This is a genomic window from Micromonospora sp. NPDC000089, from assembly GCF_042899365.1.
Taxonomy (GTDB): domain Bacteria; phylum Actinomycetota; class Actinomycetes; order Mycobacteriales; family Micromonosporaceae; genus Micromonospora.
In genome coordinates, this window is the sequence record NZ_JBIAZT010000001.1 from 464,311 (window position 1) to 520,154 (window position 55,844).

Below are 55,844 nucleotides of genomic sequence, written 5' to 3' on the forward strand. Positions count from 1 at the left end.
GTCGGGTACGCTCTTCCGCGAACAGGGTGAGGCTTCCGGTAGTAATGCAATATGAATCTGGAAGCTGGCAGCCCTGGGGCCGGGCGTCGCCGACGGACTCCTGCCCACCTAATTCAGTTGCCGTTCTCGAGTGGTATTACCGTATTCAGACGCCTTAAGGCGTTCAGCAACATCTGAGATCTTGCGCAGTCGGTGCAGGACCTCAGCTTCATCAGTGCGAACGATGTACTGGTCGAGCTGAGTCCTGCGCGCCTCACTCGACCGGAGTGAGGAGAACTGGGCCGTGGGCCTCGCAGATCCTGGGCTCTGGGTAGCCGCTTCTTTGCTTTCGACCGCTGTCGTGGCGATTGCCAGGCTGCTCCGCGTGAAGATCGATGCCGACCTTCAGAAGGAGTTGGCTGAGATGGCGTTGCGTGATACAAGACCCGAAGATAGATCGACCATCATCCGTAACCTCTCCGGGCTGCGCCACTTCAGTCCGCAGTTGTCAGATGAGCCTGTGCTGGACGAGAAGCTGTCGGCGACGAGACTCCCCGGCCTGCGGCGCAAGCGGTAACAAGCCCACATGCCGCAAGCCCTACCCTTCCTTCGGCATGTGCCGAGGAGAAGGATCAGAGTTCGATGTCCTCGGCCGGCAGGTTCTCTCCGAGCGCACGGCGCAGCCGCATGTTCAGTGCGCGTACGGCGGCACGCAGCGCCTCAGTCGAGTCCGACTGAATAAGGCCGAGTCGCATCATGTCGCGCCGCAGCCGCTGAAGCAGCGCATCCACGATCTCCTCCGGCGGTTCCTCGGCGACAGAGAGCAGCTCGAGGTGCGCTGCTACACCAACAAGCACCTCCAGGTCCGCGTCAGCCAGGCGGCGACGAGCGTTGGCCTCGTTCGACTCAGTCATCTCCGTACTATCTCGCCTCCAGCGCTCCGACCTGGCCGACTCGTCAAGGAACGCGGGAAAGCGGTCAGCCAGGGCCGACACCCCAGCAGCCGCCTCTGGTAGGTCGATCAACCGATGACGCGCCACACTCGTGGCCGGAGTTCGCCACACCTGCTCGTGGGCCATTGCCGGCGCAACAGGTCGACAGTGGTCACCGCGACCGGCAACTGGAACGGCCAGCTCACCAGGTCCGCCAGCAGGTTCGCTTCGCGCACAGCATCTCGAGCGATGACCAACACCGCACCGACCGGCACGATCGGATCAGTACGCCGGTAACCGGCCAGGACGCGATCGAGGCCGAAGGTAGACCGCTCGCGCTCAGTCATCACCTCACCGACCGGGTCGGGATCGACGTGCACCAGGAACCGCACACAGCGGCCGTCTTCTAGCCACACCCCGTACCCGTCAGCGCGTAGAGGCGCCAGGCCCCGCTCCCGCAGCCACACCGACGTGTCCAATGTCGCCATCCACTGGAACAACCCACACCGGCCCGGATCTTGCCGAGATGCTTCCAGCAGCGGGAGGAACAGGAGGTAGTGCGCCGCACCCCAGTACCTATGACCGAGGCGCAGTGGCACCGGCCGCCCCGACGAGACGAGGTCACGGTTGAGCAGGTCGGTGCCCTCCCCCGTGATCCGATACCACCAGGCATGCGCACGGTCCTCCGCCGAGCGCTCCCGGCCCACCAGCCCAGCGGCGTGCAGCCAGGTGAGGTCCCGATGCGCCGTCAACCGCGGCACCCCCGCCACCACTGCGATATCCCTCGTGATGGCCGAGCCGTGCAATGCCAAAAAGGACAGGATCCGCCACCGCCTAGGAGTCAGCTCACCACCACCAGTCACCCATCGATGATCCCCAGCCTGCAGACACCCCACCACCCCGGCGCCGACGGTGGCGCAGTAGGAACTCCCGCACCCTCAAAACGGGGTTTGTGAGACGTTTTCCATGATCACTGTTCACGAAATCAGCCGAAGAGACGATGACGAAAGGGTCAGAACCGGCAAGGCGCACCTCATCACGATCTGCCCATCCCGAGCAACAAGGCCACCTGGGGATCCACCGGTGGGCGGCGGAGGTACCGATGCTGCTGCAGTCGGTGCCGGTACTGTCTGACATCGGCACATGCATTGCTACTGATGCTGGCGGTTTGGCGCCACGCTGATGTCGGCCATTGCAGGATGGGCCGCTGCCTGCCAGGCAGGACTGACGCCCGGCCAGGTGTGGCTGCGGCTGGTGATGCCTGGTAGACTAGGCGGTGGTCGGCCGGGTCGGCGCCTGACGCCAGGTGAAAGCTACGGCCAGCTGAATACCGGGTCCGGTCACGCCACAGCGGGCAGAAGCCAACAGCCCCCGAGGATCGTCGCGTCCACCGACACCGGCGCTTTGGTCGGCCAGTTCCCGGTCAGCCATGAGCGACCAACGCGCCGACCGAGGCCGGACGGACGACAAACCTCGCGTGCCTCGTCTACACCTCCGGGTCTACCTGCGCCCCGGAGGCCGTCGCCGTCGAACCCCACCAGAGGTTCATTGGTTTTGCGACGGGCACCTTGCTACACAGCGAGAGCAGCGCCTCCTCGTTGGCGGCGATGAACTCCTTCAGCGCATCAGGCTTGAGATCCACGGCATACAGCTTGTCGATCGCCACCCGGTCGACTTGGTAGTCACCGCGCGATGGATCAGCGAACTCCTGCCCGGTCCGGGCATCCTCCTGCAACTGAAGCAACCGACAAGCAAAGAAGTGCTGCACGGAAACGCCCTCACCGGCGGGAGTGGTGAACAGGAAGACCTGAGCGAACTGATCCGCCTCAGCGCCGAGCTCCTCGCGCAACTCGCGGCGGAGTGCGGCCTCCAGGGAGACGTCCGTCGACTCCAGGCCACCCCCCGGCGTCGTCCAGTACGGCGCCTGGCCGGGCTTGATCCGCCTGATCAGAACCAGGCGGCCTTCGTCATCCAGAAGGATGGCCCGCACCGACCTGCGCACGATCTCACGCACGCTGCCCCCACCCGCTCCCGGACGACCTACCAACAGGAGTCTGAAGTTACGGGGTGAAGAGTGCAGGGCGCATGCCGCGTATGAGGGAACCATCTTCACCGGCGTGGCGCCGGGTCCAACCGGCGCCACGCCGGTCCATCGGCTCCCGGACACCCACCGAGCGATCACCCACCACCACCAGACGCGAAAAAGGCCCCGACCCGGTGGAAACCACCAGTTCAGGGCCTTGATCGTTGGTGCGCCGCCAGGGACTCGAACCCCGAACCCGCGGATTAAGAGTCCGCTGCTCTGCCAGTTGAGCTAGCGGCGCTCATCGGCAACGGTGCAGAACGATAGCAGGCCCCGAAAGGCGCCCCGCCGGGGGCGGCACAACCCCGCAGAAGCAGGGCCGACGACCGGTCGGACCCAGCCGGTACGGTGAACCGACCGAGTCCCGTGGCTCGGACCGGTCGGCGTCGAGGGAGGGGCCGCGTGGCGTCCAGGGAAGCGGAGATCGCCGCCGAGCAGGCGTACTTCGACGCGGCGGCGCAGCACCGCGACCGGCGCCGCGACGGGCTGCGCAGCATGCCGTCGGCGGCCGCGCACGCCGGCGCCGCCGCCCACCTGCGCCGGCACGCCGCCGCCGCGGTGCGGGCGCTGGGCGCGGCGGACGAGGCGGTGGCGTTCGGCCGGGTCGACGACGAGTCGGGCGAGATCCGGTACGTCGGGCGGCACCTGATCCGGGACGCCGACGGCGAGGTGCTGGTGGTCAACTGGCACGCGCCGGCCGCCGCCGGCTGGTTCGAGGCAACCCCCGACAACCCGGCGGGGGTACGCCGCAAGCGCGCCTTCAGCTGCGCCGGCAACTCCATCGAGGAGATCACCGACACCATCCTCGCGGAGATCGCCGAGGCGGTGGACGCGCAGCTGCTGGCCGAGCTGACCCGGGGTCGTACCGGCAGCATGCGGGACATCGTGGCCACCATCCAGGCCGCCCAGTTCGCGCTGATCCGTGCCCCCCGCGACCAGGTGCTGGTGATCGAGGGCGGGCCCGGCACCGGCAAGAGCGCGGTGGCGCTGCACCGGGTGTCCTGGCTGCTGTTCACCCACCGCGCCGAGATGTCGGCGCCGGACGTGCTGGTGGTCGGGCCGCACCCGACCTTCGTGCGCTACATCGGCCAGGTGCTGCCGGCCCTCGGCGACGAGGGGGTGGAGCTGCGCGACGTCGGCCGGCTGGCGCCGGACGTGCCGCGCGGGCGCACCGAGCGGGACGGGGTCGCGCGAATCAAGGGTGAGGCGCGGATGGCCGGCCTGCTGGCCCGCGGGTTGGACGCCCGGATCGGCGCCCCGGATCCGGCCGAGCGGCTGCTGGTCGGCGGCCGGTTCGTCACGCTGCCCGGCGTCGAGGTGGCCGAGGCGCTCGCCGCGGCGCGGGCGTCGGCCCTGCCGTACGCGGGTCGGCGGCAACTGCTGCGTGACCGGCTCACCGGCCTGATCGCCGCCCGGTCCGGGGTGGAATCGGCCGGTTCGGAGGCGGTGGCGAACCTGGTCGACCGGCTCTGGCCGGCGCAGTCCCCGGCCGGCTTCCTGCGCGACCTGCTCGGCTCCACCGCCCGACTGCGGGCCGCGGCCGGGGACGAGTTCACCCCGGCGGAGGTGACGGCGTTGCACCGGCGCGGCGCGGACCGGTTGTCCCGGGAGACCTGGTCGCCGGCGGACCTGCCGCTGCTGGACGAGCTGGCGCACCTGATCGACGGGCCGGGCCGCCGGTACGCGCACGTGGTGGTGGACGAGGCGCAGGACCTCTCCCCCATGCAGTTGCGCACGGTGGCCCGGCGCAGCGCCACCGGGTCGTTGACCGTGGTCGGCGACCTCGCCCAGTCCACCGGCAACTGGGCCCGCGACTCGTGGGACGAGGTGCTCGCCCACCTGCCGACCGTCCACCCGGCGAGGATCACCCCGCTGCGGTACGGCTACCGCGTACCCCGGCAGGCGTACGCGACGGCGGCGCCGCTGCTGTCGGTGGCCGCGCCCGGCGTGGCGCCGGTGGAGGTGGTCCGGGACGGGCCGGCGGACACCGGCGTGCACCGGGTCGGGCTGGCCGAGCTGGCCGGCCGGGCGGTCACCGTGGCGCGGGAGCACGCCGAGGCGGGCCGGTTCGTCGGCATCGTCTGCCCGCCCCGGCAGCGGCGACCGGTCGAGGCGGCGCTGGCCGCCAACGGGATGAGCTGGAGCAGCGCCGACCGGGGCGAGCTGGGCGGCGCGGTCAACCTGATCAGCCCGCAGGAGGCCAAGGGCCTGGAGTTCGACGCGGTGGTGGTGGTCGAGCCGGTGGAGATCGTGGCCAGCGACGAGCGCGGCCATCGGCTGCTCTACGTGGCGCTGACCCGCACCACCGGGCACCTCGACATCGTCTGCACGGGCGACCCGGTGCCGCTGGACGCGCCGGTCCGGCCCCGGCCGCCGGTGGACGACCCGGCGGGCGCGGCGTTCACCCGGCGGGAGGCGCACCGGCTGGCCGAGCACCTGGCCGGTCAGCTGCGCGGCGCCGCACCCCCGGCGTTCTGGGCGGACGTGCTGGCCGAGCTGCGCGCCACCCTGCTGCCGGACGACGCCGAGCCGGAAGCGGACGGGGCCAGCCCCGCCGGTCCGCGGCCGTAGCCCGACCGCGGGGTCAGCTCCGAGCGGCCGACGGACGGCTGATGGCGGCCGAATCGAGCCGGCGGCCCACCGTCCACTGCAGGATGTCCTGCTCGATGTCGGCCTTCTTGGCCTTGCTGGGCACCGCGATGCCCAGCTCCTTGGCCAGCGCCCGCAGCTTCGCCACGGTGAGCTTCAGGTCGGCGAGGTAACGGGCCCCGGCCGCCCGGTCGCCGATGGCCGCGAGGTCGGCGCGTACCCGATCGGTGTCCACTCCGGACGGAACCGCGGCGGTCGCTCGGGCGGCGGGCCGGGCCTTGTCGACCACGGCCAGCTTCGCGGTGCCGTCGGCCAGGGCGGTGAGCTGGTCGGCGGGCAGCGCGCGGACGAACTCCGCCACCCGCAGCAGGACGGCGTGGGCGAGGTCGGCGGGGTCGGTCACCGGTGCTCTCCTTCTAGGGGCGGGTGCGGGCCAGGAACTCGCTGGCCAGCTGCTGGAGCTCGTACTGCACCCGGTCGTTGGCGTTCGGCACCAGCACGGCCGGCAGGTGCCGCTCGCCGGCCGTGCCGAACAGGGTCTTGTTCTCCCGGACGGTCTGCCGGAACACCGGGACCTCCAGGTTGTCGGTGAGCTTCATGTAGTTGCGGGACGCGGTGATCGCATTGCCCCCGGCGTACTGGATCATAGTGAACACCACGCCCAGGTACTGCGGGTCGATCGTCGGGCCGGGGGCGGCCACCCGGTTGAAGTCCCGGACCAGCTCGGACACCTTCTGGCGCAGGTAGTCGATGCCGAGCGTGGACAGGTAGTCGGGCTTCGCCGGGGTCAGGATGTGCTCGCTGGCCACGATGCCCGTCCGGGTGACCATGGTGAAGTTGGGCGCGCAGTCGATCAGGATGTCGTCGTAGCCGTCGAACTCGTCGGCGGCGAGGGCGTCGGCGAGCGCCCGGTGCAGCGGCAGGAAGTGTGGGCTGCCGTGCTGGAATCGGGACCCACCGAGCGCCGCGGCGAGGTCCAGGTCGACGTCGACGAGCTGCAGGTGCGAGGCGATCAGGTCGAGCCGGCCGCCGTCGGGCAGCAGCGCGTTGACCGGCCCCGGGGTGAGCACGTACGGGTGCAGCGCGCCGGTCGGCTCGTCGGCCAGCACCGAGCCGAACCACTGCAGGATGGTCCGGTCGTACGCGAGGTCGGTCTCCCACTCGGCGGCCGGGTAGAACGAGAAGGTGAGGCTGGCCTGCGGGTCCAGGTCGATCAGCAGCACCTTGCGGCCACGGGCGGCGAGCTCGGCGCCGAGGTTCATGGTGATCGTGGTCTTGCCGACCCCGCCCTTGTAGTTGATCACGGACGTGATGCTCATGCCGCTCCCCGCATCGCACCATGATCGCAGTAACCGGTAGCCTCGGTCGAGGTGAGCACCCATTCGACGTTGTTGTTCGTGCTCGCCGCCGTCGCGGTCATCGTCGCCGTACGGTGGGTGGCGTCCCACACCGGCCTGCCGGCGGCCGCGCTGCTGCCGCTCATCGGCATCGCGTACGCGCTGCTGCCCGGCCCGAACATCGGCCTCGACCCCGACCTGGTGCTGATGGTGGTGCTGCCGCCGTTGCTCTACAGTGCCGCGCTGGACTCCTCGCTGCTGGACATCCGCCGCAACCTGCGCATCGTGGTCAGCCTCTCCGTGGTGCTGGTGCTGCTCACCGGGTTGCTGGTCGGCGTCGGGTTCCACCTGTTCGTCGCCGGGGCGACCCTGGCGGCGGGCATCGCGGTCGGCGCCGCCGTCGCGCCGCCCGACCCGGTGGCCGCCCTGGCGGTGGGCCGCCGGGTCAACCTGCCGCCGAAGCTGGTCACCATCATTCAGGGTGAGGGGCTGCTGAACGACGCCACCGCGCTGACCATGCTCAGCGTCGCGGTGGCCGCCGCCGTGGGCGGCGAGTTCTCCTTCCCCGCGGCCGTCGCGCAGTTCGTGCTGGCGGCGGTCGGCGGGGTCGCCGTGGGGCTGGCCGTCGCCTGGGCGAAGCGGCTGGCCCAGCCGCTCACCGCGGACCCGTTGCTGTCCAACGCGATCTCGCTCGCCACACCGTTCGTGGCCTACCTGCTCGGCGAGGAGCTGCACGTCTCCGGGGTGCTCGCCGTGGTGGTCGCCGGGCTGATCGTCGGCCACCAGACGCCCCAGTTCGGCTCCGGGGCCGCCCGGTTGCAGACCAACGCGGTGTGGCGGCTGGTCGACTTCCTGCTCGAAGGCTTCGTCTTCCTGCTGATCGGCCAGCAGCTCCCCGAGGTCGTCCGGGGCCTGCGGCAGTACGAGACGTCGACCATCGTCATCGCCGTCGCGGTCTCCGTCGGCGTGGTGCTGCTCCTGCGCCCCGCCTGGCTGGTGTTGATCCAGTCGCTCCCCCGGTCGCTGCACACCCGGCTCGGTGGCATCTCCGACACCGACGACACCGACGAGCCCGCCAGCGCCCGCCAGCTCGCCCGCGCGGACCGCAACGCCCGCCGGCTCAACCCCCGGGAGGTGACGGCGCTGAGCTGGGCCGGCACCCGGGGCGTGATCAGCCTGGCGGCGATCTTCACACTGCCGCTGACCACCGACAGCGGAGCGCCCTTCCCCGACCGTGACCTCCTGCTGTTCTGCACGTTCGTGGTCGTCCTGGTGACCCTCGTCGGGCAGGGCCTGACCTTCGCGCCGCTGGTGCGGATGCTGGGCCTGCGCGCCAACGAGACCGACCAGGCCCGGGTACGCAACGAGGCCCGCTCGGCGGCGGTCCAGGCCGCCCTGACCCGCCTCGACGCCGTGGTCGCCGACGAGCCGGACAGCGCGGTGGCGGTGAACACCATCCGCACCCAGCTGCTGACCCGGTTGGCGCGCTACCGCGGCCGGCTCGACCTGCTCGAGCAGAGCGGCTCGGCCGAGCTGCCCACCTCACCCGAGTACGAGACGGCACTGCGCGTGCGCCGCGCGACCATCGACGCGCAGCGCGAGGAGCTGGTGCGCTGGCGCGACTCCGGCCGGCTGCCCGACGAGGAGCTGCGGGTGCTGGAGCGCGAGCTGGACCACGAGGAGCTGCTGCTGCCGAAGCGGCCATCCAGCTGACGCACGCGGCGTGCCGTCCACGATCGCCGGTGGTCGCGCGGCCCCTGGGCGTAACCCGGGCTGGGTTGGCGTCCGCCTCAGCGCACCTGCGGCTGCGCGGGCCGCGAGACCGGCGAGGTCGCGCCGCGGTTCCAGATGTCGTTGCACTCGGCGCAGACCTCCTCGGGGACCCAGCCGAGACGCATGAGTCCACCGAAAATCGTGCAGCCCACGCAGAAGCCGAAGACCGACTCCAGCGTGGCTGCCACGATCACCGCCCCCAGCACGGCGTACGCCGCGACATCCTGCCCGAAACCCAGTGCCAGCACGGCCGCCGTGGTGCTCAGCACGGCACCGATCCCCTGGGCGAACCGCTTGGGCGGACCGGGCACGAGCTTCTCCCGCAGCGGGAGCCGCGGCGCGATCACCCGCGTGGCGAGCAGGCCCAGCGGGCTGAGCTTCGGGCCCGTGAGCACCCGCGCGACGAACCCGTACGCGATGACGGCCGTGAGCCACGGTTGGGCCAACACGATCGCCGCCACGGACAGGGCAACCACCCCGCCGGCGACGACACGGGCCGCCACCTCGTTCACCGGGTTCGGGAAGCTGAACAGGGACCTGACCATGGATCCACTCCTTAGACCCCGCGGACTACACCTACTATCCCCATCGCTTCAGTAGAGTATCTCGCCCGCACTCCGGGACGTCCGGGGACGTCTGACCGAGCGGTGCCGCACCGCACGGGCCGGCGCAGCGGAACGAAAAAGGCCCCGACCGGCAGAGAACCGCCAGGTCAGGGCCTTGCTCGTTGGTGCGCCGCCAGGGACTCGAACCCCGAACCCGCGGATTAAGAGTCCGCTGCTCTGCCAGTTGAGCTAGCGGCGCTCGTCGGCAACGGAAGAAAGATTAGCACGGGCACCGAGGGGCGTTCCAACCCGGTATCCCGCTCCCCCCTTCGGCCGAGCTTAACGGACATAGACCCACGAACACCCTTAACACGCCTCGGACGGGATCGGCGGGACGCCCCGCATGCGGCACCATGAGCGCCAGGCACGCGAGGACAGGGGTGGGGATGGTCAGGTTCACGCGGGGCCGGGCGGCGGTATGCGCCCTGGTCCTGGTGACGTCGCTGGCACTGGCAGGGTGCGGCGACAAGAAGAAGCAGAACGACGCCGAGTTCGTCGGCGGCACCGGTTCGGTCCCGAGCGCCACCGCAACGGCGTCGGCCACACCGGAGCAGACGGTCCCGCCGACGGTCGCGACCCTGGCGGTGACTCCGGCCGACGGGGCGAGCGGCCGGCCGGTGAGCACGGAGATCAGCGCGAAGCTCCCCGGGGGCGGCACCGTCTCCGAGGTCACGCTGACCTCCGCGGGCGGCGACAAGGTCGCCGGTCGGATGCGGCGGGACGGCTCCTCCTGGGTGCCGGCGAAGCCGCTGGCGTACGGCACCCGCTACACCGCCACGGTGAGCGGCACCGGCGCCGGCGGCGAGCAGCGCCGGGGCACCAGCACGTTCACCACCATGGGCAAGCCCGGCTCGATGATCAACTCCGGGCTCTACCTCTTCGACGACAAGTCGTACGGGGTGGCCATGCCGGTGGTCGTCGAGTTCCACCCGGGCATCCCGAAGAAGGACCGGGCGGCGGTGCAGAAGCGGATGTTCGTCCAGACCGACCCGCCGCAGCCGGGCGCCTGGCACTGGGTCTACAACGGCACCCAGGCCTACTACCGGGCGCCGGAGTACTGGCGGCCGGGCACGAAGCTCGACGTCCGGATCGGGCTGGCCGGCATCCCGCTGAGCAACGGCCGGTACGGCAACGTCGACCGGTCGGCCAGCGCCACGATCGGCCGCTCCTTCGTGATGAAGGTCGACAACGCCACCAAGAAGATGGACGTGTACGAGGGCGGCAAGCTGACCCGCACGTTCCCGGTCAGCCTGGGCAAGAAGAGCACCCCCTCCTCCAGCGGCACCATGGTGGTGATGGAGAAGCTGGAGAAGACCGTCTTCGACACCATGGACGACCCGAAGCCGGAGAACCGCTACCGCACCGAGATCGACTTCGCCCAGCGGTTGACCTGGGGCGGCGAGTACATCCACGCGGCCCCCTGGTCGGAGGGGAAGCAGGGCCGGGAGAACGTGTCGCACGGCTGCGTCAACGTGTCGATGGCGGCGGGCCGCTGGCTGTTCGACCGCACCAGGATCGGCGACCCGATCACCGTCAAGGGCACCGAGCGCACGCTCGAGCCGGGCAACGGCTGGACGGCGTGGAGCATGAGCTGGTCGCAGTTCGTCAAGGGCAGCGCGCTGCCGGTCCCCGACGGCGGCGCGGGCCCGCTGTTGTGACCGCACCCCGTCGTGGGGGCCGGCCCCGACCGGTCCCCCGACGGGGACGCCGCATGAAATCCGCTCATTTTACCGGCGATCCCGCAGGCCCGTCGGCGTGTCGTGGTTCACCCCCCGCAACCGGACAGCACTTCCACGCGTCAGTGAGAGACGATGGGTGTCGGGGACCACGACTGTGAGGAAATCATGCGAGCTGTCCAGGACCAGCAGAGTCGGCGCCGCGCGCTCGCGGCGGGGCTCGTCGCCGTCGCGCTGGCGCTGACCGCCGGGTGCACCAGTTCTTCCGGCGGCGACAAGCCGTCGAGCGGGCCGAGCGCGGGCGAGGCGGCCCCGAAGGCCGCCGCCGCCATCACCGCGCCGAAGGCCGACGCGACCGACGTGCCGGCCACCGCCGGCATCGCCTTCACCACGAAGGACGCCACCGAGACCGCGGTGCAGCTCACCGACGCGTCCGGTCAGGCCGTCGAGGGCGCCCTCGCCGCGGACGGCAGGAGCTGGGTGCCGGCCAGCAACCTGAAGTACGGCCAGAAGTACACCGCCACCGTCACCGCGACCGGCGACGACGGCAGACCGGCCACCGCGACCAGCGCGTTCACCGTGATGGCCGAGCCCGCCAACCAGGTACGGGTGACCAGCTTCCTCGGCGACAACCAGGTGGTCGGCGTGGGCATGCCGCTGATCGTGAAGTTCGGCCGGGCCATCCCGAAGGACTACCGGGACGACATCCAGCGCCGGATGACGGTCACCTCCACCCCCGCGCAGGAGGGCATCTGGCACTGGGTCAGCCCGACCGAGGTGCGCTACCGCCCGAAGGAGTTCTGGCAGGCCGGCAGCACCGTGTCGTACCAGGTCCGGGCGGCCGGGGTGCCGTTGGGTGACAGCTGGTACGGCCGTTCCGACCTCTCCGTCGACATCAAGATCGGCCCGTCGCTGGTGATGGTGGTGGACAACAAGACCAAGCGGATGACGGTCACCAGGGACGGCAAGGTGATCAAGACCATCCTGGTCAGCCTCGGCAAGAAGAGCACCCCGTCCTCCAGCGGCACCATGGTGGTGATCGAGAAGCTGCGCAAGACGGTCTTCGACACCCGCGCGGAGCTCGGCCCCGAGGACGGCTACCGGACGGACATCGACTTCGCCCAGCGGCTCACCTGGGGCGGCGAGTTCATCCACGCCGCGCCCTGGTCGGAGGGGCAGCAGGGCAGCGTCAACGTGTCGCACGGCTGCGTGAACGTCTCGATGGCCGACGGCAACTGGTTGTTCGGCCAGACCCGGATCGGCGACCCGATCACCGTCAAGGGCACCGAGCGCAAGCTGCAGAACGGCAACGGCTGGACCGACTGGAACATGAGCTGGGACGAGTACGTCAAGGGCAGCGCCCTGCCGTACCAGCCGGGCGGCGCGGACGCGACCGCCACTCCGGAGCCCACGCCGAGCACCTGACCGGCGGCGGAAACGCCGGAAGCCCCCTCCGCGAGGAGGGGGCTTCCGGTTCTGGGGTGACTGATGGGAATTGAACCCACGACAACCGGGACCACAACCCGGTGCTCTGCCAACTGAGCTACAGCCACCATGCCGTCCGCGCCGGTCCCCCGGGCGGATGCGGACTAATAATAGCCACACCCCGGGCGGCCCCGTCCAGCGGGTTCCGCACCGCCGCGCGGCGGGCAGGCCCGCGCCGGTCAGAGCTGCGCGGCGATGGCCTTGGCCGTCTCCACGTCCGGCCCCGGCAGCGGTACGAAGAGCGTCCGGCGGTAGTACTCCAGCTCCCGGATGCTCTCCCGGATGTCGGCCAGCGCCCGGTGCGCCAGGCCCTTCTGCGGCTGGCCGAAGTACACCCGCGGATACCAGCGCCGGCACAGCTCCTTGATCGAGGACACGTCGATCATGCGGTAGTGCAGGTGCGCGTCGAGGCGGGGCATGTCCCGGGCGATGAACCCGCGGTCGGTGGCGATGGAGTTGCCGCAGAGCGGTGCGCTGCGCGGATCCTTCACGTGGCTGGTGACGTACTCCAGCACCCGGTCCTCGGCCTCGGCCAGGGTGACCGCGGAACGGCGGACCTCGTCGGTCAGGCCGGACTTGGCGTGCATCGTCCGGACGATCTCCGGCATCGCCTCCAACGCCGCCTCGTCGGCGTGGATGACCACGTCGACCCCCTCGCCGAGCACGTTGAGGTCGGGGTCGGTGACGAGCGCGGCCACCTCGATCAGCGCGTCGCTGCCGAGATCCAACCCGGTCATCTCACAGTCGATCCAGACGAGTAGGTCTCCCACCGGGCCAGACTACGCGCCACCCGGCTGGCCGCGCCTCGGCACCTGCGGCGGAGCCGACCGCTAGGGTTTTCCCGTGCCAGCCGAACCCGCCGCTCCCCCCGCCGTCGCCCCCGCCGAGCAGCGGAGCCGTACGGCCCTGTGGGTGGTGGTGGTGCTGGCGCTGGTCGCCGCGTTGCCGTTCCTCTACGAGCGCAACCTGCGGCACCACTTCCTCGACCTCAAGATCTACATGAGTGCGATGGACTGGTGGCGGGCCGGTCATCCGCTCTACGACTACGTCCAGCCGGACGATGTGCAGGGCCAGCTCTACTTCACCTACCCGCCGTTCAGCGCGCTGCTGCTCTGGCCGTTCGGGTTGCTGCCGCTCGGGCTGACCATCGGCACGTTCGTGGTGCTCACCGTGGTGGGCGTCGTCGTCACCACCCGCTGGTTGGTCGCGCCGCTGATCGCCCGGCACGGGCTGCCCCGGGTGTCGACGATGACCGTCGCGGTGCTGCTGGTGATCGCCATGGAGGGCACCCGGGAGACGATCGCCTTCGGTCAGATCAACATGCTGCTGGTGGTGCTGATCCTCGCCGACCTGCTCTTCGCCGTGCCCCGGGCGGGGCGCTGGGCCGGGGTGGGGGTCGGCCTGGCCACGGCGTTGAAGCTGTTTCCCGGCATCTTCATCGTCTACCTGCTGGTGACCCGCCGCTTCCGGGCCGCCGCGGTGGCCGCCGTGACGGCGGCGGTCGCGACGCTGCTCGCGGCGGCGGTGGCGCCGCGCGACTCGTGGCGGTTCTGGACCCACGAGCTGTGGGACTCCGACCGGGTGGGCCGGCCCGACTACACCGGCAACCAGTCGCTGTTCGGGCTGCTCAACCGGCTCACCGCACCGGAGCGCGCCTCCCAGCTGCTCTGGCTGCTGCTGGTGGTGCTGGTCGCCGGGTACGGCCTGTGGCGGGCGGCCCGCGCCGCCCGGGCCGGCGACGAGCTCACCGGGATCACCCTGACCGGGCTGGTCGGCGGGCTGGTCAGCCCGATCACCTGGACCCACCACATCTACTGGTTCGTGCCGGCGGTGGTGGTGCTGGTCGACGCCGCGCTGCGCGCCGGGCCGGACCCGGCCGGGCGACGAAGCCGCTGGTGGTTCGCTGCCCTCGCTGCGGTCACCGTGGCCCTTACCGGCTACGGGGTGGTGTCCTTCCAGAAGTGGGACATCGCGCCGGTGCCCACCGACTCCCTCGGCGGGTTCGTCTTCCGCAACGAGTACGTGCTGCTCGCGCTGCTGCTCCTGGTGACCCTGCCGGTACGCCGCGGCGACGACGCACGGGCACGCCCCACCGACCGCTGAGCACATCCGGGCGGACGATCCGGGCGACCGCGGTCGCCCGCCCGGCGCACGATCCGGGCGGTCCGGCCGCTCAGCGCTCGGCGTCGTCCGGCCGCTCGGGCGGCCACGGCGGCAGGTCGGCGAGGGTGGCCGGCCGGTTCGTCGGCCCCGCGCCGATCGCGGGCCGGCCCGGCTCGGTGGCGGTACCGACCGCCACCAGCTCCCGCTCCGGGGTCGGGCGGCCCAACCCGCTCAGCGAGCTGACCCCGAGCCGGCCGGCCAGCACCGGCACCTGGTCCGGCTCGACCACGAAGACCACCTCGCGGGGGCGCACCGGGCGCAGCAGCACCAGCGCGGCCGACGCGATCAGCAGCAGCCCACCGGCCAGCAGCCCCCAGGCCACCGGGCCGAGCCAGCCGACCCGCAGCTCGGCCCCCATGTCCAGGGCGAGGTCGGCCGCGCCGTCCGGGCGCATCACCACCAGGCTCAGCCCCCGGCCGGACAGCTCGGCGGGGCTCCACTGGATCGCGCCGATCCCCTCGCGTACCCAGAAGTGCTGGTCGAGGGGGACGGCCGGGACGGCGGTCGGCGACCCGGCGGTCTCGCGCAGCCGGACCGGCAGCGGGCCGCGCGCGGGCGTCACCCGGTCGACCGTGGCGTGCGGAACGTCCGCCAGCCAGCGGCGCACCTCGACGGTCGGGGCCAGGCCGAGGAAGGCGGGCCCGTCGGTGGTGGCCGCGGTCAGCCGCAGGCCGGCCCGCCCGTCGCGGGCGAACGGCGCGGCGTCGCGCAGCAGCGCGTCCACGTCGGTCACCACCACCGCCCGACCGGCCGTCCGCACCGGCTCGACCCGGGCGCCGAACGCGTCGTCCGGGCCGGCCTGCCGGTCGACCGACCACAACCCGAGGCCGATCAACAGCGCCGGGATCCCGACGACGAGCAGCAGCAAACCGGTGAGCGCGCGTACGAACCGCATCCGTTCCGTCTCCTTCGGTGACCGGGTACCCGGCCGACCTTACCGACGCGACGGCCCTGATCTGCGGATATCGGCACGCCGGCCCGGACCCGACGGGTCGCGGGCCGACCGTCGGCGGGCCGGTCCGGCCCGCCGACGGAACGGTCAGGCCTGCGGGGTGGGCCGCCGACGCGTCCGGGCGAAGGCGACGCCGCCGAGCAGCAGGCCGGCCAGCCCGGCCACCAGACCGGCGATGCCCAGCCCGGTGGCGACGCCGGTGGAGTCCTCGTCGTCGGCGGCCGTCGACGAGGCGGCGGCGGGCGCGACCGGCGCGGCCGACGCCGAGGCGGCGGTGAGGGTGAGCACCGGCGCCGGGTTCTCCGGCTCCTCGCCACCCGCGGTCGGCTCCTCGATCCAGCGGGACACCTTGCCGTCGGAGTAGGTCTGCAGCACCTTGAAGACCATCTTGTCGACCTGCGGCAGCGGGCCCATCGACACCGGGAACTCCTGGAACTCGCCCGGCTTGACCCCGCCGCCACCGGCCGCGGTCCAGGTCAGCTTCGACACCGCCTCGGTGAGCTGGCTGCCGTGCACGTCGATCGGCGGGTCGACCTTGCGCTTCTGGACCACCACCGTCCAGCCGGGCACCGGCATGGTGGACACCGAGCCGACCGGCGCGTTCTCCGGCAGCGTCACCTCGACCTTCGTGGTGGCGGCGGAGTCGCTCTCGTCCGGCACCCGGAAGGCGAACCGGCCGTAGCCGCCCTGGGTCGCCTCCTGCGGGTTGACGGTGACGTGCGCCGAGGCGGGCCCGGCGAGGCCCAGTACGGCCGCGGTGGCGGCGGTGAACGCGAGCGCGGCGGCGGTTGCGGAGCGCCGGAGACGGATCATCTGATCGAGAGCCCTTCTTACTTGATCGGCACGGTGGCGGTCACCGTGGCCTGGTCGATCTCGGAGGTGCGGACGGTGATGCGGAACTGCCACTCCCCGGCCGCCGGGAGGTTGATCTCCCCGGTGACGTGGTTGTCGGTCAGCAACAGCAGCGGCAGATCGATCGGCTCGATGCCGGCCGACGGCAGCGCCGCGGTGGCCTTCCACTCGACCACCGGCAGCGGCCGGTTGTCCTTGGTGTACACGTACAGGTGCATCGAGTTGTTGCCCCGCTCGGCCGGGTCCAGCTCGACCTGCAGCGAGTAGATCGAGCTGGTCAGCGTGGTCGAGTAGTAGCCGGACGACGCGCCGGCCACGTCGCTCGCCGCGGTGCGGGCCGGGGTGGTCTCGACCAGGTTCGCCGAGACGCCGAGCACGATCGCGGTGATCGCCAGCTCGGCCCAGACCGCCCGCCGCATGGACGTCGGCCGGCCCGCGGCGGTGCGCCGCCGCACCAGCTGCCGGGAGTACGCGGCCACCGCCAGCACCAGCACGAACAGCCCGATCTTGAGCAGCAGCAGCCGGCCGTACCGGGTGCCGGTGAGCGCGCCCACGCTGCCCACCTCGATCAGCCCCTGCACCGTGCCGGCGAGCAGCAGCGCGGCCACCGCGAGCGCCGCCCAGCGCGACCAGATCGGCAGGATCGCGCCCAGTTCCCGCTCGTCGGCGCGGCGCAGCAGGAACACCGCCAGCATCACCAGGCCACCCAGCCAGACCGCCATGCCGCCCAGGTGCACCGCGTCCACCACCACCGACACGGCCGGCGCCGGCGACGCCGCCGGATGCCCGGCCAGCGGCCAGGTGAACAGCGCGCCCACCCCGAGGAGGCCGAGGATGATCCCGTCGGTGCGGCCGAGCGGCCCGGACGCCAACGGCCGCAGCAGGAACACCGCCGCCGCCAGCAGGCCCAGCCGGACCAGGTGGGTCGCCCCGAACGAGCTGCCGAGCGTGTCGGACAGCCCCGAGCCGGTGACCGCGAACAGGCCACCCCCGGCCGTGTAGGGCACCTGCAACCACAGCTCGGCCAGGGCGGCGAACGCCGACAGCCCGACCCCGCCCCAGAGCAGCCGGGCGGGACCGCGCCGGGACAGCCGGTACGGCCACAGCGCGGCGAGCACCAGCGCCGGGCCCACCACCAGCAGCAGGCCGGCGTACCCGAGGAACTTGACCACCTTGACCGCGGTCTCCACGGTCGGGTTGGCCCGGCTGTCGCCACCGGAGTCGGCGGGCGGCGTGGAGGGGGCGCCGACCGAGTAGGTGAACGCGCCCGGGACCGGGTGGCTGTCGGCGGAGATCACCCGGTAGCTGACCAGGTAGGTGCCGCGCGGGCCGGACGGGTCCACCTTCACGGTGACCACCCCGCCCTTGAACGTCGGCTCCCCCCGGTCGGCCCGGGTGCCGTCCGGCGCGATCACCCGGATCTTGCCGGGCACCTGGCGGACCGTCTCACTGAAGGTCAGCACCACCTCGGCCGGGGCGCCGGGCACCACCGCCGAGGCCTGCGGGCTGGTGCTGATCAGCACGGCGTGGGCGCTGGCCGGGGAAGCCGGGGCGAGCAGCAGCGCGAGCAGGGCGACCAACAGGCCGGCGGCCGCCCCGAGCCGGACGGGCCAGCGACGATCGGGCAGATTCATAGCGATCATGCTCGCCCATCGCACAGCACTCCGCCGCACGAGACCGGTCGGGGTGCCGGCCGCGGTCACCAGCGCCCCGCCGCGGCCACCGCCGGCCGGGGCCGGTCGAGGTCCCCGCTGACCCGGCCCAGCGCCCAGAGCAGCCCGGCCTGCACCACCGCGGCCAGGTGACCGACCTCGTGCACCAGCGCGGTGGTCGAGTTGGCGATGTCGATCGCGCTGGTGCCGGCCAGGCAGACCGCCAGCACCAGGGCCACCGGCAGGAACGCGCGGGCCCGCTCGGGCCGCCAGGCGGCCAGCGCGAAGCCCACCGCGAGGGCGACGTCGAACGACGCCATCTCCCGGCTGGTGTGCGGGGTGGTCGCCACGCCCAGCCCGGCCAGCAGGATCGGCAGCGCGATCGCCAGCTGGGCCACCGCGGCGACCGCCACGGCGATCCGCAACAGCTGCCGGCGGGCCGCCCGGACCGCCGCCGGCGCCCGCCGGGCCAGCACCGGGTCGGCGGCCACCGCGGCCAGCACCTGGGCGGTCAGGTCGGGCACCTGCACCGAGCGGATCCGGGTGAGCCGGGTCACCTGCTCCGCCCGGGCCAGCCAGGAGCGGCAGTCCGGGCACGCGTCGGTGTGCGCGTCCAGCGCCTCCGCGGGAGCCTGCGGGTCCTCGCCGTCCAGCCGCGCCGAGAGCGCCACCCGTACGTCGTCGCACGTCATGAGCAGGTAGTCGGGCGGGGGCGGGGAAAAGTTCCCGACGTGACCGGCGCCATGGAAAGGGGCGAAGGACCCTGCCGCGGCGCGTCTCGCCGCGTACCCTCGGCTGTCGTGATCCCCGTCCCGCGCGACGCCGCCGCCGGCCGTACCGGCGCGCGGCAGGACGCTGGCCGGGAGTCGGCGACGAGCTGGGCGCTCGCCGCCCGCGACGGTGATCCGCTGGCCCAGGCCGCCTTCGTCCGGGCCACCCAGGTCGAGGTGTGGCGCTTCACCGCCGCGCTGGTCGACCCGGACGACGCCGACGACCTGACCCAGGAGACGTACCTGCGGGCGTTCCGGGCGCTGCCGTCGTTCCAGGGGCGCTCCAGCGTACGGACCTGGCTGCTCGGCATCGCCCGGCGGGCCTGCGCCGACCACCTGCGCACCGTGGTCCGCCGGCGGCGGCTCGACGAGCGGCTGGCGGCGGACGCGCACACCGCCCACCCGCACCCCGACCCGGCCGGCCAGCTCGGCGCCGCCGACCTGGTCCGCCAGCTGCCCGCCGAGCGCCGGGGCGCGTTCGTGCTCACCCAGCTGCTCGGCCTGTCGTACGCGGAGGCCGCCGCCGTGGAGGGGGTGCCCGTGGGGACCATCCGCTCCCGGGTGGCCCGGGCCCGCACCGACCTGGTCGACGCGGTCGGCGACGCGTTGGCGGGTTGAGCGTGGAACCATCCGGCCGCGCGGAACGACAAATGATCGTGACCGCAGAGCGCACCCGGGCCGGTCGCCGGCCCACCATCCGCCCCTGGCTCGGCGTCGCCGTCCGGCTCGGGCTGGCCGCCGTCTGGCTGATCGCCGGCGCCGCCAAGGTCGGTGACCTGGCCGCCTCCGGCCGGGCCGTCAACGCGTACCAGGTGCTGCCGTACGACGCGGCCACCGCGATCGGCGCGGCGCTGCCCTTCGTGGAGCTGGCCCTCGGGGTGCTCCTGCTGCTCGGCCTGGCCACCCGGCTGGCCGCCGGCGTCTCCGCGGGCCTGCTGGTGGTCTTCATCGCCGGCATCGCCTCGGCGTGGGCCCGCGGCCTGGCCATCGACTGCGGCTGCTTCGGCAGCGGCGGGCAGCTCGCCGCCGGGCAGGCCCCGAGCTACCTCCCGGAGATCCTCCGGGACCTGGGATTCCTGGCGCTGGCCGGATTCCTGCTGATCTGGCCCCGCACGCCCGTCTCGGTGGACGGCTGGCTCGCGGGCGACCCACCGGTGGAGGACGAGGATGAGTAGTCGCAAGGGACGCAACGAGGCCGCCCGGGTGGTGCGTGAGCAGCTCGCCCGGGAGCAGCGCCGCAAGCGGACCCTCTGGACGTCGATCGCCGCGGTGGCCGTGCTGGTGATCGCCGGCCTGATCGGCTGGAGCGTCTACTCCAGCCAGAAGTCGGACAGCTTCACCACCCCGCCGGGCGCGAACGATGCCGGCACCGGCATCGTGCTCGGCTCCGGCCCGGTCACCATCGACCTGTACGAGGACTACCTCTGCCCGGTGTGCAAGCAGTTCCAGGCCACCACCGGCCCGACGATCAACCAGCTGGTCGCCGACGGCAAGGCCAAGGTGGTCTACCACCCGGTGGCGTACCTGAACCGCTTCTCCACCACCGAGTACTCCACCCGCGCGTCGGCCGCGTCCGGCTGCGCCGCGGCGGGCGGCAAGTTCAAGGAGTTCACCGACGCGCTCTTCGCCAAGCAGCCGGCCGAGGGCAGCGCCGGGCTGAGCAACGACGAGCTGATCCAGATCGGCGCCGGGGCGGGCCTGAACTCGGGCGACTTCAGCTCCTGCGTCAACGACGGGACGTACAAGTCGTGGACCGAGCACGTGACCGACGACGCCAGCAAGTCCGGCGTCACCGGCACGCCGACGGTCAAGGTCAACGGCACGAACGTCGAGGACCGCACCCCCGCCGGGATCACCGCCGCGGTGGAGGCGGCCGGCAAGTGACCGCCACCCCCCTGCGGCGCGCCGGGCTGGTCCTGGCCGCCGCGATCGCCGCCCTGCTCACCCTCGCCGTCCCGGCGTACGCGCACGGCGCCGACGCGCCCGACGGCACCGACTACCGGGTCGAGGTCACCGGCGTCACCCCGGCCCGGCCGGACCTGACGGTACGGGTGGTCGAGGCGGGCGCCCGGCTGGAGCTGGTCAACGCGAGCGGGCGGGACGTCGAGGTGATCGGCTACTCCGGTGAGCCGTACCTGCGGGTCGGGCCGGCGGGCACGTTCGAGAACGCCCGCTCCCCCGCCACGTACCTGAACCGGACCCTGGCCGGCGAGACCGTGCTGCCGGCCGAGGCCGACCCGGCGGCGCCGCCGCAGTGGCGACGGGTCTCCGGCGACCACCGGGTGCGCTGGCACGACCAGCGGATCCAGTGGCGCGAGCCCGGGCCGCCGGCCCAGGCCGTCGCCGACCCCACCCGGGAGCACCGGGTCCGCGACTGGGCCGTCGGAGTACGCGACGACGCCGGCCCGGCGGAGATCCGCGGCACCCTGGACTGGGTGCCGCCGCCCGACGCGTACCCGTGGTGGGTGGCGGCCACGCTCGGCGCGCTGGTGATCGGCGCGGCGGGCCTGCTGCCGGCCGGTACGCCCGCCGGGCGCTGGGCGCTGCCCGCGGCCGGCGCGCTGCTGGCGCTCGGCGGGGCGGGCGCGGTGGCGTTCGTCGTCGGCCGCGAGCTGGACGCCGGCGCCGAGGGGCTCGGCACGCTGCTCGTCGGGCTGCTCACCGCGCAGATCTGGACGCTGCTCACCGGCCTGGGGGCGCTCGCCGCCGGCGGATACGCGCTGGCCCGCCGCCCGGCCGCCGACTTCGCGCTGGCGCTGGCCGGGGCCTGTCTGGCGCTCTTCGCCGGCATCGCCAACGCCGGCGCGCTGACCCGCGCGGTCGCCCCGGTCCCCTGGCCCCCCGCGACCGCCCGCATGCTGGTCACCCTGGCGATCGCCACCGGCGCCGGCGCCCTGACAGCCGGCCTCCTGCACCTGCACGCCACCTCCCGCGCCACCCGCCCCACCCCCCGAACCCCCACCCCGTCCCCCACCCCCTGACCGCGCCCCGCGCTACTTCCTGGATGTAGTGGCCTCCCCGCGAGCGCGATGCCACTACCTCCAGGATCGAGCGTGATCTTGGGCGGCGCGCCGGGCCGCGCCGACGATCATGGAGTTGTGGCTGCGCGCAAAGGGGGCGAAAGGCGCTTTTTAGGAGCCACGACTCCATGATCGACGCGATGGGGCGGGGCGCGGGGCGGGGCTGTTAGGGGGTGTAGCCGTGGGGGAGTTCGAGGCGGTGGGCGGCCAGGAGGGGGGCGTCGGACAGGAGGGTGCGGGTGGGGGCGTCGGCGACGATGCGGCCGGCGTCCAGGATCACCGCGCGGTCGCAGAGCTCCGCCGCGTACGGCAGATCGTGGGTGACCATCAGCAGGGTCACCGGCAGGCCGCGGAGGATCTCCGCCAGCTCCCGCCGGGCGGCCGGGTCCAGGTTGGACGACGGCTCGTCGAGCACCAGGATCTCCGGCCGCATGGCCAGCACGGTGGCCACCGCCACCCGGCGGCGCTGCCCGAAGGAGAGGTGGTGCGGCGCCCGGTCACGGTGCTCGCTCATGCCGACCGCGGCCAACGCCTCGTCCACCCGCTCGGCCAGCTTCACGCCGCGCAGCCCCAGGTTGGCCGGGCCGAACGCGACGTCCTCGGCCACCGTGGGCAGGAACAGCTGGTCGTCCGGGTCCTGGAAGACGATGCCGACCCGGCGGCGGATCTCGGCCAGCTCGGCCCGGTCCTTCGTCACGGTCATCCCGCCGACGGCGACCGTGCCCTCGGTGGGGGTGAGAATGCCGTTGAGGTGCAGCACGAGGGTGGTCTTGCCGGCGCCGTTCGGGCCGAGCAGCGCCACCCGCTCGCCGCGCGGCACGGTCAGGTCGACCCCGTGCAGGGCGACGTGACCGTCCGGGTACGCGTACCGGACGCCGCGGACGTCCAGGGAAACCGTGGTCTGCACGGCCTCGATACTGCCAGCCTGGCCGATCATGTCAGGACGGCGGCGGTCGCGGCGATGCCCACCGCGACCAGCGGCACCGCCGCACCGGCCGCCCACTGCCCGGCGGTGGCCGCGCCCGCGCCCTGCCAGACGGCCGGCATCCTGCCCGTGTAGCCGCGGGAGAGCATCGCCAGGTACACCCGCTCGCCGCGCTCGAAGGCGCGCAGGAACAGCGCGCCCACGCCGGCGGCGAAGCCGCGCAGCTGCCACAGGAACCGCGGGTCGTCGCCGCGGGACACCCGGGCCACCCGCATCCGCCGGGCCTCGCCGACCAGCACCTCCAGGTAGCGCAGCATGAAGGTGGCGATCTGGGTGAGGATCTGTGGGCAGCGCAGCCGGTCCAGGCCGAGGATCAGGTCCCGGGTCGTGGTGGTCGCGGCCAGCAACAGCGACGCGAGTACGCCCAGCGTGCCCTTGGCGATGATGTTCCAGGCGCCGTGCAGGCCGTCCACCGAGAGGCTCAGCCCGGCCACCTCGGTGCGCTCCCCCGCCCCGAGGAACGGCAGCGCCACCGCGAAGAGCAGGAACGGCAGCTCGATCGACGCCCGGGTGAGCAGCCAGCGCGGGCCGACCCGGGCCAGCGCGGCGACCAGCGCGACCAGCGCGGCGTACCCGCCGAAGGCCCAGAACGCCTCCCGGGGGGTGGCCACCACGGCCAGGGTGAACAGCACCATCGCGGCGATCTTCACCTCCGGCGCGAGGCGGTGCACCGGCGAGGTCGACTCCCGGTAGAGAACGTGCGCGTGCCCCGCACCCATGCCCGCGTACCCCCGGGTCAGCCGGCGCGACCGACGGCGCGCCGGTCCCCGTCGGCGGTCTCGGTGGTATCGGCGCCGGGGTCGGTTCCGGTGCCGGCGTCGGGCCCGGAGCTGGTGTCGGCGTCGCGGTCGGCGGGGTTGCGGCGGCGCAGCAGCCAGAAGGCGCCGCCGCCGATGGCGAAGGTCAGCAGCACGCCGAGCACGCCGGACAGGCCGGTGGAGAGGAACGCGTTGTCCACGCCGCGGATGCCGTAGTCGGCCAGCGGGCTGCCGGCCAACTCGTGGCCCTTGGACCGCTGCGCCGGGCAGGAGCCGCCGGTGATGGTGTCGTTCGCGTCGACCGTGCAGCCCTTGAGCAGCGACGAGTCCAGCCCGTCGGGGTGCGACGAGGCGTAGTTGCTGACCACCCCGGCCAGCAGCAGCGCGACCAGCAGGCCGGCCGCCACGAACCCCCAGGGACGCTTGCTCACCGGGCACCTCCGACGGCCGGGACGGCAGCCGGCGCGGCCGGCTTCAGGTTGCGCAGGGCGTACACCAGGTCGGGGCGCACCTTGGCGACGGTGACCACGGTGGTCGCGGTGATCAGGCCCTCGCCGATGCCGATCAGCAGGTGCACGCCGGCCATCGTGCCGGCCAGGCCGGCCAGGTTGCCGCCCAGGTCGGTGGTGCCGCCCAGCCAGTACTCCAGCACGAAGCCCTGGCTGGCGACCACCACGCTGACCAGCGCGGAGACGAACGCGGTGACGCCCAGCCCGGCCGGGGTGCGGGGCAGCACCCGCAGCAGCGCCGCGATCAGCAGGTACGCCGCGGCGGTGCCGAGCAGCGCCATGTTGGTGACGTTCAGCCCGAGCATGGCCACGCCGCCGTCGCCGAAGACCAGCGCCTGCACGATCAGCACCACCGAGACGCAGAGCGCACCGACCCACGGGCCGACCAGCAGCGCGGCCAGCGCGCCGCCGAGCAGGTGCCCGCTGACGCCGGCCGTGAAGATCGGAAAGTTGAGCATCTGCACGGCGAAGATGAACGCGGCGACCAGGCCGGCCATCGGCGCGAGCCGGTCGTCCAGGTCGCGGCGGCCGCGCAGCACGCAGAAGGTGAGCGCGGCGAGGGCGAGGGCCGCGAAGACCCCCGCCACGGGACCGTCGATGATCCCGTTCGAGATGTGCATCGCCAGGGTGTCCACGCCGGCAGCCTATTGGCCGTACCTCGTTGTTGCCAAGTGTTGGCAACAAGCCATGTCCTTGATCACCGCGGCCGGGCCGGACAGCGGGTGCGGAGCGCGCGGCGCGGGTCGTCCGGCGGCGCCCACGGCGGCGGTAGGGTGTCCGCCATGACCGCGCCCGACCGCCTGGCCCCCGGCGACCCCGCCCCCGACTTCACCCTGCCGACCGACACCGGCGAGACGCTCGCCCTGGCCGACCTGCGTGGCCGCCGGGTCATCCTGTACGCCTACCCCGCCGCGATGACGCCGGGCTGCACCAAGCAGGCCTGCGACTTCCGCGACTCGCTCGCCTCGCTGCAGGCGGCGGGCTACGAGGTGGTCGGCATCTCCCCCGACAAGCCGGCGAAGCTGGCGAAGTTCCGCGAGCGCGACGCGATCACCTTCCCGCTGGTCGCCGACGTCGACAAGGCGGTGCTCACCGCGTACGGCGCGTACGGCGAGAAGCAGATGTACGGCAAGACCGTCACCGGGGTGATCCGGTCGACGTTCGTGATCGACCCGGACGGGAAGGTCGAGCACGCGTTCTACAACGTCAAGGCCACCGGGCACGTCGCCAAGCTCCGCCGCGACCTCGGCCTCGACTGAGACTGTCACACCCCGCCGCTACCGTGCGGACATGGTTCGTTACCGATACACGCCAGATGCGCTGGCCGCAGCGGCTGCGGTGTCATCGTCCGTCACCGGAGTGATGCGGCTTCTAGGTGTTCGCGTCAGCGGCGGCTCGCACGCGCACATCAGCCGGCAGTTGAAGCGGTTCGGCATCGACACGTCACACTTCAAGGGCAACGCCCACAACCGGGGATGCTCGGTGCCACGTCATGGGCCGTCCGAGATGCTGGTTAGACGGCCAGCCGGTGCGCTACGGACTCCGGGTGCTCGCCTGAAGCGGGCGCTTGCTCACTTGAACGTTCCGGAGGAGTGCGAGGAGTGCGGCGTCGGACCGCGGTGGCGCGGCAGACCACTCGTCCTGCACGTCGATCACATCAACGGTGACTTCCTTGACAACCGGCCACCGAACCTCCGTCTGCTATGCCCGAACTGCCACAGCCAGACGGCTACCTATGCGGGGCGAAAGAGTGGGACAAACTCCTCGCAGGAGCCCTTGCCCTCGGGAGTCCAACACCGGGAACCAGTCGCTTCGGTAGCGGTGGAGGAAGTTGTGGAGTTGGTTCGGCGGGTAGGCACCGGTGAGCTGACGACGGTTGAGGTAGGACGCCGGATTGGACGAAGCCGAGATGCCGTCCGGAGGATGAGCCGTCGTCTAGAGGCGACGGGAAGCGTCGAGCCGAACCCCCGCGGACGCGATCGCCCCGTGAGCGGGCAGTTCCGGAAGGTCGTCATTCAACTGGCCCTCTCCCATCCTGACTTCGGTTCTCGAAGGATCGCCCACGCCGTATCGGAGGCGGTGGGTGGGACACGAGTGATCAGTCATCTGACGGTGCTGACGATCCTCAAGGAGGCGGGGCTCGCCACCGCCGAAGCCCGACGCTCTAAACTCAACGGGTCGGCGGGAGTGGCGTAAGCGGCAGGCGCGATAGGTTTAGGTCCTATTGTCCGAAAGGACGTGGGGGTTCGAATCCCCTCTCCCGCACCAGGAAGCGCCGTCACAAGAGTCGCGTTCGGCGGCGCTTACTTCCGCATCGCGGCCGAAGCACACCCTCGGCTCCTTCATGACCGCCCTGAGCCCAGCCGGCCTGATGTGCAGTTCTCTGTACTTGTTCAGGAGGTTCCATCGTGCGGACCGTGAACTACACCCAGCTTCGGCAGAACCTGGGCGTCGAGCTCGGCCGCGTCATCAGCGACGCGGAGGAAGTGGTGGTGACCCGGTCGGGCCACGAGCCGGTGGTGATCGTGCCGCTCGCCGAGTACGAGTCGATGAAGGAGACCGAGTACCTCCTGCGCAGTCCGAGCAACGCCGTCGCGCTGCGCCGATCGATCGCCGAGCTCGAGCACGGCGACGCGGCAGAGCGCGACCTGATCGGCCCCTCGACCGGCGGCGGATCGGGCTGAAGCCATCTCCACCGACCTCTCGCTTAGGCGGCGGTGACGGAGGCCTCAACCGTTGGACGCCAGCCCCACGCCTCACCAAGGATGCGGGCGTGAGCCTGCACTTCGTCCTGGACCCCGATCTCACCCCCGAGCTGCGCGAACGCGTCGTCGACCTGTGGGTGGAGGCGACCAACGCGGGCGGGGCCGTCGGCTTCACCGCCCCGGTCACCGCCGCCGAGGTCCGCCCGTTCGCCGCGCGTACCCTCGCCGCCGTCAGCGACGGGCCCGACCGCCTGCTGGTCGGGTACGACGGTGACCGCCCGGTCGGCATGCTGATCTTCGCCGACACCCGGTTCGACCTGGCGCGGCACTGGGGCACCCTGATCCGGGTCATGGTGCACCCGGACACCCAGGGTCGCGGGTACGGCCTGGCCCTGATGCGGGAGGCCGTGCGCCGCGCGCCCGAGTTGGGCTGGCAGGCCGTGCAGGTGACGGTGCGCGGCGGGCTCGGGCTGGAGACGTTCTACGCCAGGCTCGGCTTCCGCGAGGTGGGCCGCCGCCCCGGCGCGATCCGGGTCGCCCCCGACGACGACCGCGACGAGATCATCATGTGGCTCGACCTACCCCCGACGACCTGACCGCCAGACCCGCCCGAGTCGCGTTCATGATCGTCTACGGCTGACCGACTCGACACGCCGCGGCGGGACCGCTCAGCCGTAGACGATCATCGTCGAGCCGCCCGGACACGCCGCTCAAGATCCGGCACGGTCAGCTCGCGGCGCCGCAGCCGGTCGCGCGTACCTCGTTCGCGGCGGGTGGCGGGACCGCGGCGTCCACCAGGGACGGCACGGCGGCCGGCGGCGGGCTCGGCGTCGTGGCGCGCGGCGACGGGGTGGCCGACCGGCTCGGTTTCGGCGAGGGCGTGGCGGACGACCGGGTCGGACGAGGGGTCGGCGTGCCCACCGAGCCACTACCGCCGTACATCCGGGCCGTGCCGCGCTGCGTCTCCCCCGGCGCCAGCCGTACGCCGGTGGCGGTGACCCGGTGGCCGTTCACGTCGGTGACCCGGATCGCGTACGGCCCGGGGCCGGCACCCGAGTCGATCAGCCAGTAGTTGTAGTCCTGCCGGACGGCGGACCGGAACGCGCCGGAGCCGCGTGGGAGCACCCCGACCGAGCGCAGCGGGTTGCCGTGCTCGCCGACCAGCACGGCGAACCACCACTGCGAGGAGCCCTCCTTGATCCGGAAGGTGAGCGGGCCGGCCAGCTTCGGGTCGACCACCGCACGCCAGGTGACGCCGACGACGCCCCGCACCGGGTCGGCGATTCGGGCGAACGCCTCGGCCGACAGGTCGAGGTGTCCCGGCTCGCACTCGGGGCACTGGTCCATGACCAGCACCCGGACCGTCCCCTTCGGACCGGTGACGTCCAGGTACCCGCCGCAGGCGGCGCCCGCCGCGTACTCGCTGGGGCCGAGCGCCACGTAGAGCCGGTTGGCCGGCGCGGACGGGTAGGAGCAGTTGCCGCCGGCGCCCTTCGAGTCGTAGAAGGTCGCCTGCCCCTGGTGGCTGACCCCACCGACCGGCGGCGCGGCCAGGGCCGGCGCCCCGGCCACCGGCGGCGCGGCGCGGCCCACCGGTGCGGCGCAGGCGGGTGCGGCACCGGCGCGCAGGGCCAGGGTGAGCCCGAGCACCGCGGCGAGCGCGGCCACCGCGCCGGCGGCGAGCCAGCGGGTACGGGGCGTCCGTGGGGCGCGGCGGCGACCGGCGGTGGAGCGCGGGGCGGGGGCGTCGGTCACGCCGGTCGATGCTGCCGGATCACCGCACCGCCGGGCAAGCGAGCTAAGACAGCCCTAATCCTGCGACCGCCCCGGCCGCCCGGGAAGACGCCCACGGAGCGCGGGCGACGAGGCTCACCGGGCGACGGCGGCGAGCCTCACCAGGCGACGCCGATGCCGTCGCCCGGGTACCAGTGGCCGGCGGGGGCCTCCCGGTAGGCGAGGAACCGTCGGCCGGTGCGCTCGGCGTGCTGGGGCAGCACGTCGCTGTAGGCGACGTTGTCGCTGAGCAGCAGGGCGCCGGGCGCGAGCTTCGGTTCGACGGCGTCGAACTCGCGCTTCTCGTGGGCGCGGCTGTGGTCGCTGTCGTGCAGGAACAGGTCGACCGGGCGGTCCAGCGCGGTGATCGAGGCGATCGAGTCGCCGATCACCAGATCGACCACGTCGGACCAGGGCGCGCTACGGGCCAGGTAACCGGCCTCGGGGTTGATGTCCAGCGAAGTGAGCCGACCGGGGTGCCCCTCGGCGACGTTGCGCAGCAGGGCGGCGGCGAGCACGCAGCTGCCCAGGCCCTTGTCCACCCCGGTCTCCACGACGTGGGCCGGCTTCCTCGCCCGGACGATGGCGTACCAGCCGATCCGGCGGGCGTAGCGGACCCGCCGGTCGGCGAGGCGGCGGCGGTCGGAGGCGGCGGTGGCCCGCTCGATGTGCGCCCGCAGGTCGGTGTCCGCCTCGATCTCGGCGAAGTACGCCCGGACCTGCTTGACCGGTACGTCGCACGCCACGGCGACGAACCAGCCGAGGTGCTCGCGGTTCAGCCTGGTCAGGTCGTACGTGTAGTTGTGGTGCTCGCGGGAGGTGACCAGCCAGCGGGCGGAGGCGCGCAGCACCCGTCCGTCGTGCCGGGCGACGGAGGCGAGCCGCTTGGGGAAGGCGGCGACCGGCGCCAACGGGGTACGGGCGATCGCTCGGCGCAGCTTGATGGCGTCCACGGGAGGGTTTTACCAGGCAGAGGTAACGGCTTGCTGAGTATCGGCCACCCCCGGGCTTGCTCGGTGAAAGTTTTCATGCATAGAGTCTCGGCATGAATGGCGGAGTCGACGCGGGCCACACCGACCCGCTGCTCGACCTGTTCCACGGGGTGCGGCTCACCCCCACCCAGCGCCGGATCGCGCACTGCCTGGTGCAGCACGCGGCCACCGCGGCGTACCTGTCCGCCGCCGAGGTGGCCGAGCTGGCCGGGGTCAGCCAGCCGTCGGTCACCCGGTTCGCCGTCGCGCTCGGCCACGACGGGTACCCGGCCCTGCGCCGCCGGCTGCGCGAGCTGACCGGGGGCGGTGGCGCGCCGGCCGACACCGGCAACGAGCTGCAGCGGGCGGTCCGCGCCGAGATGGGGAACCTCGACCGGCTGGCCGACCAGCTCGCGGACCGCAAGAAGGTCGCCCAGGTCGGCAAGCTGCTGGCGGCCAGCCGTCCGCTGCCGGTACTGGGCCTGCGTGCCGCCGCCCCGCTGGCGGCGTACTTCGCCTACTTCGCCGCCAAGGTGCACCCTGACGTCCGGGTGCTGGACGACGGTGGCAGCCTGCTCACCGACCGGCTGGAACAGGCCGCCGCGGCGGGCGCCACGGCGCTGCTCGCGTTCGTGCTCCCCCGGTACCCAAGGGAGACCCTGGACGCGATGCGCGAGGCCCAGGACGCCGGCCTCGTCGTCGTGGCGATCACCGACTCGCCGGTCAGCCCCGCCGCCGAGTGCGCCGACCGGGTGCTGCCCGCCGCGGTCGGCACCGACCTCGTCTTCGACCTGCACACCGCCCCGATGACCCTGGCCATGGTGATCCTCCAGGCGATCTGCGACGCCTCACCGGCGCAGACGCAGGCCCGCCTGGAGGCGTTCGAGTCGTCCGCCGCCCGCCGCCAGTTGTTCCTCGGCTGACCAGTCGTCGCCCGGCTGAGAGGAGTACGCCATGCACGAGCCCGTCCGCGCCGCACGCGGCACCACCCGTACCGCGAAGGGGTGGCCGCAGGAGGCCGCGCTGCGGATGCTGATGAACAACCTGGACCCGGAGGTGGCCGAGCGCCCCGACGACCTGGTGGTCTACGGCGGCACCGGCAGGGCCGCCCGGGACTGGCCGTCGTACCACGCTTTGGTGCGGACGCTCACCGAGCTGCGCGACGACGAGACGATGCTGGTGCAGTCCGGCCGCCCGGTCGGGGTCATGCGCACGCACGAGTGGGCGCCCCGGGTGCTGCTGGCCAACTCCAACCTGGTCGGTGACTGGGCCACCTGGCCCGAGTTCCGCCGGTTGGAGTCGCTGGGCCTGACCATGTACGGCCAGATGACCGCCGGTTCCTGGATCTACATCGGCACCCAGGGCATCCTGCAGGGCACCTACGAGACCTTCGCCGCGGTCGCGGCCAAGATCGCCGGCGCCCGCGGCGACGGGCAGCAATCCAGCGGCGGCTCGCTCGCCGGCACGCTGACGCTGACCGCCGGCTGCGGCGGGATGGGCGGGGCGCAGCCGCTCGCGGTCACCATGAACGGCGGCGCCTGCCTGATCGTGGACGTGGACCGCACCCGGCTGGACCGCCGGGTGCGCGACCGCTACCTGGACGAGGTGGCCGACTCGCTGGACGACGCCGTCGACCGGGTGCTCGCCGCGAAGCGGGACCGCCGGGCGCTCAGCGTCGGCGTGGTCGGCAACGCGGCCGTGGTCTTCCCCGAGCTGCTGGTGCGCGGCGTCGAGATCGACGTCGTCACCGACCAGACCAGCGCGCACGACCCGCTGTCGTACCTGCCGGTCGGGGTGGAGCTGGCCGACGCCCGGGACTACGCGGCTGCGAAGCCGGCCGAGTACACCGACCGGGCCCGCGCCTCGATGGCCCGGCACGTGGCCGCGATGGTCGGCTTCCTCGACGCGGGCGCCGAGGTCTTCGACTACGGCAACTCGATCCGCGGCGAGGCGAAGCTCGGCGGGTACCAGCGGGCCTTCGACTTCCCCGGGTTCGTGCCGGCGTACATCCGGCCGCTGTTCTGCGAGGGGAAGGGGCCATTCCGCTGGGCGGCGCTCTCCGGGGATCCGAAGGACATCGCGGCCACCGACAAGGCGATCCTCGACCTGTTCCCGGAGAACGAGTCGCTGGCCCGGTGGATGCGGATGGCCGGCGAGCGGGTCGCCTTCCAGGGCCTGCCGGCGCGGATCTGCTGGCTGGGCTACGGCGAGCGGGACCGGGCGGGCGTGCGGTTCAACGAGATGGTCGCCTCCGGTGAGCTCTCCGCGCCGGTGGTGATCGGCCGGGACCACCTGGACTGCGGCAGCGTGGCCAGCCCGTACCGGGAGACCGAGGCGATGGCCGACGGCTCCGACGCGATCGCCGACTGGCCGCTGCTCAACGCGCTGGTCAACACCGCCAGCGGCGCCAGCTGGGTGTCCATCCACCACGGCGGCGGGGTGGGCATCGGCCGGTCCATCCACGCCGGGCAGGTCTGCGTGGCCGACGGCAGCGCGCTGGCCGGGCAGAAGATCGAGCGGGTGCTCACCAACGACCCGGCGATGGGCGTGATCCGACACGTGGACGCCGGCTACGACGACGCCCGCGAGGTCGCCGAACGCACCGGCGTCCGGGTCCCGATGACCGAGGGCACCCCGTGAGCGCGCGGTTCCGGGCGCTCTGGGACGAGCTGGCCCCGGTCGGCCGGGACGCCGACAGCGGCGGCTACCTGCGGTACGCGCTCACCGAGCCCGAGCTGGCCCTGCGCGCCTGGTTCCGGCGGCAGGCCGACGACCGGGGCATGCCGGTCACCGAGGACGGCAACGGCAACCTGTTCGCCTGGTGGGGCGACCCGGAGGCGGGCGACGCGGTGCTCACCGGCAGCCACTTCGACTCGGTGCCGCACGGTGGGGCGTACGACGGGCCATTGGGTGTGGTCGGCGGGTTCCTCGCGGTCGACGAGTTGCGCGCGGCGGGCGTCGCGCCGCACCGGCCGATCGCGGTGGCCGCGTTCGTGGAGGAGGAGGGCGCCCGGTTCGGCGTACCCTGCCTGGGGTCGCGGCTGCTCACCGGCGTGCTCGACGCGGACCGCGCGGCCGGGCTGCGCGACGCGGCCGGGGTGAGCTTCGCCGAGGCGCTGGGCGCGCCGCCGGCGGGCGCCCGGCCGGAGCTGCTCGGCCGCTTCGCGGCCTTCGTGGAGCTGCACGTCGAGCAGGGCCGCGCGCTGGTCGAGGCGGACGCCCCGGTCGCGGTGGCCAGCGCGATCTGGCCGCACGGCCGCTGGCGCTTCGACGTCACCGGCGAGGGCAACCACGCGGGTACGACCAGGATGGTCGACCGCCGCGACCCGATGCTGACGTACGCGTTCACCGTGCTCGCGGCGAACAAGGAGGCCCGGCTGCGCGGCGCGCACGCCACGATCGGCCGGGTGACGGTGGAGCCGAACGCCACCAACGCGATCCCGTCCCGGGTGACCGGCTGGCTGGACGCCCGGGCCGCCGACCAGGAGACCCTGGCCGCGACGGTGGACGCGGTGCACGCCAAGGCCGCCGAGCGGGCCCGGCGCGACGGCACCGGCCTGGCGGTCACCGAGGAGTCGGCGACCCCGCTGGTCGCCTTCGACACCGACCTGGGCCGGCGGCTGGCAAAGCTGCTGGGCGCGCCGGTGCTGCCCACCGGGGCCGGGCACGACGCCGGGGTGCTGGCCGGGTTCCTGCCCACCGCGATGCTGTTCGTCCGCAACCCGACCGGGGTGTCGCACTCGCCCGCCGAGTCCGCCACCGACGCCGACTGCGCCGCCGGGGTGACCGCGCTGGCCCGGGCGCTGGAGGAGCTGGCATGCCGCTGACCCGCTGGCTGGCCGAGTACGCCTGGCTGCCCGAGCACGCCGCACCCACCCCGGACGTGCTGATCGAGGCGCGGGACGGCCGGTTCACCGCGGTCACCCCGTTGACCGGGGGCGGGCCGTCGGCCGGGGTTGAGGTGCTGCGCGACGCCCAGCGGTTGCCGGGGCTGACCCTGCCCGGGCTGGCGAACACCCACTCGCACGCCTTCCACCGGGCGCTGCGCGGGCGCACCCACACCGGGCGGGGCGACTTCTGGAGCTGGCGCGACGGCATGTACGCGGTCGCCGACCGGCTCGACCCGGACAGCTACCTCGCGCTGGCCCGGGCCGCGTACGCGGAGATGGCCCTGGCGGGGATCACCTGCGTCGGCGAGTTCCACTACCTGCACCACGGCCCGGACGGCCGCCGGTACGACGAGGAGAACGCGATGTCCGCCGCGCTGGTCGAGGCGGCCGCGCACGCCGGGATCCGGCTCACCCTGCTGGACGCCTGCTACCTGACCGCGGGCGTGGACGGCGCGCCGCTGGCCGGGCCGCAGCGGCGGTTCGGCGACGGAGACGCGCTGCGCTGGGCCGAGCGGGTCGGCGCGTTCCGGCCGGAGGACGACCACGCGCTGGTCGGGGCGGCCATCCACTCGGTCCGCGCCGTGCCGGCCGACCAGCTGGCCACCGTCGCCGGGCTGGCCGACCGGGCCGGGGTGCCGCTGCACGTGCACCTGTCCGAGCAGCCGGCCGAGAACGACGCCTGCCGGGCCGCGCACGGGCGCACCCCGACCGGTCTGCTGGCCGAGCGCGGGGTGCTCGGCCGGCACGTCACCGCCGTGCACGCCACCCACCCGACCGGCGCCGACCTGAACCTGCTCGCCGAGCACCGGACCGGGGTGTGCCTCTGCCCGACCACCGAGCGGGACCTCGCCGACGGGATCGGGCCAGCCCGCCGGATGGCCGACGCGGGCATCCCGCTCAGTCTCGGCAGTGACAGCCACGCCGTGGTCGACCTCTTCGAGGAGGCCCGCGCGGTCGAGCTGGACGAGCGGCTGCGCACCCGCACCCGGGGCCACTTCACCCCGGCGGACCTGCTGGTCGCGGCCACCGGCGGCGGGCACACCGCGCTCGGCTGGGGTGACGCCGGCCGGCTCGCGGTGGGTGCCCGCGCCGACCTGGTCACCGTACGGCTGGACAGCCCCCGCACGGCAGGCGTACCCCCGGTCGGGGTGTTCTTCGCGGCGACCGCCGCCGACGTCGCCCAGGTGGTGGTGGACGGCCGGGTGGTGGTCGCCGCCGGCCGGCACCTCAGCGTGGACGTCCCGACCGAGCTGCGGGACTCGATCGCGGCGGTGACCTCGTGACGGCCGCCGAGCCGGCCGCGGGCGGTACGGGCAGCCTGCTGATCGACAACATCGGTGAGCTGGTCACCAACGACCACCGGGCGGGCGACCCGCTGGGCATCCGGCGCGACGCCGCCGTGCTGGTCGAGGACGGCGTGGTGGCCTGGGTCGGGTCGGCCCGGGACGCGCCGGCCGCCGACCGGCGGATCGACGCCGACGGCGCGGCGGTGCTGCCCGGCTTCGTGGACAGCCACGCCCACCTGGTCTTCGCCGGGGACCGGGCCGCCGAGTTCGCCGCCCGGATGGCCGGCGAGCCGTACACCGGCGGGGGCATCCGGACCACGGTCGCCGCCACCCGCGCCGCCGCCGACGACCACCTGCGCGCGACGGTACGGCGGCTGCGCGGCGAGGCGCTGCGGCAGGGCACCACCACCATGGAGATCAAGAGCGGGTACGGCCTCACCGTCGCCGACGAGGCCCGCTCGCTGCGGATCGCCGCCGAGGTCAGCGCGGAGACCACCTTCCTCGGCGCGCACGTGGTGCCGACCGAGTACGCCGACCGCCCCGACGAGTACGTTGAGCTGGTCCGCGGGCCGATGCTCGCCGCCGCCGCGCCTTACGCCCGGTGGATCGACGTGTTCTGCGAACGGGGCGCCTTCGACGCCGAGCAGGCCCGGGCGATCCTCACCGCCGGGCAGGCCGCCGGCCTGGGCGTCCGGCTGCACGCCAACCAGCTCGGCCCCGGGCCGGCGGTACGCCTCGGGGTGGAGCTGGGCGCGGCCAGCGTCGACCACTGCACCCACCTGTCCGACGCGGACGTGGACGCGCTCGCCTCCCGCCGCGTCGACGACACGGGCGCCGACGGCGGGCTCACCGGCACCGTCGCCACCCTGCTGCCGGGGGCGGAGTTCTCCACCCGGTCGCCGTACCCGGACGCCCGCCGGCTGCTCCACGCGGGGGTGACCGTGGCGCTGGCCACCGACTGCAACCCCGGGTCGTCGTACACGTCGTCGATGCCGTTCTGCGTCGCGCTGGCCGTACGCGAGATGCGGATGACCCCGGCGGAGGCGGTGTGGGCCGCGACCGCCGGTGGGGCGGCCGCGCTGCGCCGCACCGACGTCGGCCGGTTGGCGCGGGGCGCGCGGGCCGACCTGATCGTCCTGGACGCCCCGACCCACCTGCACCTGGCCTACCGGCCCGGGGTTCCGCTGATCAGCCAGGTCCTGCACAACGGAGTGCCGCAATGTCCACAGTGATCGTCCAGCCCACCGGGATCTCCCCCGCCGACGTGCTCGCCGTGGCGCGGGGCACCGCCAAGGTCGTCCTCGACCCCGCCACGCTCGACGCGATGGCCGCCAGCCGGTCCATCGTGGACGGCATCGAGGCCGCCGGCCGCCCGGTGTACGGCGTCTCCACCGGGTTCGGGGCGCTGGCCAACACCTTCGTCGCGCCCGAGCGGCGGGCCGAGCTGCAGCACGCGCTGATCCGCTCGCACGCCGCCGGGGTCGGCGCGCCGATGCCCCGCGAGGTGGTCCGGGCGATGATGCTGCTGCGGGTCCGCTCACTGGCGCTCGGCCGCTCCGGGGTCCGCCCGCTGGTCGCCCAGGCGCTGGTGGACCTGCTCAACCACGACCTCACCCCGTGGGTGCCGGAGCACGGGTCGCTCGGCGCCTCCGGCGACCTGGCGCCGCTGGCGCACTGCGCGCTGGCACTGCTCGGCGAGGGCTGGATGCTCGGTCCGGCCGGCGAGCGGATCGACGCCGCCGAGGCGCTGCGCGGAGCGGGGCTGGTCCCGATCGCACTGGCCGCCAAGGAGGGGTTGGCGCTGATCAACGGCACCGACGGGATGCTCGGCATGCTCCTGCTGGCCGTCGCCGACGCCCGGCACCTGTTCACCATGGCCGACGTGACCGCCGCGCTGGCGATCGAGGCGATGCTGGGCTCGGAGCGGCCGTTCCTGCCGGAGCTGCACGCCATCCGCCCGCACCCGGGCCAGGCCGCGTCGGCGGCGAACATCCACCGGCTGCTGCAGGACTCCCGGGTGATGGACTCGCACCGCGACGACCTGGCGCACGCCGTGCAGGACGCGTACTCGATGCGCTGCGCGCCGCAGGTCGCCGGGGCGGCCCGGGACACCCTGGACTTCGTCGAGACGGTGGCCGGTCGGGAGCTGCTGTCCGTGGTGGACAACCCGGTGGTGCTGCCGGACGGGCGGGTCGAGTCGACCGGCAACTTCCACGGCGCGCCGCTCGGCTTCGCCGCCGACTACCTGGCCATCGCCGCCGCCGAGGTGGGCGCGATCGCCGAACGCCGGGTGGACCGGCTGCTCGACGTGGCCCGCAACCGGGAGCTGCCGGCGTTCCTCTCCCCGGACGCCGGGGTCAACTCGGGGTTGATGATCGCCCAGTACACCGCGGCCGGCATCGTCGCGGAGAACCGCCGGCTCGCCGCGCCCGCCTCGGTGGACTCGCTGCCCACCAGCGGCATGCAGGAGGACCACGTCTCGATGGGCTGGGCGGCGACCAAGAAGCTCCGTACCGTGCTGGACAACCTGTCCAGCGTGCTCGCCGTGGAGCTGCTGGCCGGCGTACGCGGATTGCAGCTACGCGCCCCGCTGGAGCCGTCCCCGGCCGGCCGGGCCGCGGTGGCCGCCCTGGGCGCGGCAGCCGGCGAGCCGGGCCCCGACGTGTTCCTGGCCCCGGTGATGGAGGCGGCCCGGGACGCGCTGCGCGGGCCGGACCTGCGGGCCGCGATCGAGCGCGCGATCGGCCCGCTGACCTGACCGCGCCGCCGCACCGCGGGCGGCGGGTCACGGGCTACGGAGCTGCGGCCGTGGGCCGTGGGCCGCCGGCGGCGCGCGGCGCGCGGCCGACGACGTGCGGCCGACGACGTGCGGCCGGCGACGTGCGGCCGGCGACGTGCGGCCGGCGTACTGCGGTGGCGAGTGGTTGCCGCGGGGGCTGCCGGCCCGGAGGGGGCGGGGCGCATGCTCGCCGCAGCGCAGCGACCATCAGCCTGGTGACTCTCCGCAACGCGATGCGGAAGTCACCTTCCGTAGTGCCGGCTGACCGAGCGCCCAAACCGTTCTTCTCGCTTTGCTCTGCTGCCATCAGCGCGACACGGCTCTTGAGCTGCTTCGATTACTTTCGGTCACCAGATTGGCCACCACGGCCAGGTGACGGAAAGTGCCTGTCGCCTCGGTGGCAGCAGAGCAAAGTCTGCGGGTGGGGCGGAAGGAGGCTGGCCCGGATATCACTATGGGCGACGGCGCGCTCATCCGGGAGGGGGCAAGCCGCCCGCTCCCGTCAGAGGTCGACGACGGTGAGCCACTCGCCGCCGCGTAGGGCGCGGTACCCGTACCGGCCGCGCAGAGCCTGCACGACCGCCGGCAGGTGGGCAGCGCCGTCGTACCCCTCGGCGACGATCAGGTCGCAGGCCGCGAGCCGGTCGGCCACCTGCCGGTAGAACGACGGCAATCCGAAGTGGACCATCGGGAAGAGGACGAACCGCAGCGGCGAATCCGGCCGGGCCAGAGTGATCACGGCGGAACGCAGGCCCAGCACGCTGACCTCGGTGATCTGCATCGCCGCCACTCCCCCGCCACCGGTGGCGTCAGGGTAGGGCGAGCGAGCGACCCGTCAGCCGGCGGGCGGGAGCACCTTGGCGACCAGCTTGGCCAGCTCGCGCAGCGCCTTGCCGCGGTGGCTGATCGCGTCCTTCTCCTGCGGCGTCAGCTCGGCGTTGGTCCGTTCCTGGCCGTCGCCGAGGAAGATCGGGTCGTACCCGAAGCCGCCCTCACCGCGCGGCGCGCGCAGCAGCCGGCCGGCCTGGCGGCCGTCGACCAGGTGCTCCTTGCCGGTGGGCAGCACCAGCGCCACGGTGCAGACGAACGAGGCGCCGCGGTGCTCGTCCGGCAGGTCGGCGATCTGGTCCAGCACCAGCTGGAGATTGGCCCGGTCGTCGCCGTGCGAGCCGGCCCACCGGGCGCTGAACACGCCCGGCATGCCGTTGAGCGCGTCGACCGCGATGCCGGAGTCGTCGGCGATGGTGGGCAGGCCGGTACGCCGGCAGCCCTCCCGGGCCTTGATCAGCGCGTTCTCGCCGAAGGTGAGGCCGCTCTCCGGCAGCTCCGGGTACTCCGCGACGTCGTCCAGGCCGATCAGGGCGACCCGGTGCGCGCCGAGCGCGCCGTCGAGGATCCGCTGCAGCTCGACCAGCTTCTTGCGGTTACGGGTGGCGAGCAGGACCTTGTTCACGATGCGAGCGCCTTCCGCTGAGCCTCGGCCAGTTCCATGCAACCCAGCGTGGCCACGTCCAGCAGCGCGTCGAGCTGGGCCCGGGAGAAGACGCCGTCCTCCCCGGTGCCCTGCACCTCGACGAACTCGCCCTCGCCGGTGCAGACCACGTTCATGTCCACCTCGGCGGCCACGTCCTCCTCGTAGCAGAGGTCCAACCGCGGCTCGCCGGCGACGATGCCGACGCTGACCGCCGCCACCGAGCGGTGCATCACGTTCTCCACCCTGCCGGCCAGCGCCTTGCGCCCGGCCAGCCAGGTCACCGCGTCGTGCAGCGCCACGTACGCGCCGGTGATCGCCGCCGTCCGGGTGCCGCCGTCGGCCTGCAGCACGTCGCAGTCGAGCACGATCGAGTTCTCGCCCAGCGCCTTCAGGTCGATGCTCGCCCGCAGGCTGCGGCCGATCAGCCGGGAGATCTCGTGGGTCCGCCCACCGATCTTCCCGCGCACGCTCTCCCGGTCGGACCGGGTGTTGGTGGCGCGGGGCAGCATGGCGTACTCGGCGGTCACCCAACCGAGCCCGGAGCCCTTGCGCCACCGGGGCACGCCCTCGGTCACGCTGGCCGTGCAGAGCACCCGGGTGCCGCCGAACTCGACGAGGACGGAGCCCTCCGGATGGGTGCTCCAGCCTCGACTCAGGCTCACCGGTCGGAGTTGGTCGGGCCGCCGCCCGTCAGGTCGCGCCATGCCTGCACCCTATGCGGTCGGCTGATCCGGCCGGGTGCGGGCCCGGCTCACCCGACGACGGCGGTGCCCTCCGGCCGGCGCGGGGCGTCAACCGGGTCCGGACCGGGCCCGTCGGCCGGCACGGCCGCGCCGTGCACCCGCAGGAAACCGGCGACCGCCGCGGGCCAACCGAACTCCTCGGCCCGGGCCCGGGCCGCCGCCCGGCGGGCCGCCTCCGGCCGGCCGAGCAGCCGGGTGACCGCCTCGGCCATCGACACCCCGGTCCCGTACGCGGCGAGCCCGGCGCCGCCCACCACCTCGGGCAGCGCGCTGGCCGCGTTGACCACCACCGGTGTGCCGGAGGCCAGCGCCTCCAGGCCGGCCAGCCCGAACGTCTCCACCGGGCCGGGCGCCAGCACCACGTCCGCGTTGGCCAGCAGCGCGGCCACCGAGGCGCGGTCGGGCAGGAAGCCGGTGAAGTGCACCGGCAACCCCGCCGCCCGCCGGGTCAGCGCGGCGCGCAGCGGGCCGTCGCCGGCCATCACCAGCACCGCCGGCACCCCCGAGTGGCGCAGCTCGACGAGCGCCTCGATGGCCAGCTCCGGCCGCTTCTCGGTGGAGAGCCGGGCGCAGTGCACGAGCAGCACCTCGGTGTCGTCGGCGTACCGCTCGCGCAGGCCAGCGTCCGCGCGGTCCGGGTGGAACCCGGCCAGGTCCACCCCGAGCGGCACCAGGTCGACCCTGGGCGCGCCGATCCGGTCGAACTCCTCGGCCGCCCAGCGGGTGGTGCAGACGATCCGGTCGTACGTGGAGACGGTCCGCAGGTTCAGCCGGTCGGCCACCGAACGGGCGCGGCCGCTGGGCATCCGCCACTGGCCCAGCAGCCCGGTCAGGCACTCGTGGGACACCATCACCGACGGCACGCCGTGCGCCCGGGCCCAGTTGCCCGTCCAGCGCAGGGTGGACCGGTCGGAGACCTCCAGCCGGTCGGGCGCCAGCCGGGTCAGCAGCCGCTCCACCGAGCCTCGGGCGGTGAGCAGGCGGTACCCGCCGCTGCCCGGCACCACCGGGCCGGGCAGGGTGAACACGGTCCCCCAGGGGTGCCGGCTGACACCCGGCCGCTCACCCGGGACCACCAGCACCGGGTCGTGCCCGGCCGCGCGGTAGCCCTCGCCGAGGTGGTTGAGCGCGGTACGCAGCCCACCCGAGCGGCCGGTGACGAAGTTCGCGAGCCGGACGATCCGCAGCCCCGACCGGCCGGTCACGCGGCGGCCAGCCCGGTCGCCGGAACCGCGGCGAGCACGGCCTGGTAGTGCCCGATCAGCTCGTCGCCGACAGCCGTCCAGCTGCGCCGGCTCACCGCCACCCGGGCGGCCGCGCCGTACGCGGCCCGCCGGTCGGGGTCGGCGGCGAGGGCGCCCACCGCGTCGGCCAGCGCGCCCTGGTCGCCGGGCGGCACCAGCAGCCCGGTGACGCCGGGTTCGACCAGGTCGACCGGGCCGCCGCAGGCCGGGGCCACCACGGGCAGGCCGCTCGCCGCCGCCTCCTGCACGGTCTGACCGAAGGTCTCGTGCGGGCCGGTGTGCACGAACACGTCCAGGCTGGCGTAGAGGCGGGCCAGCGCCTCGCCGTGCTGCACGCCGAGGAAGTCCACCCGGGGCATGGCCTTCTCCAACTGCCGGCGGGCCGGCCCGTCGCCGACCACCACCACCCGTACGCCGGGCAGCCGGGAGGTCGCCTCCAGCAGGTCGACGCGCTTCTCCGGCGCCAGCCGGCCGACGTACCCGACCAGCACCTCGCCGTTCGGGGCGAGCGACCGGCGCAGGTCGGCGCAGCGCTTGTCGGGGCGGAACCGCTCGGCGTCCACCCCGCGGCCCCACAGCCAGATCCGCTGCACACCGTTGGCGATCAGGTCGGCCGCCGAGCGGGTCGAAGGCGCCAGGGTGCGGTGCGCGGAGTTGTGGATCTCGGCGATCCGGCGCCAGGCCGCCGCCTCGCCCCACCCCATCCCGTACGCCTTCGCGTACGAGGCCACGTCGGTCTGGTAGACGGCGACCGTGGGCAGGCCGTGCCGGTGCGCCAGCGTCGCGGCCCGGGCGCCGAGGATGAACGGGCTGGCCAGGTGCACCACGTCGGGCGCATGCCCGAGCAGCGCGTCGGAGAGCTTGGCGCTGGGCATCCCCAGCCGGAAGCCCTGGTAGTGCGGCAGTGGCACGCTCGGGATCCGCACCACGGGGTACGGCATCCGGTCGATGTGCCGCCGCCGGGCACCCGGCGGCGCGGGTGCGACGACGATCGGGTCGTGGCCGCGGGCGACCAGGTGCTCCGCCGTCCGGACGACCGAGTTTGCGACACCGTTCACGTCGGGCGGGAACGACTCCGTCACGATGGCGATCCGCATGCAGCCACGGTGGGGGCGGCAGCGGTGCGCCAGACGACGGGCCGCTGACGCGACGGCGAACAGTTCCGCACGAAACCGCGCCGCGGCCCGGCGGAACCGGTCAGACCTCGTACGAGGCGCCGGGGCGGACCACTTCCAACGGCCCGGCGTACGCGGCGGCGGCCGACTCCAGGGTGTGCGCCTCGCTACCCCAGGCCGGCACCAGGTGGGTCAGCAGCAGCCGACCGGCGGCCGCCTTGGTGGCCGCCTCGCCGGCCTCACGGCCGGTCAGGTGCAGGTCGGGCGGGTTGTCCGTGCCGTCGAGGTAGCTGGCCTCGCAGAGGAACACGTCGGCGTCCTGGGCCAGCCGCAGCAGCGCGTCGCAGGGGGCGGTGTCCGAGGAGTAGCAGAGCACCCGACCACCGTGCTCCAGCCGCACCCCGTACGTCTCGATCGGGTGGTTCATCCGGTCGACGGTGACGGTGAACGGGCCGATCGGGAAGGTGCCCGGCTGCAGGCCGTAGAACTGGTAGACGTCCTCGACGCCGGCGTCCTCCTGGCCGTACGCGGTGGCCAGCCGGTCCGGCGCGCCCGGCGGGGCGTACACCGGCAGCGGCGGGTACGGGCCGTCCGGGGCGTACCGGCGGACCACCACGTACGACGTGGCGTCGAGGAAGTGGTCGCAGTGCAGGTGGGTCAGCAGGATGGCGTCCGGGGCGTGCAGCCCGGCGTAGCGCTGGAGCGTGGACAGCGAGCCGGGGCCGAAGTCGACCAGCAGCCGGAAGCCGTCCGCTTCGACGAGGTAGGCCGAGCAGGGGGACTCGGGGCCGGGGAAGCTGCCGGCGCAGCCGAGGACCGTCAACTTCATCAGGTCGCTCCGCCGTGACGCACTGTAGTCGGCGGCGCGGTGTCAGCACCGCCGATGATCTTCCCCGACGCGTACGCCACGCTGCGCAGCCTACGCGCAGCGACCGCGGGGCAAGAATCTTCCGCCGCAACTTGTCATCAACGTGACACCCACGGGGCCGGCCGCCGACCGGCGACCGACCCCGTGGTGTGACGTCAGGCCCAGAGCTGGCCCTCGAGCGCGTCCTCGGCGTCGGCCAGCGTGCCGCCGTACGCGCCGGTGGAGAGGTACTTCCAGCCGCCGTCGCAGACCACGAAGGCGACGTCGGCCCGCCGGCCGTCCCGGACCGCCTCGTGCGCCACCGCCAGGGCGGCGTGCAGGATCGCGCCGGTGGAGAAGCCGGCGAAGATGCCCTCCACCTCCACCAGCTGCCGGGTGCGCAGCACCGCGTCCCGGGTGCCGACGGAGAACCGCCGGGACAGCACGGCGGCGTCGTAGAGCTCCGGCACGTAGCCCTCGTCGATGTTGCGCAGCCCGTAGACCAGCTCGCCGTAGCGCGGCTCGGCCGCCACCACCTGGATGCCGTCGACCTTCTCCCGCAGGTGGCGGCCGGTGCCCATCAGGGTGCCGGTGGTGCCCAGCCCGGCCACGAAGTGGGTGATCGTCGGCAGGTCGTGCAGCAGCTCCGGCCCGGTCGTCTCGTAGTGCGCCCGGGCGTTCGCCTCGTTGCCGTACTGGTAGAGCATGACCCAGTCCGGGTGGTCCGCCGAGATCTCCTTCGCGGTCGCCACCGCCTGGTTCGAGCCGCCGGCGGCCGGCGAGAAGATGATCTCCGCGCCGTACATCCGGAGCAGCTGCACCCGCTCGGTCGAGACGTTCTGCGGCATCACGCAGACCAAGCGGTAGCCGCGCAGCTTCGCCACCATGGCCAGCGAGATGCCGGTGTTGCCGCTGGTCGGCTCCAGGATGGTGTCACCGGGCCGGAGCCGGCCGGCCTGCTCGGCCGCGCGCACCATGAACAGGGCCGCCCGGTCCTTGATGCTGCCGGTCGGGTTCCGGTCCTCCAGCTTGGCCCACAGCCGCACCGGCGGCGCCCCGTCGGGCACCGTCGGCGAGAGCCGGGGCAGCCCGACCAGGGGCGTGCCGCCGCAGGCGTCCAAAAGGCTGTCGTACCGCGCCATGGCGACCGCCCCGGTCAGTTGGCGACGGGCGCGCGCCGCGCGACGCGGTGCTGGCCGGTGGCCGCTGCCGCGGCGCGGTGCTGGCCGATCGCCGCTGCCGCGGCGCGGTGCTGGCCGATCGCCGCTGCCGCGGCGAAGCCGAACGCGCCGCCGGCGACGGCCGGCAGGACGGTCACGCTGTCGCCGTCGTTCAGCTTGGCGTCCAGCGCGCCGAGGAAACGGACGTCCTCGTCGTTGACGTAGACGTTGACGAAGCGGTGCAGCGACCCCTCGTCGGTGACCAGCCGGCCGCGCAGGCCGGCGTGCCGGGAGTCCAGGTCGGCGAGCAGCTCGCCGAGCGTGTCGCCGGCGCCCTCGACGACCTTCGCGCCGCCGGTGTAGCTGCGCAGGATGGTGGGGATGCGAACCTCGATGGCCATGACGTGGTGCTCCTTAGTTCGGTGTGCTCGATGACGGACGGAGTGGGGCTACGGCGCTGGACGGGTCAGCTGCCGGAACACTCGTAGTCGACCGTCGCCGGGCTCTGCCCGAACATGTAGGACTGCACGGCGTGCGAATCCACCCCGGCGGCCACGATCCGCACCGGCTCCTCGGTCACCACGCCGTCGACGATCCGGTACGAACGGATCTCCTCCGCGTCCGGCTCCCGGGTGGAGACCAGCAGGTAGTGCGCCCCCGGCTCACCCGCGAAGGCCACGTCCGTGCGGGACGGGTAGGCCTCGGTCGCGGTGTGCGAGTGGTAGATGACGACCGGCTCCTCGTCGCGGTCGTCCAGCTCCCGCCACACCCGCAGCTGCTCCATCGAGTCGAACTCGTAGAACGTCATCGAGCGGGCGGCATTGTCCATCGGGATGTGCCGGGTGGGGGTGTCGCTGCCGGCGGGACCGGCGACCACGCCACAGGCCTCGTCCGGGTGGTCCCGGCGGGCGTGCGCGACGATCGCCTCGACGATCGACCGGTCGATGCTCAGCACGCCGACCAGCCTAACGCCTGCCGGTGACGCGCCGCGAAGTGGCGGCGGTCACCAATCAGTCGATCAGGGCGTTGAGCAGGGATTCCTGCAGATAGCCGAGGTAGGCGTAGACCGACAGTTGGAACACCCGGGAGGAGGTCGGGTCGCTGGCCACCGCGTCGTCCAGCTCCTCGCCCAGGTCGGTGCCGTCCTTGATCTCCAGGCGTACGCCCATCGCCAGCCGGGCGTCGTTGAGCGCCCGCAGCCACGCTTCGGCCGCCTCGGCGTCCAGCCGCACCTCGCCGCCGGCCTCGTCGGGCAGCGCCGCGAGGATCGCGCCGGCCTGGTCGATCTTGGCGGTCTTGAGGTCGCCCTCGGTGTATTGGCGGAACTCCGCCGTGCCGGCCGGATCGTCCGGGTACGCGTCGGGGAAGAGCCGGCCGACCACCGGGTCGGTGTGGTCGAAGCCGTCGGTCAGCAGCCCGACCACCTCGGAGGCGACCTTGCGCAGCACCCGCGCCTCGTCCACCGCGAAGGTGGCGACGTACCGACCGCCCTGTCGGCGGAACATGCTCATGAGCGGTCCACCGTCGCCCAAAGCCCGTACGCGTGCAGCTGCGACGCGTCGTGCTCCATCCGCTCCCGGGCGCCGCTGGACACCACCGCCCGACCCTTGTGGTGCACGTCCAGCATCAGCTTCTCGGCCTTCTCCCGGCTGTATCCGAACAGCTTCTGCAGGACCCAGGTCACGTACGTCATGAGGTTGACCGGGTCGTCCCAGACGATCGTCACCCATGGCCGGTCGGAGACCGGCACCTCGGTGGTGTCCGGCGTCTCGACCGGTGCAACCTGTGGAGCCGCCATGCCCCCCATCGTGCCACCGGTCCCGGCGATCCGATGAACCGGAACGCCGGGGCGGCCCGGATCACCCGCCCGGGCGGCGTGGCCGCAGCCCCTGGTCGGGCCGGCCACGCCCCGCTCAGCCGAGCAGGATGCCGTGGTCGAGCGCATCGGAGAGCACCGCACCGAGCGAGAGACGGATCACCTCGAAACGCCGGGAGACCTCCCGGGACAGCTCCAGCTCGACCTCGCGCAGCGCCCGCTGGGCCCAGGACCGGGCGGCGTTGGAGTCGTCGTTGCCGGGGCTGCGCCAGTGCTGCCAGCAGCCGCCGGAGAGCGCGATGCCGACCGGCGGCAGCACCTCGTCGCGTTCCAGGCCGGGGAAGCCGGCCAACGCGTCGATCGCCCCGGCGCCGACCAGCACGGCCACCCCGGCGGTGCTGGTGACCAGCAGCACCCGGCCCAGCTCACCGCCGTCGGGAAGGTCCTCGAACCCGTGGCGCACGGCCTTGGCGATCCGCCGGCGTACCCCCTCGGCCAGCGGCGCGCCGAACAGCGCGGCCCCGGTGTCGTTGATGAGGCCACGGACGGCCTCGTCGCACTGGGCCGTGGCCAGCAGCGACAGGGCCTCCATCTCCCGGTCGAGCAACTGCGGCAGGCCGGCACAGCCGACCCCGAAGACGATGTCCTGCACCACCCGCAGGTGGATGTTCGCCAACTCCAGGGCGACGTGCTGGCGGATCCGTTGGGCGGCCGCGCGCACCTGGCGGTCGAGCCGGTCGGCGATGTCGGCGGCGTCCAGCTCCGGCAGGACGGTGATCCGGCCGTGCGAGCCGGGCGGCACCGGCGGCTCCGCGCTGGAGCGGCGCAGACCCTCGTTTACCGCCCAGCCGACCAGGGCCCGGCGCAGTGCGGCGTGGTCGCCCGGCCGGACCGGGAACCAGCGCGCGTCGACGAGCCCGGGCACCGCGGTGAGCAGGGTGGCCCGGTGGGCCGCCACCGACACGGCGGCCGGGTCCACCGGAACCCGGGCCCGGCCGGAGGCCGCGGCCCCGGTGCGCGCCGGCCCGACCGGCGCCGCCGCCTCCGGTGCGGCGCCCCGAGGCGGCGGCTGCTCCCAGCCCGCCGCCCCCGGGGTGACCACGAAGACCACCTCGACCGGCGCCCGGGCCACCTCGGCGAGCAGATGCAGCTCGGCGGCGGTGAAGGCCTGGTCGGCGCCGATCACGAAGAGCAGCGCACCGGCCCGGCCGATCGCGTCCAGCAGCACCCGGCCGTTGGCCACCCCGAGCGAGCCGGTGTCGGGTGTGTCCAGCACGGCGAAGTGCCGCAGCAGCGGCTCCGGCACGGTCAGCTCCACCCGGCGCGGCGGCCGGGCCAGCGCCGGGCCGGCCGCCGTCTGGTCGGCGCCGTACGAGTGCGGCTGGCGGTAGCCCGGCACGTACGCCGCCCGGGTCGGCACCCGGGCGTGGCTGACCAGCAGGCTGCCGCCGGCCGGCACCACGAGCATCGCCGGGTCCAGCCCGATCAGGGCGGCGAGCACCTCCCGCCGGCCGGCACCGGCCGGACCGGCGGCGACGACCGCCAGCGGCGCGTCGGGCAGCGGTGTGGTGACGCCCAGCCGGGTCGGCATCGACCCGCGGCTGAGCCGCTGCGTCGCCTCGTCCGGGTCGTCGGACGAGTCGACCGAGCGGAGAGGACCCGACTGCATCGGACGGCCTCCCGGTGTGCGCGACCGGTGTGCCGGTCGGATGGAGTTCCGGTGGTGATGCCCCGGATGCCGAAGACTACGCGCCCGCGAGGGCACCCGCGGCACACCCGGCTACTTAGCGGTGGTCACGAGACTACTCAACTTCAGTGCGTGACGAAGCACCTGGATCGGGATTTCCGTCGATATGCTGCGGCGATGAGTCGGTGGGGGTTCGTCGGCCGCCGGGCTGAGCTCGACCGCCTGCGCTCAGCGGTGCGCGACGACCACGCTGACGGGCTGTTCCTCAGCGGCAGCGCGGGGGTCGGCAAGAGCCGGCTGCTGCGCGAGGCGGTGTCCGCGCTGCCCACCGACCGGTACGCGATCTGGTTCGTGTCGGCCAGCACCGCCACCCCCGCGCTGCCCTTCGGCGGGCTGGCCCAGGTGCTGCCCGCGGCCCAGCCGGCCGGCCTGTCCCCCGCCGGGGTGCTGCGCTGGGGGGTGGAGGTGCTGCGGGAGCAGGCGGCCGGGCGGCCGATCGTGCTCGCCATCGACGACGCGCACCTGCTCGACCCGCCCTCGGCCGCGCTGGTGCACCTGCTGGGCCGGGCCGCGAACACCACCATCCTGGGCACGCTGCGCAGCGGCGAGCAGATCCCGCTGCCCATCCGCGCACTGTGGACCGACGACCTGGTCGAGCACGCCGAGCTCGGCCCGCTCGGCCCGACCGAGACCACCGACCTGCTCGCCGCCATCCTCGACGGCCCGGTCGACGCCACCTCCGCCGACCGGCTGTTCCGGCTCTCCGCCGGCAATCCGCTGCTGGTACGCGAGCTGGTCCTCGCCGCCGGCGGCAGCGACGAGCTGCACCGGGCGTACGGGGTGTGGCGGTGGACCGGGCGGCTCGAGCTGGCGCCCACCCTGACCGACCTGATCGACGCCCGGATCGGCCGGCTCGAGCCGGGGGTGCGCGCCGTGCTGGAGCTGGTCGCGTTCGGCGAGCCGCTCGGCCTGCACCTGCTCGACCAGGCCGCCGACCCGGCCGACGTGGAGCTCGCCGAGGAGCGCGGGCTGATCACCGTGGCGCACGACGACCGGCGGGTCGACGTCCGGCTGGCGCACCCGCTGTACGGCGAGGTGATCCGCCGCCGCTGCCCGGTCACCCGGACCAGACGGCTGCACGCGCGCCTGGCCGAGCTGCTGGAACGGGTGGGCGCCCGGCGCCGGGGCGACCTGCTGCGGGTGGCGGTGTGGCGGCTGGGCTCGGGCACCGCGCAGGACGCCGGCCAGCTGCTCGGCGCGGCCGTCCAGGCGTTCGCCCGGTACGACGTACCCCTGGCGACCCGGCTGGCCCGCGCGGCGCTGGACGCCGACGGCGGCTTCGACGCGGCGGAGCTGCTCGCCACCATCCTGGTCTTCGCCGACCGGCCGGACGAGGCGCTCCGGGTGCTCGACTCGGTGGCCGACCAGGTGCACGACGACCGGCGGCGCAGCCGCTGGGTGACCGTCCGCGGCATGGTGAGCTACTGGGGGCTGAGCCGGCTCTCCACCGTGGACGAGCTGGCCGCCGAGGCGGCGACGCTGACCGACCCGGGCGACCGGTCCCGGGTCCGGGCCTTCGAGGCGATCATGCGGCTGCACGGGCTGGACACCGACGCGGCCCTGCGGCTGAGCCGATCGGTGCTGGACCGCCCGGCGGCCTGTGTCGCGGCCCGCGAGCTGGCCCGGTGCGCCGTCGCGCACCTGGACGCGGCGTGCGGGCGGTTCACCGACAGCGCCGCGGCGGTCGCCCGGGTCGCCGTCGAGACCCCGCGCTGGCGCGCCGACATGCCCTACCTGCAACTGGCCATGGAGTTGGCCCGGGGCACCCGGTTGGCGCTCGCCGGCGACCTGCCCGGGATCGACGCGATCGCGGCGGACGAGTTCGCCGACCAGGCCGGCGCCGGTGACTTCCGGCTCGGCACCGGCTACCTGGCCGTCCTCCAGGCGTACGCGGCCCGGCTGCGCGGACGCGCCGGCGAGGCGCTCACCCTCAGCCTGGGCGCCTGCGCCGTGCTCACCACCAGCCGGGTCTACGCCGGCCTCGCGCACGCCGAACGGGCCCAGGCCGCCGCGCTGCGCGGGGAGGCCGAGCACGCCGCCGCGGCGATGGCCGAGGCCGACCGGACCCATTCGGCCGGCATGGCGGTGCTCTATCCGTGGCTGGAGCAGGCCCGCGCGGCGGTGCTGGCGGCCGGCGGCGACCTGCCGGGCGCCGCCAAGCACCTCGGCGAGCTGGCCGACCGGCTACGGGCCGACGGGCTGGCCGGGCACGAGGTGCTGGTCCTGCACGACCTGGTACGGCTCGGGCAGGCCACCGCACCGGTGGGGCCGACCCGCACCGACGGCAGCCGGCGCACGGTGGCGCAGCGGCTGGGCGAGCTCTCCGAACGGGTCGACGGCCCGCTGGCGCCGCTGCTCGCCCGGTACGCCCGGGCCGCCGCCGGCGGTGACGGGCCCGGCCTGCTCGCGGCGGCCGAGGGGCTGGCCGAGCGGGACCTGCCGCTGTGGGCGGCCGAGGCCGTCGCGCAGGCGCTGCCGCCGTTGCGGCGGTCGGCCGCGGCGACCGCCGCGCACCGCCGGCTGGCCGACCTGCTCGGCCGCTGCGACGCGGTGCGCACCCCGGCGCTGGACGCGCTGCGCCCGGCGCTGACCGACCGGGAGTTCGAGATCGCCCTGCTGGCCGCCGACGGGGTGACCAGCCGGGTCATCGCCGAGCGGCTGTTCCTGTCGATCCGCACGGTGGAGAACCACCTGCAGCGGGTCTACAGCAAGCTCGGCGTGGCCGGGCGGGGCGAGCTGCGCACGGCGCTGCGGTCCTTCCCGGGCCAGCACGGCGAGGAATCCGGGTGAACTCTAGGCTGGGGACGTGACCACCCTTCGCCCCGCGCTGCTCACCGACCACTACGAGCTGACCATGGTCGGCGCCGCCCTGCGGGACGGCACCGCCGACCGGCGGTGCACCTTCGAGGTGTTCGGCCGCCGCCTGCCGGCCGGCCGCCGGTACGGGGTGGTCGCCGGCACCGCGCGGCTGGTCGAGCTGATCCGCGACTTCCGCTTCCACCCCGAGGAGATCGACTTCCTGCGCCGCACCGGCGTGGTGGACGAGCCGGCCGCGCAGTGGCTGGCGGGCTACCGGTTCACCGGCGACATCGACGGGTACGCCGAGGGCGAGCTGTTCTTCCCCGGCTCCCCCATCCTCACCGTCTCCGGCGGCTTCGCCGAGTGCGTGGTGCTGGAGACCCTGGTGCTGTCGGTGCTCAACCACGACTGCGCGATCGCCGCGGCCGCCGCCCGGATGGTCACCGCCGCCCGCGGCCGGGCGCTGATCGAGATGGGCGCCCGGCGGGCGCACGAGGAGTCGGCGGTCGCCGCCGCCCGGGCCGCGTACCTGGCCGGCTTCCGCTTCACCTCCAACCTCGCCGCCGGCCAGCGGTACGGCATTCCGACCGCGGGCACCGCCGCGCACGCGTTCACCCTGCTGCACGACGACGAGAAGGCGGCGTTCGCCTCGCAGGTCGCCACGCTGGGCAGGGACACCACGCTGCTGGTCGACACGTACGACATCAGCCAGGGCATCCGCAACGCGATCGAGGTGGCCGGGCCGGAGCTGCGGGCCATCCGGATCGACTCCGGCGACCTCGCGGTGATCGCCCAGCAGTCCCGGGAGCTGCTCGACTCGCTGGGCGCCACCGAGACGAAGATCATCGTCTCCGGCGACCTCGACGAGTACGCCATCGCCTCGCTCGCCGCCGAGCCGGTCGACATGTACGGCGCCGGCACCGCCGTGGTCACCGGCTCCGGGGCGCCCACCGCCGGTCTGGTCTACAAGCTGGTCGAGGTGGACGGGCGGCCGGTGGTCAAGCGCTCCGAGCACAAGGCCACCATCGGCGGCCGGAAGGTCGCGGTACGCCGGCACAAGCCGACCGGCACCGCCACCGAGGAGGTCGTCGTGCCGCAGGGCGTGCCGGACCGGCGGCCCAACGACCGGATGCTGCAGCACTCGCTGGTCGTCGAGGGTGAGCCGGTGGCGCTGCCGTCGCTGGCCGAGTCCCGCGAACACCTGCGCCAGTGCCTGATCTCCATCCCGTGGGAGGGCCTCAAGCTCTCCGCCGGCGACCCGGCCATCCCGGTCACCGTCGTACCCGCCTCCTGACCCCCCGAAGGGAGCACCTCCGATGGCCAACGCACTGATCATCGTGGACGTGCAGAACGACTTCTGCGAGGGCGGCTCGCTCGCCGTCGCCGGCGGGGCGGGCGTCGCCGCCGGCATCTCCCGGTTGCTGGCCGACCAGCCGGGCCGCTGGGACCACGTGGTCGCCACCAAGGACTACCACGTCGACCCGGGCGCGCACTTCGGTGACCCGCCGGACTTCGTCGACTCCTGGCCGCGGCACTGCGTGGTCGGCACCGCCGGCAGCGAACTCCACCCGGACCTGGCCACCGACCGGGTCGAGGCGATCTTCCACAAGGGCGAGCACGCGGCCGCGTACTCCGGCTTCGAGGGGCACGCCGACGACGGCGAGGGCCTGGCCGCCTGGCTGCGCCGGCGCAACGTGGACCGGGTCGACCTGGTCGGCATCGCCACCGACCACTGCGTACGCGCCACCGCGCTGGACGCCGCCCGGGAGGGGTTCGCCACCACGGTGCTGCTGGACCTGACCGCGGCGGTGGCACCGGAGACCCTCGACGTGGCGCTGCGGGCGATGGCGGGCGCCGGGGTCACCACGTCGGGTGAGCCTGTGATCAGGGCCGCTTGACCCGGTAATCGCTTGCCGATGCCCCGCCTCCGGTCCAGGATGACCGCCGGAGGTACGGACCATCATGAACCTGACGCCTTACCGGCGGGCGCTCGCGCTGCCCGGGCTCCGTCCGCTGCTGCTGGTGTCGGTGTTGGCCCGCATCCCGGTCTCGGCCACCGGGGTGACCCTGACCTTCTTCGTCGTGCTCGACCTGGGTCGCGGCTACGGCGCGGCCGGTCTGGTCGGCGCCGCGCTGACCGTCGGGGCGGCGCTCGGCTCCCCGCTGCTCGGCCGCCTGGTCGACCGGCGCGGCTTGCGCCCGGTGGTCGCCCTGACAACGGTGGTCGAGGGGGTCTTCTGGGCCGCGGCGCCGACCCTGAGCTATCCGGTGCTGTTGCCGGCCGCCTTCGTGGCGGGGCTGCTCGCCCTGCCGGTCTTCTCGGTGATCCGCCAGTCGATCGCCGCGCTGGTGCCCGCCGACCGACGCCGCCCGGCGTACGCGCTGGACTCGATGTCGGTGGAGCTGTCGTTCATGGTCGGGCCGGCGCTCGCGGTCGCGCTCGCCACCGCCGTCTCACCCCGCTACACACTCTGGCTGGTCGGTGCCGGCATGGTCGGCTCCGGCGTGGCGCTCTGGCTGCTGAACCCGCCCACCCGGGGCGCCGAGGAGCCCGCCGGGCCACGCCCGGCCGTCCCGCGCCGGCAGTGGCTCACCCCCCGCCTGCTGGCCGTGCTGGCCGTCAGCACCGCGGCCACGCTGGTGCTGGGCGGCACCGACGTCGCGGTGGTGGCCGTGCTGCGGGCCAGCGGCGAGGTGGGCTGGACGGGCGCGGTGCTCTCCATGTGGGCGGTCGCCTCGCTGGTCGGCGGCTTCACGTACGGCGCGGTCAGCCGGTCGCTCTCGCCGCTGGCGCTGATGGCGGCGCTGGCCGCCTGCACCATCCCGGTCGGGCTGGGCGGCAGCCACTGGTGGCTGCTGTGTCTCACCCTGATCCCGGCCGGCGCGCTCTGCGCCCCCACCCTGGCCGCCACGTCAGACGCGGTCAGCCGGCTGGCTCCCGCAGCCGTCCGGGGCGAGGCGATGGGCCTGCACGGCTCCGCCGTCACGGTCGGCATCGCGCTCGGCGCACCGCTGGCCGGCGCGGTGATCGACGCCAGCGCGCCGCTCTGGGGCTTCGCGGTCACCGGCGCGCTCGGTCTACTGGTGGCCCTCGTGGTGCTGCCGATCGAGCTGCGCCACCGCCGCCACGCGGGCACCGCCGGCACCCACGCCGAGCACGCTCTCGCTCCGTCCACCGACCCCGCACCGTCAGCCGACCCCGCACCGTCAGCCGACCCGCTCCGGCAGCCGACCCGGTCCCGGCCGAGCCGGCCGCGACCGCATCCGCCACTGTGGCGCCGGCCGGCGCTGCGGTGCTGGTGCCGCCGATCCGTGCCACGCGAGGTTAACGCTTCCCGGCCCCGACTCAGATCGGCCACTGGGGGTTGATCGGCGTCGCGGCCCGGCATCGGCCGCGTGGCCCCCGGGCGTCGGACCGGCGGCAAGGGCAGGGGACGCCGTCCGCGCGGGAGGACGGTGGTCATGCCCGTCCCGGCGGGCCTGTGGCTGGTAAGCGTTATGCCTCAGAGGCATAAATATGCCTCTGAGGCATAACGCTTGTCAGGAGATTCGATCCGGCCGGCGTCACTGACAGTAGTGATCGGCGAGCCGCATTTTCGGTCGGCCGACAACCCGGCGGAGCGATGCGTCTCCGTACCCATGTCGGTAACGGCCGCGGGCGCCGTACCCCGGGAAGTGGGGTGCGGCGCCCGTGGGCGGAGCGGCGGTGGAACCTAGCGCTGGTCGACGTTCGCCGCGGTGTCCTCCTGGTAGCTGGCGCCACCGTTGGACTCGCTGGTCAGCGGCTTGGCGCCGCCCTCCGGCGGGCCCGCGACGCTCTGGCCGCCGGCGGCCAGCTCCGGGAACTTGTAGTCGAAGGCCGGCCGCTCGGAGCGGATCCGCGGCATCCGGTCGAAGTTCCGCAGCGGGGGCGGCGAGCTGGTCGCCCACTCGAGCGAGTTGCCGTGACCCCACGGGTCCTCGACCTCGACCACCGGGCCGGTCTTGTACGACTTCCAGCAGTTGTAGATGAACGGCAGCGTGGAGATACCGGTCAGGAACGCGCCGATGGTGGAGATGGTGTTGAGCGTGGTGAAGCCGTCGCTCGGCAGGTAGTCGGCGTACCGCCGCGGCATGCCCTCGTTGCCCAGCCAGTGCTGGATCAGGAAGGTGGTGTGGAAACCGATCATGGTCAGCCAGAAGTGCAGCTTCGCGAGCCGCTCGTCGAGCATCCGGCCGAACATCTTCGGGAACCAGAAGTAGATGCCGGAGAAGACGGCGAACACGATCGTGCCGAACAGCACGTAGTGGAAGTGCGCCACCACGAAGTACGAGTCGGAGACGTGGAAGTCCAGCGGCGGGCTGGCCAGCAGCACACCGGTCAGACCACCGAAGAGGAACGTCACCAGGAAGCCGATCGCGAAGAGCATCGGCGACTCGAAGCTGATTTGGCCACGCCACATGGTGCCGATCCAGTTGAAGAACTTCATACCGGTCGGCACGGCGATCAGGTAGCTCAGGAAGCTGAAGAACGGCAGCAGCACCTGGCCGGTGGCGAACATGTGGTGCGCCCACACGCTCATCGACAGCGCGGCGATGGAGATGGTCGCGGCGACCAGACCCTTGTAACCGAAGATCGGCTTACGGGAGAAGACCGGGATGACCTCGCTGATGATGCCGAAGAACGGCAGCGCGACGATGTACACCTCGGGGTGCCCGAAGAACCAGAACAGGTGCTGCCACAGCATCGGCCCACCGGTCGACGCGTCGTACACGTGCGCGCCGATCAGCCGGTCCGCCGCGAGCGCGAACAGGGCGGCGGCCAGCAGCGGGAAGACCAGGATCGCCAGCAGGCTGGTGACCAGCAGGTTCCAGGTGAAGATCGGCATCCGGAACATGGTCATGCCGGGCGCGCGCAGGGTCAGGATCGTGGTGATCATGTTGACCGCGCCGAGGATGGTGCCCAGACCGGAGATGGCCAGGCCCACGATCCACATGTTGGCGCCGACACCCGGGGAGTGCTCCACGGTGCTCAGCGGCACGTAGGCGAACCAGCCGAAGTCGGCGGCGCCGCCGGGGGCGATGAAGCCCGCGGTGGCGATCGTGCCGCCGAAGAGGTACAGCCAGTAGGCGAAGGCGTTCAGCCGGGGGAACGAGACGTCGGGCGCGCCGATCTGCAGCGGCACCACGTAGTTACCGAAGGCGAACACGATCGGCGTCGCGAAGAACAGCAGCATGATCGTGCCGTGCATGGTGAAGAGCTGGTTGTACTGCTCGGGCGACAGGAACTGCATGCCCGGCCGCGCCAGCTCGGCCCGCATGATCAGCGCCATCAGGCCACCGATCATGAAGAACGCGAACGCGGTGACCATGTACATGATCCCGATCTGCTTCGC

53 protein-coding genes and 4 tRNA genes (1 of these 57 running past the window's edge) are annotated in these 55,844 nt (G+C 73.5%); 24 read left to right on the top strand and 33 right to left on the bottom strand.

Going from position 1 to position 55,844, the window contains the following annotated elements; all coding sequences use genetic code 11:
• Positions 1-364: 364 nt before the first annotated feature.
• Positions 365-556: a hypothetical protein gene (locus tag ACFY3U_RS02155; protein ID WP_387193392.1), complete on the top strand. Its 192-nt coding sequence runs from the start codon at positions 365-367 to the stop codon at positions 554-556.
• 55 nt (positions 557-611) lie between these two features.
• On the opposite strand, the gene ACFY3U_RS02160 is transcribed toward ACFY3U_RS02155, so the two are convergent.
• The 4 genes from ACFY3U_RS02160 to ACFY3U_RS02175 form a co-directional block, all read right to left on the bottom strand.
• The gene (locus ACFY3U_RS02160; protein WP_387193394.1) at positions 612-893 is read right to left on the bottom strand and encodes a hypothetical protein; all 282 of its coding nucleotides are present in this window, start codon (positions 891-893) and stop codon (positions 612-614) included.
• A 107-nt stretch (positions 894-1,000) separates the two neighbouring features.
• Positions 1,001-1,774: a MarR family transcriptional regulator gene (locus tag ACFY3U_RS02165; RefSeq protein WP_387193397.1), complete on the bottom strand. Its 774-nt coding sequence runs from the start codon at positions 1,772-1,774 to the stop codon at positions 1,001-1,003.
• A 623-nt stretch (positions 1,775-2,397) separates the two neighbouring features.
• A complete protein-coding gene (locus ACFY3U_RS02170; protein WP_387193400.1) occupies positions 2,398-2,925 on the bottom strand; it encodes an NUDIX domain-containing protein in 528 nt (175 codons plus the stop codon).
• 234 nt (positions 2,926-3,159) lie between these two features.
• Positions 3,160-3,235, bottom strand: a tRNA-Lys gene (locus ACFY3U_RS02175).
• Positions 3,236-3,396: 161 nt separating this feature from the next.
• Between ACFY3U_RS02175 and ACFY3U_RS02180 the strand changes: the two genes are divergently transcribed.
• On the top strand, positions 3,397-5,565 hold the full coding sequence (locus tag ACFY3U_RS02180) for a HelD family protein (protein WP_387193403.1): 2,169 nt from the start codon (positions 3,397-3,399) through the stop codon (positions 5,563-5,565).
• 13 nt (positions 5,566-5,578) lie between these two features.
• Here ACFY3U_RS02180 and ACFY3U_RS02185 read toward each other — a convergent pair whose 3' ends face one another.
• On the bottom strand, positions 5,579-5,986 hold the full coding sequence (locus ACFY3U_RS02185) for a hypothetical protein (protein WP_387193406.1): 408 nt from the start codon (positions 5,984-5,986) through the stop codon (positions 5,579-5,581).
• 13 nt (positions 5,987-5,999) lie between these two features.
• Positions 6,000-6,902, bottom strand: a complete 903-nt coding sequence (locus ACFY3U_RS02190; RefSeq protein WP_387193409.1) for a ParA family protein — start codon at positions 6,900-6,902, stop codon at positions 6,000-6,002.
• A 51-nt stretch (positions 6,903-6,953) separates the two neighbouring features.
• On the opposite strand from ACFY3U_RS02190, the gene ACFY3U_RS02195 reads away from it, so the two are divergent.
• A complete protein-coding gene (locus tag ACFY3U_RS02195) occupies positions 6,954-8,633 on the top strand; it encodes a Na+/H+ antiporter (RefSeq protein ID WP_387193411.1) in 1,680 nt (559 codons plus the stop codon).
• Between the two features lie 77 nt (positions 8,634-8,710).
• On the opposite strand, the gene ACFY3U_RS02200 is transcribed toward ACFY3U_RS02195, so the two are convergent.
• A complete protein-coding gene (locus tag ACFY3U_RS02200; protein WP_387193413.1) occupies positions 8,711-9,238 on the bottom strand; it encodes a DUF4395 domain-containing protein in 528 nt (175 codons plus the stop codon).
• A 183-nt stretch (positions 9,239-9,421) separates the two neighbouring features.
• A tRNA-Lys gene (locus ACFY3U_RS02205) sits at positions 9,422-9,497 on the bottom strand.
• Between the two features lie 187 nt (positions 9,498-9,684).
• Here ACFY3U_RS02205 and ACFY3U_RS02210 point away from each other — a divergent pair.
• Positions 9,685-10,956, top strand: coding sequence for an Ig-like domain-containing protein (locus ACFY3U_RS02210; protein WP_387193416.1), 1,272 nt, complete (start codon positions 9,685-9,687; stop codon positions 10,954-10,956).
• 186 nt (positions 10,957-11,142) lie between these two features.
• The gene (locus ACFY3U_RS02215; protein WP_387193419.1) at positions 11,143-12,399 is read left to right on the top strand and encodes an Ig-like domain-containing protein; all 1,257 of its coding nucleotides are present in this window, start codon (positions 11,143-11,145) and stop codon (positions 12,397-12,399) included.
• 52 nt (positions 12,400-12,451) lie between these two features.
• On the opposite strand, the gene ACFY3U_RS02220 is transcribed toward ACFY3U_RS02215, so the two are convergent.
• Positions 12,452-12,527, bottom strand: a tRNA-His gene (locus ACFY3U_RS02220).
• Positions 12,528-12,638: 111 nt separating this feature from the next.
• The gene (orn, locus tag ACFY3U_RS02225; RefSeq protein WP_387193422.1) at positions 12,639-13,229 is read right to left on the bottom strand and encodes an oligoribonuclease; all 591 of its coding nucleotides are present in this window, start codon (positions 13,227-13,229) and stop codon (positions 12,639-12,641) included.
• A gap of 73 nt (positions 13,230-13,302) precedes the next feature.
• On the opposite strand from orn, the gene ACFY3U_RS02230 reads away from it, so the two are divergent.
• Positions 13,303-14,562 carry a glycosyltransferase family 87 protein gene (locus tag ACFY3U_RS02230; RefSeq protein WP_387193425.1) on the top strand — a complete coding sequence of 420 codons (1,260 nt, stop codon included), beginning with the start codon at positions 13,303-13,305 and terminating at the stop codon, positions 14,560-14,562.
• 70 nt (positions 14,563-14,632) lie between these two features.
• On the opposite strand, the gene ACFY3U_RS02235 is transcribed toward ACFY3U_RS02230, so the two are convergent.
• The 4 genes from ACFY3U_RS02235 to ACFY3U_RS02250 form a co-directional block, all read right to left on the bottom strand.
• A complete protein-coding gene (locus ACFY3U_RS02235; protein WP_387193427.1) occupies positions 14,633-15,517 on the bottom strand; it encodes a hypothetical protein in 885 nt (294 codons plus the stop codon).
• 144 nt (positions 15,518-15,661) lie between these two features.
• Positions 15,662-16,387, bottom strand: a complete 726-nt coding sequence (locus tag ACFY3U_RS02240; protein ID WP_387193430.1) for a YcnI family protein — start codon at positions 16,385-16,387, stop codon at positions 15,662-15,664.
• Positions 16,388-16,404: 17 nt separating this feature from the next.
• A complete protein-coding gene (locus ACFY3U_RS02245; protein WP_387193433.1) occupies positions 16,405-18,060 on the bottom strand; it encodes a copper resistance CopC/CopD family protein in 1,656 nt (551 codons plus the stop codon).
• A 65-nt stretch (positions 18,061-18,125) separates the two neighbouring features.
• Positions 18,126-18,770: a zf-HC2 domain-containing protein gene (locus ACFY3U_RS02250; protein ID WP_387193436.1), complete on the bottom strand. Its 645-nt coding sequence runs from the start codon at positions 18,768-18,770 to the stop codon at positions 18,126-18,128.
• A 108-nt stretch (positions 18,771-18,878) separates the two neighbouring features.
• Between ACFY3U_RS02250 and ACFY3U_RS02255 the strand changes: the two genes are divergently transcribed.
• From ACFY3U_RS02255 to ACFY3U_RS02270, 4 genes are read left to right on the top strand one after another with little or no spacing between them, the layout of a single operon-like run.
• Positions 18,879-19,466: a sigma-70 family RNA polymerase sigma factor gene (locus ACFY3U_RS02255; RefSeq protein WP_387193439.1), complete on the top strand. Its 588-nt coding sequence runs from the start codon at positions 18,879-18,881 to the stop codon at positions 19,464-19,466.
• Between the two features lie 32 nt (positions 19,467-19,498).
• Positions 19,499-20,023, top strand: a complete 525-nt coding sequence (locus ACFY3U_RS02260; RefSeq protein ID WP_387193442.1) for a MauE/DoxX family redox-associated membrane protein — start codon at positions 19,499-19,501, stop codon at positions 20,021-20,023.
• On the top strand, positions 20,016-20,732 hold the full coding sequence (locus ACFY3U_RS02265) for a DsbA family protein (protein ID WP_387193445.1): 717 nt from the start codon (positions 20,016-20,018) through the stop codon (positions 20,730-20,732). Before ACFY3U_RS02260 ends, ACFY3U_RS02265 begins: the two co-directional genes overlap by 8 nt.
• Positions 20,729-21,829 (top strand): hypothetical protein, encoded by a 1,101-nt coding sequence (locus tag ACFY3U_RS02270; RefSeq protein WP_387193448.1) that lies wholly within the window; start codon positions 20,729-20,731, stop codon positions 21,827-21,829. The genes ACFY3U_RS02265 and ACFY3U_RS02270 overlap by 4 nt, the downstream gene beginning before the upstream one ends.
• A gap of 205 nt (positions 21,830-22,034) precedes the next feature.
• On the opposite strand, the gene ACFY3U_RS02275 is transcribed toward ACFY3U_RS02270, so the two are convergent.
• The 4 genes from ACFY3U_RS02275 to ACFY3U_RS02290 are packed head-to-tail and all read right to left on the bottom strand — an operon-like array spanning position 22,035 to position 24,755.
• Positions 22,035-22,805, bottom strand: a complete 771-nt coding sequence (locus ACFY3U_RS02275; RefSeq protein WP_387193450.1) for an energy-coupling factor ABC transporter ATP-binding protein — start codon at positions 22,803-22,805, stop codon at positions 22,035-22,037.
• Complete coding sequence (gene cbiQ, locus ACFY3U_RS02280) at positions 22,802-23,572, bottom strand: cobalt ECF transporter T component CbiQ (protein ID WP_387193453.1); 771 nt, start codon at positions 23,570-23,572, stop codon at positions 22,802-22,804. The genes ACFY3U_RS02275 and cbiQ overlap by 4 nt, the downstream gene beginning before the upstream one ends.
• Before the next feature lie 17 nt (positions 23,573-23,589).
• Positions 23,590-24,042, bottom strand: coding sequence for a PDGLE domain-containing protein (locus ACFY3U_RS02285; RefSeq protein WP_387193456.1), 453 nt, complete (start codon positions 24,040-24,042; stop codon positions 23,590-23,592).
• Entirely contained in the window at positions 24,039-24,755 is a 717-nt protein-coding gene (locus ACFY3U_RS02290; protein WP_387193459.1) for an energy-coupling factor ABC transporter permease, read from the bottom strand. The genes ACFY3U_RS02285 and ACFY3U_RS02290 overlap by 4 nt, the downstream gene beginning before the upstream one ends.
• Before the next feature lie 147 nt (positions 24,756-24,902).
• Here ACFY3U_RS02290 and bcp point away from each other — a divergent pair, with 147 nt between their 5' ends.
• From bcp to ACFY3U_RS02310, 4 genes are all read left to right on the top strand, one after another.
• Entirely contained in the window at positions 24,903-25,379 is a 477-nt protein-coding gene (bcp, locus tag ACFY3U_RS02295; protein WP_387193462.1) for a thioredoxin-dependent thiol peroxidase, read from the top strand.
• Positions 25,380-26,301: 922 nt separating this feature from the next.
• Positions 26,302-26,388, top strand: a tRNA-Leu gene (locus tag ACFY3U_RS02300).
• 149 nt (positions 26,389-26,537) lie between these two features.
• Complete coding sequence (locus tag ACFY3U_RS02305; protein WP_387193464.1) at positions 26,538-26,804, top strand: type II toxin-antitoxin system Phd/YefM family antitoxin; 267 nt, start codon at positions 26,538-26,540, stop codon at positions 26,802-26,804.
• Positions 26,805-26,893: 89 nt separating this feature from the next.
• Positions 26,894-27,421, top strand: a complete 528-nt coding sequence (locus ACFY3U_RS02310) for a GNAT family N-acetyltransferase (protein WP_387193466.1) — start codon at positions 26,894-26,896, stop codon at positions 27,419-27,421.
• A 130-nt stretch (positions 27,422-27,551) separates the two neighbouring features.
• Here the strand turns inward: ACFY3U_RS02310 and ACFY3U_RS02315 are convergent, their stop codons facing one another.
• Both ACFY3U_RS02315 and ACFY3U_RS02320 read right to left on the bottom strand, forming a co-directional pair.
• Entirely contained in the window at positions 27,552-28,580 is a 1,029-nt protein-coding gene (locus ACFY3U_RS02315; RefSeq protein ID WP_387193468.1) for an expansin EXLX1 family cellulose-binding protein, read from the bottom strand.
• A 137-nt stretch (positions 28,581-28,717) separates the two neighbouring features.
• Positions 28,718-29,551 (bottom strand): O-methyltransferase, encoded by an 834-nt coding sequence (locus ACFY3U_RS02320; RefSeq protein WP_387193471.1) that lies wholly within the window; start codon positions 29,549-29,551, stop codon positions 28,718-28,720.
• Between the two features lie 92 nt (positions 29,552-29,643).
• Here ACFY3U_RS02320 and ACFY3U_RS02325 point away from each other — a divergent pair, with 92 nt between their 5' ends.
• Genes ACFY3U_RS02325 through hutH form a run of 6 tightly spaced genes read left to right on the top strand, consistent with a single transcriptional unit; the run spans position 29,644 to position 37,503 of the window.
• Positions 29,644-30,492 carry a MurR/RpiR family transcriptional regulator gene (locus ACFY3U_RS02325; RefSeq protein ID WP_387193474.1) on the top strand — a complete coding sequence of 283 codons (849 nt, stop codon included), beginning with the start codon at positions 29,644-29,646 and terminating at the stop codon, positions 30,490-30,492.
• A gap of 31 nt (positions 30,493-30,523) precedes the next feature.
• The gene (gene hutU / locus ACFY3U_RS02330) at positions 30,524-32,209 is read left to right on the top strand and encodes a urocanate hydratase (protein ID WP_387193477.1); all 1,686 of its coding nucleotides are present in this window, start codon (positions 30,524-30,526) and stop codon (positions 32,207-32,209) included.
• The gene (locus ACFY3U_RS02335; protein ID WP_387193480.1) at positions 32,206-33,396 is read left to right on the top strand and encodes an allantoate amidohydrolase; all 1,191 of its coding nucleotides are present in this window, start codon (positions 32,206-32,208) and stop codon (positions 33,394-33,396) included. Before hutU ends, ACFY3U_RS02335 begins: the two co-directional genes overlap by 4 nt.
• Complete coding sequence (locus tag ACFY3U_RS02340) at positions 33,393-34,742, top strand: formimidoylglutamate deiminase (protein ID WP_387194128.1); 1,350 nt, start codon at positions 33,393-33,395, stop codon at positions 34,740-34,742. Before ACFY3U_RS02335 ends, ACFY3U_RS02340 begins: the two co-directional genes overlap by 4 nt.
• On the top strand, positions 34,739-35,977 hold the full coding sequence (gene hutI / locus ACFY3U_RS02345; RefSeq protein ID WP_387193485.1) for an imidazolonepropionase: 1,239 nt from the start codon (positions 34,739-34,741) through the stop codon (positions 35,975-35,977). The genes ACFY3U_RS02340 and hutI overlap by 4 nt, the downstream gene beginning before the upstream one ends.
• Positions 35,965-37,503, top strand: a complete 1,539-nt coding sequence (gene hutH / locus ACFY3U_RS02350) for a histidine ammonia-lyase (protein WP_387193488.1) — start codon at positions 35,965-35,967, stop codon at positions 37,501-37,503. The genes hutI and hutH overlap by 13 nt, the downstream gene beginning before the upstream one ends.
• A gap of 523 nt (positions 37,504-38,026) precedes the next feature.
• On the opposite strand, the gene ACFY3U_RS02355 is transcribed toward hutH, so the two are convergent.
• From ACFY3U_RS02355 to ACFY3U_RS02410, 12 genes are all read right to left on the bottom strand, one after another.
• Positions 38,027-38,305: a hypothetical protein gene (locus ACFY3U_RS02355; protein WP_387193491.1), complete on the bottom strand. Its 279-nt coding sequence runs from the start codon at positions 38,303-38,305 to the stop codon at positions 38,027-38,029.
• Positions 38,306-38,359: 54 nt separating this feature from the next.
• Positions 38,360-38,977, bottom strand: coding sequence for an RdgB/HAM1 family non-canonical purine NTP pyrophosphatase (gene rdgB / locus ACFY3U_RS02360; protein ID WP_387193494.1), 618 nt, complete (start codon positions 38,975-38,977; stop codon positions 38,360-38,362).
• Entirely contained in the window at positions 38,974-39,702 is a 729-nt protein-coding gene (gene rph, locus ACFY3U_RS02365) for a ribonuclease PH (RefSeq protein WP_387193497.1), read from the bottom strand. The genes rdgB and rph overlap by 4 nt, the downstream gene beginning before the upstream one ends.
• A gap of 47 nt (positions 39,703-39,749) precedes the next feature.
• Entirely contained in the window at positions 39,750-40,946 is a 1,197-nt protein-coding gene (locus ACFY3U_RS02370; RefSeq protein WP_387193500.1) for a glycosyltransferase, read from the bottom strand.
• Positions 40,943-42,082 carry a glycosyltransferase family 4 protein gene (locus tag ACFY3U_RS02375; protein ID WP_387193503.1) on the bottom strand — a complete coding sequence of 380 codons (1,140 nt, stop codon included), beginning with the start codon at positions 42,080-42,082 and terminating at the stop codon, positions 40,943-40,945. The genes ACFY3U_RS02370 and ACFY3U_RS02375 overlap by 4 nt, the downstream gene beginning before the upstream one ends.
• Before the next feature lie 100 nt (positions 42,083-42,182).
• Positions 42,183-42,929, bottom strand: coding sequence for an MBL fold metallo-hydrolase (locus ACFY3U_RS02380; protein ID WP_387193506.1), 747 nt, complete (start codon positions 42,927-42,929; stop codon positions 42,183-42,185).
• A gap of 194 nt (positions 42,930-43,123) precedes the next feature.
• Entirely contained in the window at positions 43,124-44,089 is a 966-nt protein-coding gene (locus ACFY3U_RS02385; RefSeq protein WP_387193509.1) for a PLP-dependent cysteine synthase family protein, read from the bottom strand.
• A gap of 14 nt (positions 44,090-44,103) precedes the next feature.
• Positions 44,104-44,508 (bottom strand): MoaD/ThiS family protein, encoded by a 405-nt coding sequence (locus ACFY3U_RS02390; RefSeq protein WP_387193512.1) that lies wholly within the window; start codon positions 44,506-44,508, stop codon positions 44,104-44,106.
• A gap of 65 nt (positions 44,509-44,573) precedes the next feature.
• Positions 44,574-45,062 (bottom strand): Mov34/MPN/PAD-1 family protein, encoded by a 489-nt coding sequence (locus ACFY3U_RS02395; RefSeq protein ID WP_387193516.1) that lies wholly within the window; start codon positions 45,060-45,062, stop codon positions 44,574-44,576.
• 55 nt (positions 45,063-45,117) lie between these two features.
• On the bottom strand, positions 45,118-45,618 hold the full coding sequence (locus tag ACFY3U_RS02400) for a DUF2017 domain-containing protein (RefSeq protein ID WP_387193519.1): 501 nt from the start codon (positions 45,616-45,618) through the stop codon (positions 45,118-45,120).
• The gene (gene clpS, locus ACFY3U_RS02405; protein WP_387193523.1) at positions 45,615-45,905 is read right to left on the bottom strand and encodes an ATP-dependent Clp protease adapter ClpS; all 291 of its coding nucleotides are present in this window, start codon (positions 45,903-45,905) and stop codon (positions 45,615-45,617) included. The genes ACFY3U_RS02400 and clpS overlap by 4 nt, the downstream gene beginning before the upstream one ends.
• A gap of 115 nt (positions 45,906-46,020) precedes the next feature.
• Positions 46,021-47,592: a hypothetical protein gene (locus tag ACFY3U_RS02410; RefSeq protein ID WP_387193526.1), complete on the bottom strand. Its 1,572-nt coding sequence runs from the start codon at positions 47,590-47,592 to the stop codon at positions 46,021-46,023.
• 195 nt (positions 47,593-47,787) lie between these two features.
• Here ACFY3U_RS02410 and ACFY3U_RS02415 point away from each other — a divergent pair, with 195 nt between their 5' ends.
• The 4 genes from ACFY3U_RS02415 (at position 47,788) to ACFY3U_RS02430 (ending at position 53,838) form a co-directional block, all read left to right on the top strand.
• Complete coding sequence (locus tag ACFY3U_RS02415; RefSeq protein WP_387193529.1) at positions 47,788-50,460, top strand: ATP-binding protein; 2,673 nt, start codon at positions 47,788-47,790, stop codon at positions 50,458-50,460.
• Between the two features lie 16 nt (positions 50,461-50,476).
• The gene (locus ACFY3U_RS02420; protein WP_387193532.1) at positions 50,477-51,763 is read left to right on the top strand and encodes a nicotinate phosphoribosyltransferase; all 1,287 of its coding nucleotides are present in this window, start codon (positions 50,477-50,479) and stop codon (positions 51,761-51,763) included.
• Positions 51,764-51,785: 22 nt separating this feature from the next.
• On the top strand, positions 51,786-52,367 hold the full coding sequence (locus ACFY3U_RS02425; RefSeq protein ID WP_387193535.1) for an isochorismatase family protein: 582 nt from the start codon (positions 51,786-51,788) through the stop codon (positions 52,365-52,367).
• A 64-nt stretch (positions 52,368-52,431) separates the two neighbouring features.
• Positions 52,432-53,838 (top strand): MFS transporter, encoded by a 1,407-nt coding sequence (locus ACFY3U_RS02430; protein WP_387193538.1) that lies wholly within the window; start codon positions 52,432-52,434, stop codon positions 53,836-53,838.
• Between the two features lie 344 nt (positions 53,839-54,182).
• Here ACFY3U_RS02430 and ctaD read toward each other — a convergent pair whose 3' ends face one another.
• On the bottom strand, positions 54,183-55,844 hold the 3' portion of the coding sequence (gene ctaD, locus ACFY3U_RS02435) for a cytochrome c oxidase subunit I (RefSeq protein ID WP_387193542.1). Its footprint extends 99 nt past the window's final position; 1,662 of the gene's 1,761 nt are visible here — the last part of the coding sequence; the start codon falls outside the window, past its right edge — the gene reads right to left on this strand; it ends in the stop codon at positions 54,183-54,185.

Coding starts and splice junctions, on each gene's coding strand:
- ACFY3U_RS02160 (WP_387193394.1), bottom strand. CDS start 893: ATGACTGAGTCGAACGAGGCCAACGCTCGTCGCCGCCTGGCTGACGCG.
- ACFY3U_RS02190 (WP_387193409.1), bottom strand. CDS start 6,902: ATGAGCATCACGTCCGTGATCAACTACAAGGGCGGGGTCGGCAAGACC.
- ACFY3U_RS02200 (WP_387193413.1), bottom strand. CDS start 9,238: ATGGTCAGGTCCCTGTTCAGCTTCCCGAACCCGGTGAACGAGGTGGCG.
- ACFY3U_RS02210 (WP_387193416.1), top strand. CDS start 9,685: ATGGTCAGGTTCACGCGGGGCCGGGCGGCGGTATGCGCCCTGGTCCTG.
- ACFY3U_RS02215 (WP_387193419.1), top strand. CDS start 11,143: ATGCGAGCTGTCCAGGACCAGCAGAGTCGGCGCCGCGCGCTCGCGGCG.
- ACFY3U_RS02235 (WP_387193427.1), bottom strand. CDS start 15,517: ATGCGGTTCGTACGCGCGCTCACCGGTTTGCTGCTGCTCGTCGTCGGG.
- ACFY3U_RS02240 (WP_387193430.1), bottom strand. CDS start 16,387: ATGATCCGTCTCCGGCGCTCCGCAACCGCCGCCGCGCTCGCGTTCACC.
- ACFY3U_RS02245 (WP_387193433.1), bottom strand. CDS start 18,060: ATGAATCTGCCCGATCGTCGCTGGCCCGTCCGGCTCGGGGCGGCCGCC.
- ACFY3U_RS02250 (WP_387193436.1), bottom strand. CDS start 18,770: ATGACGTGCGACGACGTACGGGTGGCGCTCTCGGCGCGGCTGGACGGC.
- ACFY3U_RS02260 (WP_387193442.1), top strand. CDS start 19,499: ATGATCGTGACCGCAGAGCGCACCCGGGCCGGTCGCCGGCCCACCATC.
- ACFY3U_RS02265 (WP_387193445.1), top strand. CDS start 20,016: ATGAGTAGTCGCAAGGGACGCAACGAGGCCGCCCGGGTGGTGCGTGAG.
- ACFY3U_RS02275 (WP_387193450.1), bottom strand. CDS start 22,805: ATGATCGGCCAGGCTGGCAGTATCGAGGCCGTGCAGACCACGGTTTCC.
- cbiQ (WP_387193453.1), bottom strand. CDS start 23,572: ATGGGTGCGGGGCACGCGCACGTTCTCTACCGGGAGTCGACCTCGCCG.
- bcp (WP_387193462.1), top strand. CDS start 24,903: ATGACCGCGCCCGACCGCCTGGCCCCCGGCGACCCCGCCCCCGACTTC.
- ACFY3U_RS02325 (WP_387193474.1), top strand. CDS start 29,644: ATGAATGGCGGAGTCGACGCGGGCCACACCGACCCGCTGCTCGACCTG.
- hutU (WP_387193477.1), top strand. CDS start 30,524: ATGCACGAGCCCGTCCGCGCCGCACGCGGCACCACCCGTACCGCGAAG.
- hutH (WP_387193488.1), top strand. CDS start 35,965: ATGTCCACAGTGATCGTCCAGCCCACCGGGATCTCCCCCGCCGACGTG.
- ACFY3U_RS02355 (WP_387193491.1), bottom strand. CDS start 38,305: ATGCAGATCACCGAGGTCAGCGTGCTGGGCCTGCGTTCCGCCGTGATC.
- rph (WP_387193497.1), bottom strand. CDS start 39,702: ATGGCGCGACCTGACGGGCGGCGGCCCGACCAACTCCGACCGGTGAGC.
- ACFY3U_RS02375 (WP_387193503.1), bottom strand. CDS start 42,082: ATGCGGATCGCCATCGTGACGGAGTCGTTCCCGCCCGACGTGAACGGT.
- ACFY3U_RS02380 (WP_387193506.1), bottom strand. CDS start 42,929: ATGAAGTTGACGGTCCTCGGCTGCGCCGGCAGCTTCCCCGGCCCCGAG.
- ACFY3U_RS02385 (WP_387193509.1), bottom strand. CDS start 44,089: ATGGCGCGGTACGACAGCCTTTTGGACGCCTGCGGCGGCACGCCCCTG.
- ACFY3U_RS02390 (WP_387193512.1), bottom strand. CDS start 44,508: ATGGCCATCGAGGTTCGCATCCCCACCATCCTGCGCAGCTACACCGGC.
- ACFY3U_RS02400 (WP_387193519.1), bottom strand. CDS start 45,618: ATGAGCATGTTCCGCCGACAGGGCGGTCGGTACGTCGCCACCTTCGCG.
- clpS (WP_387193523.1), bottom strand. CDS start 45,905: ATGGCGGCTCCACAGGTTGCACCGGTCGAGACGCCGGACACCACCGAG.
- ACFY3U_RS02410 (WP_387193526.1), bottom strand. CDS start 47,592: ATGCAGTCGGGTCCTCTCCGCTCGGTCGACTCGTCCGACGACCCGGAC.
- ACFY3U_RS02415 (WP_387193529.1), top strand. CDS start 47,788: ATGAGTCGGTGGGGGTTCGTCGGCCGCCGGGCTGAGCTCGACCGCCTG.
- ACFY3U_RS02425 (WP_387193535.1), top strand. CDS start 51,786: ATGGCCAACGCACTGATCATCGTGGACGTGCAGAACGACTTCTGCGAG.
- ACFY3U_RS02430 (WP_387193538.1), top strand. CDS start 52,432: ATGAACCTGACGCCTTACCGGCGGGCGCTCGCGCTGCCCGGGCTCCGT.